This is a genomic window from Erwinia sp. MMLR14_017 (genome assembly GCF_033657285.1).
Lineage (GTDB): Bacteria > Pseudomonadota > Gammaproteobacteria > Enterobacterales > Enterobacteriaceae > Erwinia.
In genome coordinates this window covers 1-57,671 of sequence record NZ_JAWVWP010000016.1, presented here as the reverse complement: position 1 = coordinate 57,671, position 57,671 = coordinate 1, and the positions used below count along the sequence as shown (strand labels likewise).

The 57,671-nt window shown below is 54.1% G+C and carries 52 protein-coding genes, 5 tRNA genes and 1 pseudogene (1 of these 58 running past the window's edge); 42 read left to right on the top strand and 16 right to left on the bottom strand.

The window, feature by feature from the left end; translation table 11 throughout:
- The 11 genes from rffC to SD961_RS20300 form a co-directional block, all read left to right on the top strand.
- Positions 1-305, top strand: the 3' end of a protein-coding gene (gene rffC / locus SD961_RS20350) for a dTDP-4-amino-4,6-dideoxy-D-galactose acyltransferase (protein WP_318792148.1). Its footprint begins 388 nt before the window's first position; 305 of the gene's 693 nt are visible here — the last part of the coding sequence; its start codon lies off the left edge, out of view; it ends in the stop codon at positions 303-305.
- A 3-nt stretch (positions 306-308) separates the two neighbouring features.
- The gene (gene rffA, locus SD961_RS20345; protein ID WP_318792147.1) at positions 309-1,439 is read left to right on the top strand and encodes a dTDP-4-amino-4,6-dideoxygalactose transaminase; all 1,131 of its coding nucleotides are present in this window, start codon (positions 309-311) and stop codon (positions 1,437-1,439) included.
- Between the two features lies 1 nt (position 1,440).
- On the top strand, positions 1,441-2,691 hold the full coding sequence (gene wzxE / locus SD961_RS20340) for a lipid III flippase WzxE (RefSeq protein ID WP_318792146.1): 1,251 nt from the start codon (positions 1,441-1,443) through the stop codon (positions 2,689-2,691).
- Positions 2,688-3,758, top strand: coding sequence for a TDP-N-acetylfucosamine:lipid II N-acetylfucosaminyltransferase (locus tag SD961_RS20335; RefSeq protein WP_318792145.1), 1,071 nt, complete (start codon positions 2,688-2,690; stop codon positions 3,756-3,758). Before wzxE ends, SD961_RS20335 begins: the two co-directional genes overlap by 4 nt.
- Positions 3,755-5,095: an ECA oligosaccharide polymerase gene (gene wzyE, locus SD961_RS20330; protein ID WP_318792144.1), complete on the top strand. Its 1,341-nt coding sequence runs from the start codon at positions 3,755-3,757 to the stop codon at positions 5,093-5,095. The genes SD961_RS20335 and wzyE overlap by 4 nt, the downstream gene beginning before the upstream one ends.
- 54 nt (positions 5,096-5,149) lie before the next feature.
- Entirely contained in the window at positions 5,150-5,890 is a 741-nt protein-coding gene (wecG, locus tag SD961_RS20325; RefSeq protein ID WP_318792143.1) for a lipopolysaccharide N-acetylmannosaminouronosyltransferase, read from the top strand.
- 180 nt (positions 5,891-6,070) lie between these two features.
- Positions 6,071-6,147: transfer RNA gene (locus tag SD961_RS20320), tRNA-Arg, on the top strand.
- 73 nt (positions 6,148-6,220) lie between these two features.
- A tRNA-His gene (locus tag SD961_RS20315) sits at positions 6,221-6,296 on the top strand.
- Positions 6,297-6,311: 15 nt separating this feature from the next.
- Positions 6,312-6,398: transfer RNA gene (locus tag SD961_RS20310), tRNA-Leu, on the top strand.
- Between the two features lie 32 nt (positions 6,399-6,430).
- A tRNA-Pro gene (locus SD961_RS20305) sits at positions 6,431-6,507 on the top strand.
- 82 nt (positions 6,508-6,589) lie between these two features.
- Positions 6,590-6,666 (top strand) — tRNA-Pro (locus SD961_RS20300).
- 701 nt (positions 6,667-7,367) lie between these two features.
- On the opposite strand, the gene hemY is transcribed toward SD961_RS20300, so the two are convergent.
- From hemY to hemC, 4 genes are read right to left on the bottom strand one after another with little or no spacing between them, the layout of a single operon-like run.
- Positions 7,368-8,558: a protoheme IX biogenesis protein HemY gene (hemY, locus tag SD961_RS20295; protein ID WP_318792142.1), complete on the bottom strand. Its 1,191-nt coding sequence runs from the start codon at positions 8,556-8,558 to the stop codon at positions 7,368-7,370.
- Positions 8,559-8,560: 2 nt separating this feature from the next.
- A complete protein-coding gene (gene hemX / locus SD961_RS20290; protein WP_318792141.1) occupies positions 8,561-9,682 on the bottom strand; it encodes a uroporphyrinogen-III C-methyltransferase in 1,122 nt (373 codons plus the stop codon).
- A gap of 23 nt (positions 9,683-9,705) precedes the next feature.
- A complete protein-coding gene (gene hemD / locus SD961_RS20285; RefSeq protein ID WP_318792140.1) occupies positions 9,706-10,446 on the bottom strand; it encodes a uroporphyrinogen-III synthase in 741 nt (246 codons plus the stop codon).
- On the bottom strand, positions 10,443-11,384 hold the full coding sequence (gene hemC / locus SD961_RS20280; protein ID WP_318792139.1) for a hydroxymethylbilane synthase: 942 nt from the start codon (positions 11,382-11,384) through the stop codon (positions 10,443-10,445). The genes hemD and hemC overlap by 4 nt, the downstream gene beginning before the upstream one ends.
- Positions 11,385-11,672: 288 nt before the next feature.
- Between hemC and SD961_RS20275 the strand changes: the two genes are divergently transcribed.
- The 9 genes and pseudogenes from SD961_RS20275 (at position 11,673) to corA (ending at position 21,436) form a co-directional block, all read left to right on the top strand.
- Positions 11,673-14,228 carry a class I adenylate cyclase gene (locus SD961_RS20275; protein WP_318792138.1) on the top strand — a complete coding sequence of 852 codons (2,556 nt, stop codon included), beginning with the start codon at positions 11,673-11,675 and terminating at the stop codon, positions 14,226-14,228.
- Positions 14,229-14,424: 196 nt separating this feature from the next.
- A pseudogene (gene lptM / locus SD961_RS20270) lies at positions 14,425-14,536 on the top strand (LPS translocon maturation chaperone LptM); the annotation flags it as partial.
- Positions 14,537-14,754: 218 nt separating this feature from the next.
- Entirely contained in the window at positions 14,755-15,579 is an 825-nt protein-coding gene (dapF, locus tag SD961_RS20265; RefSeq protein ID WP_318792137.1) for a diaminopimelate epimerase, read from the top strand.
- The gene (locus SD961_RS20260) at positions 15,576-16,280 is read left to right on the top strand and encodes a DUF484 domain-containing protein (protein WP_318792136.1); all 705 of its coding nucleotides are present in this window, start codon (positions 15,576-15,578) and stop codon (positions 16,278-16,280) included. The genes dapF and SD961_RS20260 overlap by 4 nt, the downstream gene beginning before the upstream one ends.
- Positions 16,277-17,185, top strand: a complete 909-nt coding sequence (xerC, locus tag SD961_RS20255) for a tyrosine recombinase XerC (RefSeq protein WP_318792135.1) — start codon at positions 16,277-16,279, stop codon at positions 17,183-17,185. The genes SD961_RS20260 and xerC overlap by 4 nt, the downstream gene beginning before the upstream one ends.
- Entirely contained in the window at positions 17,185-17,901 is a 717-nt protein-coding gene (gene yigB, locus SD961_RS20250) for a 5-amino-6-(5-phospho-D-ribitylamino)uracil phosphatase YigB (RefSeq protein WP_318792134.1), read from the top strand. Before xerC ends, yigB begins: the two co-directional genes overlap by 1 nt.
- 57 nt (positions 17,902-17,958) lie before the next feature.
- Positions 17,959-20,121, top strand: a complete 2,163-nt coding sequence (gene uvrD / locus SD961_RS20245; protein ID WP_318792133.1) for a DNA helicase II — start codon at positions 17,959-17,961, stop codon at positions 20,119-20,121.
- Positions 20,122-20,278: 157 nt separating this feature from the next.
- The gene (gene ysgD, locus SD961_RS21770) at positions 20,279-20,335 is read left to right on the top strand and encodes a YsgD/CorL family protein (protein ID WP_412916730.1); all 57 of its coding nucleotides are present in this window, start codon (positions 20,279-20,281) and stop codon (positions 20,333-20,335) included.
- Positions 20,336-20,482: 147 nt separating this feature from the next.
- Positions 20,483-21,436 (top strand): magnesium/cobalt transporter CorA, encoded by a 954-nt coding sequence (gene corA, locus SD961_RS20240; RefSeq protein WP_318792132.1) that lies wholly within the window; start codon positions 20,483-20,485, stop codon positions 21,434-21,436.
- 47 nt (positions 21,437-21,483) lie between these two features.
- Here the strand turns inward: corA and rarD are convergent, their stop codons facing one another.
- Complete coding sequence (gene rarD, locus SD961_RS20235) at positions 21,484-22,389, bottom strand: EamA family transporter RarD (RefSeq protein WP_318792131.1); 906 nt, start codon at positions 22,387-22,389, stop codon at positions 21,484-21,486.
- A gap of 59 nt (positions 22,390-22,448) precedes the next feature.
- Positions 22,449-22,922: a thioesterase family protein gene (locus tag SD961_RS20230; RefSeq protein ID WP_318792130.1), complete on the bottom strand. Its 474-nt coding sequence runs from the start codon at positions 22,920-22,922 to the stop codon at positions 22,449-22,451.
- A gap of 161 nt (positions 22,923-23,083) precedes the next feature.
- Here SD961_RS20230 and pldA point away from each other — a divergent pair, with 161 nt between their 5' ends.
- The 3 genes from pldA to rhtC are packed head-to-tail and all read left to right on the top strand — an operon-like array spanning position 23,084 to position 26,503.
- Positions 23,084-23,962, top strand: a complete 879-nt coding sequence (gene pldA, locus SD961_RS20225; protein ID WP_318792129.1) for a phospholipase A — start codon at positions 23,084-23,086, stop codon at positions 23,960-23,962.
- Positions 23,963-24,018: 56 nt separating this feature from the next.
- Positions 24,019-25,845 (top strand): ATP-dependent DNA helicase RecQ, encoded by a 1,827-nt coding sequence (gene recQ / locus SD961_RS20220; protein WP_318792128.1) that lies wholly within the window; start codon positions 24,019-24,021, stop codon positions 25,843-25,845.
- A gap of 34 nt (positions 25,846-25,879) precedes the next feature.
- A complete protein-coding gene (gene rhtC, locus SD961_RS20215) occupies positions 25,880-26,503 on the top strand; it encodes a threonine export protein RhtC (protein ID WP_318792127.1) in 624 nt (207 codons plus the stop codon).
- A 36-nt stretch (positions 26,504-26,539) separates the two neighbouring features.
- On the opposite strand, the gene rhtB is transcribed toward rhtC, so the two are convergent.
- Positions 26,540-27,163 carry a homoserine/homoserine lactone efflux protein gene (gene rhtB, locus SD961_RS20210; protein WP_318792126.1) on the bottom strand — a complete coding sequence of 208 codons (624 nt, stop codon included), beginning with the start codon at positions 27,161-27,163 and terminating at the stop codon, positions 26,540-26,542.
- Positions 27,164-27,277: 114 nt separating this feature from the next.
- Here rhtB and pldB point away from each other — a divergent pair, with 114 nt between their 5' ends.
- A complete protein-coding gene (pldB, locus tag SD961_RS20205) occupies positions 27,278-28,267 on the top strand; it encodes a lysophospholipase L2 (protein WP_318792125.1) in 990 nt (329 codons plus the stop codon).
- Positions 28,268-28,339: 72 nt separating this feature from the next.
- Complete coding sequence (gene yigL / locus SD961_RS20200; protein ID WP_318792124.1) at positions 28,340-29,140, top strand: sugar/pyridoxal phosphate phosphatase YigL; 801 nt, start codon at positions 28,340-28,342, stop codon at positions 29,138-29,140.
- Positions 29,141-29,180: 40 nt separating this feature from the next.
- Here yigL and glpQ read toward each other — a convergent pair whose 3' ends face one another.
- The gene (glpQ, locus tag SD961_RS20195; RefSeq protein ID WP_318792123.1) at positions 29,181-30,233 is read right to left on the bottom strand and encodes a glycerophosphodiester phosphodiesterase; all 1,053 of its coding nucleotides are present in this window, start codon (positions 30,231-30,233) and stop codon (positions 29,181-29,183) included.
- A gap of 11 nt (positions 30,234-30,244) precedes the next feature.
- Positions 30,245-31,594, bottom strand: a complete 1,350-nt coding sequence (gene glpT / locus SD961_RS20190; RefSeq protein WP_318792122.1) for a glycerol-3-phosphate transporter — start codon at positions 31,592-31,594, stop codon at positions 30,245-30,247.
- Positions 31,595-31,987: 393 nt separating this feature from the next.
- On the opposite strand from glpT, the gene SD961_RS20185 reads away from it, so the two are divergent.
- The gene (locus SD961_RS20185) at positions 31,988-32,842 is read left to right on the top strand and encodes a carboxylate/amino acid/amine transporter (RefSeq protein ID WP_318792121.1); all 855 of its coding nucleotides are present in this window, start codon (positions 31,988-31,990) and stop codon (positions 32,840-32,842) included.
- A 237-nt stretch (positions 32,843-33,079) separates the two neighbouring features.
- On the opposite strand, the gene SD961_RS20180 is transcribed toward SD961_RS20185, so the two are convergent.
- The 3 genes from SD961_RS20180 to metR all read right to left on the bottom strand — a co-directional run bounded on the left by SD961_RS20180 (position 33,080) and on the right by metR (position 35,019).
- Positions 33,080-33,325, bottom strand: a complete 246-nt coding sequence (locus SD961_RS20180) for a hypothetical protein (RefSeq protein ID WP_318792120.1) — start codon at positions 33,323-33,325, stop codon at positions 33,080-33,082.
- Positions 33,326-33,502: 177 nt separating this feature from the next.
- Complete coding sequence (locus SD961_RS20175) at positions 33,503-33,979, bottom strand: DUF1456 family protein (RefSeq protein ID WP_318792119.1); 477 nt, start codon at positions 33,977-33,979, stop codon at positions 33,503-33,505.
- 98 nt (positions 33,980-34,077) lie between these two features.
- A complete protein-coding gene (gene metR / locus SD961_RS20170; protein ID WP_318792118.1) occupies positions 34,078-35,019 on the bottom strand; it encodes an HTH-type transcriptional regulator MetR in 942 nt (313 codons plus the stop codon).
- 135 nt (positions 35,020-35,154) lie between these two features.
- Here metR and metE point away from each other — a divergent pair, with 135 nt between their 5' ends.
- Complete coding sequence (gene metE / locus SD961_RS20165; protein ID WP_318792117.1) at positions 35,155-37,425, top strand: 5-methyltetrahydropteroyltriglutamate--homocysteine S-methyltransferase; 2,271 nt, start codon at positions 35,155-35,157, stop codon at positions 37,423-37,425.
- Positions 37,426-37,472: 47 nt separating this feature from the next.
- On the opposite strand, the gene SD961_RS20160 is transcribed toward metE, so the two are convergent.
- On the bottom strand, positions 37,473-38,300 hold the full coding sequence (locus tag SD961_RS20160) for a dienelactone hydrolase family protein (protein WP_318792116.1): 828 nt from the start codon (positions 38,298-38,300) through the stop codon (positions 37,473-37,475).
- A 288-nt stretch (positions 38,301-38,588) separates the two neighbouring features.
- Between SD961_RS20160 and udp the strand changes: the two genes are divergently transcribed.
- The 9 genes from udp to tatD all read left to right on the top strand — a co-directional run bounded on the left by udp (position 38,589) and on the right by tatD (position 46,780).
- The gene (udp, locus tag SD961_RS20155) at positions 38,589-39,350 is read left to right on the top strand and encodes a uridine phosphorylase (protein ID WP_318792115.1); all 762 of its coding nucleotides are present in this window, start codon (positions 38,589-38,591) and stop codon (positions 39,348-39,350) included.
- 193 nt (positions 39,351-39,543) lie between these two features.
- Positions 39,544-41,079 carry a DNA recombination protein RmuC gene (rmuC, locus tag SD961_RS20150; RefSeq protein ID WP_318792114.1) on the top strand — a complete coding sequence of 512 codons (1,536 nt, stop codon included), beginning with the start codon at positions 39,544-39,546 and terminating at the stop codon, positions 41,077-41,079.
- Positions 41,080-41,155: 76 nt separating this feature from the next.
- The gene (gene ubiE / locus SD961_RS20145) at positions 41,156-41,911 is read left to right on the top strand and encodes a bifunctional demethylmenaquinone methyltransferase/2-methoxy-6-polyprenyl-1,4-benzoquinol methylase UbiE (protein WP_318792113.1); all 756 of its coding nucleotides are present in this window, start codon (positions 41,156-41,158) and stop codon (positions 41,909-41,911) included.
- 12 nt (positions 41,912-41,923) lie between these two features.
- Positions 41,924-42,529 carry a ubiquinone biosynthesis protein UbiJ gene (ubiJ, locus tag SD961_RS20140; RefSeq protein WP_318792112.1) on the top strand — a complete coding sequence of 202 codons (606 nt, stop codon included), beginning with the start codon at positions 41,924-41,926 and terminating at the stop codon, positions 42,527-42,529.
- Positions 42,526-44,163 (top strand): ubiquinone biosynthesis regulatory protein kinase UbiB, encoded by a 1,638-nt coding sequence (gene ubiB / locus SD961_RS20135; protein ID WP_318792111.1) that lies wholly within the window; start codon positions 42,526-42,528, stop codon positions 44,161-44,163. Before ubiJ ends, ubiB begins: the two co-directional genes overlap by 4 nt.
- Positions 44,164-44,284: 121 nt before the next feature.
- Complete coding sequence (gene tatA / locus SD961_RS20130; protein WP_318792110.1) at positions 44,285-44,536, top strand: twin-arginine translocase TatA/TatE family subunit; 252 nt, start codon at positions 44,285-44,287, stop codon at positions 44,534-44,536.
- Between the two features lie 3 nt (positions 44,537-44,539).
- Complete coding sequence (tatB, locus tag SD961_RS20125) at positions 44,540-45,157, top strand: Sec-independent protein translocase protein TatB (protein WP_412916729.1); 618 nt, start codon at positions 44,540-44,542, stop codon at positions 45,155-45,157.
- A gap of 2 nt (positions 45,158-45,159) precedes the next feature.
- A complete protein-coding gene (gene tatC, locus SD961_RS20120) occupies positions 45,160-45,918 on the top strand; it encodes a Sec-independent protein translocase subunit TatC (RefSeq protein ID WP_318792108.1) in 759 nt (252 codons plus the stop codon).
- A gap of 76 nt (positions 45,919-45,994) precedes the next feature.
- Positions 45,995-46,780 (top strand): 3'-5' ssDNA/RNA exonuclease TatD, encoded by a 786-nt coding sequence (gene tatD, locus SD961_RS20115; protein ID WP_318792107.1) that lies wholly within the window; start codon positions 45,995-45,997, stop codon positions 46,778-46,780.
- Between the two features lie 27 nt (positions 46,781-46,807).
- Here the strand turns inward: tatD and rfaH are convergent, their stop codons facing one another.
- Complete coding sequence (gene rfaH / locus SD961_RS20110) at positions 46,808-47,296, bottom strand: transcription/translation regulatory transformer protein RfaH (RefSeq protein ID WP_306208834.1); 489 nt, start codon at positions 47,294-47,296, stop codon at positions 46,808-46,810.
- A 187-nt stretch (positions 47,297-47,483) separates the two neighbouring features.
- Here rfaH and ubiD point away from each other — a divergent pair, with 187 nt between their 5' ends.
- Both ubiD and fre read left to right on the top strand, forming a co-directional pair.
- Positions 47,484-48,986 carry a 4-hydroxy-3-polyprenylbenzoate decarboxylase gene (gene ubiD, locus SD961_RS20105; RefSeq protein ID WP_318792106.1) on the top strand — a complete coding sequence of 501 codons (1,503 nt, stop codon included), beginning with the start codon at positions 47,484-47,486 and terminating at the stop codon, positions 48,984-48,986.
- 24 nt (positions 48,987-49,010) lie between these two features.
- Complete coding sequence (gene fre, locus SD961_RS20100; RefSeq protein WP_318792104.1) at positions 49,011-49,712, top strand: NAD(P)H-flavin reductase; 702 nt, start codon at positions 49,011-49,013, stop codon at positions 49,710-49,712.
- A 92-nt stretch (positions 49,713-49,804) separates the two neighbouring features.
- On the opposite strand, the gene fadA is transcribed toward fre, so the two are convergent.
- Positions 49,805-50,968 (bottom strand): acetyl-CoA C-acyltransferase FadA, encoded by a 1,164-nt coding sequence (gene fadA, locus SD961_RS20095; protein WP_318792102.1) that lies wholly within the window; start codon positions 50,966-50,968, stop codon positions 49,805-49,807.
- Positions 50,969-50,978: 10 nt separating this feature from the next.
- On the bottom strand, positions 50,979-53,159 hold the full coding sequence (gene fadB / locus SD961_RS20090; protein ID WP_318792101.1) for a fatty acid oxidation complex subunit alpha FadB: 2,181 nt from the start codon (positions 53,157-53,159) through the stop codon (positions 50,979-50,981).
- Positions 53,160-53,346: 187 nt separating this feature from the next.
- Between fadB and pepQ the strand changes: the two genes are divergently transcribed.
- From pepQ to hemG, 4 genes are read left to right on the top strand one after another with little or no spacing between them, the layout of a single operon-like run.
- The gene (gene pepQ, locus SD961_RS20085; protein WP_318792100.1) at positions 53,347-54,678 is read left to right on the top strand and encodes a Xaa-Pro dipeptidase; all 1,332 of its coding nucleotides are present in this window, start codon (positions 53,347-53,349) and stop codon (positions 54,676-54,678) included.
- A complete protein-coding gene (locus SD961_RS20080) occupies positions 54,678-55,289 on the top strand; it encodes an IMPACT family protein (protein ID WP_318792099.1) in 612 nt (203 codons plus the stop codon). The genes pepQ and SD961_RS20080 overlap by 1 nt, the downstream gene beginning before the upstream one ends.
- Before the next feature lie 28 nt (positions 55,290-55,317).
- Entirely contained in the window at positions 55,318-56,769 is a 1,452-nt protein-coding gene (trkH, locus tag SD961_RS20075) for a Trk system potassium transporter TrkH (protein ID WP_318792098.1), read from the top strand.
- Positions 56,770-56,787: 18 nt separating this feature from the next.
- Positions 56,788-57,339, top strand: coding sequence for a menaquinone-dependent protoporphyrinogen IX dehydrogenase (gene hemG, locus SD961_RS20070; RefSeq protein ID WP_318792097.1), 552 nt, complete (start codon positions 56,788-56,790; stop codon positions 57,337-57,339).
- Positions 57,340-57,671 lie beyond the last annotated feature (332 nt).

The following is a 57,671-nucleotide window of genomic DNA, read 5'->3' as shown; positions in this document are numbered from 1 at the left end:
CGGTGCTGGGCACCTTTGATCATCAGTGTCTGCTGGCGGTGAATACTCAGGGAAGCCTGCAGGGATTTGTTTCGCTGCGGGAACTCGCTGATGGCAGCGCCAGAATCGGGCTGCTTGCCACCCTGCCAGAAGCACAGGGACTGGGCGTGGGACAGCGATTAGTTGCAGCAGCAGCCGACTGGAGCCGCGCCCGACGTCTGACCCGGCTCCATGTTGCCACGCAACTGGCTAATCTGCCTGCTCTCCGGCTTTATCAACGCTGCGGGGGTGTTATCGAACGCACCGCCTACTGGCTTTACAGGTAACTTATGATCCCGTTTAACGCCCCACCGGTAGTGGGAACCGAACTCGACTATATGCAGTCGGCGATGGGTAGCGGCAAACTCTGCGGCGACGGCGGTTTTACCCGGCGTTGCCAGCAGTGGATGGAGAACAAATTTGGCAGCAAAAAAGTGCTGTTGACTCCCTCCTGCACCGCCTCACTGGAAATGGCCGCTATCCTGATTAATATCCAGCCTGGTGATGAAGTGATCATGCCAAGCTATACCTTTGTCTCTACCGCCAATGCCTTTGTGCTGCGCGGGGCGACCATCGTCTTTGTGGATATCCGTCCGGATACCATGAACATCGATGAAACCCTGATTGAAGCGGCGATCACCGCGAAAACCAGGGCGATTGTTCCGGTACATTATGCCGGGGTGGCCTGTGAGATGGACGTGATTATGGCGCTGGCAGATAAGCATCAACTGTTTGTCATCGAAGATGCCGCGCAGGGCGTGATGTCCAGCTGGAAAGGCAGGGCGCTGGGGACGATAGGGCATATTGGTTGCTTCAGCTTCCATGAAACGAAAAATTACACCGCGGGCGGCGAGGGCGGGGCAACCTTGATCAACGATCCCTCGCTGGTGGAGCGTGCCGAAATCGTTCGCGAAAAAGGCACCAATCGCAGCCAGTTTTTCCGCGGGCAGGTGGATAAATATACCTGGCGGGATATCGGCTCAAGCTACCTGATGGCAGATCTGCAGGCCGCCTATCTCTGGGCGCAGCTGGAAGCCGCCAGCCGCATCAACGATCAACGTCTGCGGCTATGGCAAAATTATTACACTGCGCTACAGCCCATTGCCGCGAGCGGGCGCATTTCCCTGCCGGTTATTCCAGCAAACTGCCAGCATAACGCGCACATGTTTTACCTTAAGCTCCGTGACAATGACGATCGTACCGCGCTCATCGAATGGTTGAAAGAAGCTGAAATACTGGCGGTCTTCCACTATATCCCGCTGCACTCATCGCCTGCAGGAAAGCGCTTTGGTCGCTTCGAAGGGGAAGATCGCTTTACCCAGTCTGAAAGCGAGCGTCTGCTGCGTCTGCCTCTGTTCTATAACCTCTCCGATAATAATCAGCAGACGGTGATTAGCTCGCTGCTGAGCTATTTTTCCTGATATGTCACTGGCTAAAGCTTCTGTGTGGACGGCAGCGTCCACCCTGGTCAAAATTGCGGCCGGGCTGCTGGTGGTTAAAATGCTGGCGCTCTCTTTTGGTCCGGCTGGCGTGGGGCAGGCTGGCAATTTTCGTCAGCTGATCACCGTGCTCGGCGTGCTGGCGGGGGCCGGTATCTTCAACGGCGTAACCAAATATGTTGCGGAGTATCAACACGACCCGCAGCAGTTACGGGCCGTGACCGGCACGGCTTCCGCCATGGTGCTGGGGTTCTCGACCTTGCTGGCCTTGGTGTTCCTGCTGTTTGCCGCGCCGATAAGCCTGAAGCTGTTTGGACACAGCGAATACCAGAACGTGGTGCGGATTGTGGCTTTCCTGCAGGCTGGCATTGCCTGGGCTAATCTGGCACTGGCGGTAGTGAAAGGCTATCGGGATGCTAAAGGTAATGCGCTGGCTTTGATCCTCGGTAGCCTGATCGGCGTGATGGCCTGGTTCGTTTGTTACTGGCTTGGTGGCTACAGCGGGGCGCTGGTGGGGATGGCGATGGTGCCAGCGCTGGTTGTGATACCTGCGGCGATCCTGCTGGCGAAGCGGGATCATCTGCCGCTGCGCTTTCTCAGGCCGTGCTGGCATAGCGAGATTGCCCGTAACCTCAGCAAATTTACCTTAATGGCCTTGATGACCTCCGTTACGCTGCCCGTAGCGTGGATAATGATGCGAAACCTGCTGGCAGAGCATAACGGCTGGGAGCAGGTTGGACTGTGGCAGGGCGTAACCACTATTTCAGATGCCTACCTCCAGTTTATCACTGCCTCCTTCAGCGTTTATCTGCTGCCCACGCTGTCGCGTCTGACCAGCAAGCAGGAGATCTCGCGTGAAATCTTTCGTTCTCTGAGCTTTGTTTTACCGGCCGTAATGGGCGTCAGCCTGCTGGTCTGGCTGTTACGTGATGTGGCTATCTGGCTGCTTTTCTCCAGCCAGTTTACCGGGATGCGCGACCTCTTTATCTGGCAGCTCACCGGCGATGTTTTTAAGGTTGGCTCTTACGTATTCGGCTATCTGGTGATTGCCAAAGCTTCACTGCGTTTTTATGCTCTGACGGAAATCAGCCAGTTTCTGCTGCTGACGCTGTTTGCACGCTGGCTGATCCCGTTACACGGCGCCACCGGAGCGGCTCAGGCCTATATGGCAACTTATCTGATTTATTTTGTCCTCTGCGCGGGCACCTTTTTTCTTTATCGTAGAAAAGTATGACAACATTGATTCACGTTCTTGGCTCACCTGTCCCGCATCACAATCAGACCGTGTTGCGCTTCTTTAACGATGTTGTGGCAGAAGCTGTGCCATACCGGGAGCCTCGCCAGTTTTGGGTAGCAGGGAAAGCGGGGGATATGTCTGCTGCTGAGAACCTTGCCATCCGTTGGTTTGCCAGTAAACGCGCACTGGCTGAAGCCGTAGTAACAAAGGCCAGAGCCGACAGAAATACACGCTTCTTTTTTCATGGCCAGTTCAACCCCTGGCTCTGGCTGGCGATCCTCTCTGGCAAGCTCAAACCCGCCCAGGTGTACTGGCATATCTGGGGCGCGGATCTTTACGAGGAGGCTGGTGGGTTGAAGTTCCGCCTCTTCTATTTTATGCGGCGTCTGGCGCAAAAGCGTGTGGGGCAGGTATTTGCCACGCGCGGGGATATCAGCCATTTTCAGCAGCGCCACCCCGCTGTTCCGGCTTCTCTGCTCTATTTCCCTACGCGGTTGTCGCAGGCCCCTTTGTCCACTGAAAAGCAGACAACAATGACCATCCTGGTGGGAAACTCAGGGGATGCCAGTAACCGTCATTTGCAGGCGCTGCGGGAGATCCATCAGCAGTTTGGCGATAAGGTCAACGTGGTCGTGCCGCTGGGCTATCCGGAGAATAATGAGGCATACATTCAGCAGGTGCGTGAAGCAGGGCTGGCGTTGTTTGCCGCAGAACGGTTACAGATCCTCACGGAAAAGCTGGCGTTTGAAGCCTATTTACGGCTGATCTCGCAGTGCGATCTGGGGTATTTTATTTTTGAACGCCAACAGGGGATTGGCACGCTGTGCCTGCTGATTCAGGCCAACGTACCCTTTGTCGTCAATCGCAAAAATCCTTTCTGGCAGGATCTCACCGAGCAACAGATCCCGGTGCTCTTTGCCGGCGATGCGCTTGATGCCGGGGTAGTGAGTGAAGCTCGTCGGCAGATGACGCTACTGGATAAAACTTCAATTGCCTTTTTTGAGCCCGCTTATCTGGAGGGCTGGAAAAAGGCGCTGGCTCTGGCGGAAGGAGAAACGGCATGACGCTGATGCAATTTGCAGGACTGCTGGTAGTCTATCTGCTGTCGCTTGGCCTGATCCTGACGCTCACCTGGCGTGAGTTCCGGCGGGTAAAATTTAATTTTAATGTTTTCTTTTCCCTGCTTTTTCTTCTGACATTCTTTTTTGGCTTCCCGCTTACCTGCACGCTGGTGTTTGGCTTTAATGTGGCGGTGGTGCCTGCGGAATACCTGCTTCAGGCGCTGCTTTCAGCAACCGGCTTTTACGCTATCTATTATGTCAGTTACAAAACGCGCCTCAGGGCGGCCGCTGAGAAGCCGGGGCGACAGGTTTTCAGCATCAACAGGGTCGAAGCGCACCTGATATGGGGAATTCTTGCTCTTATTGCGCTGGGCACCGTGCTGGTTTTTTTCCTGCACAACGGTTTTTTACTCTTTAAGCTACAGAGCTACAGCCAGATCTTCTCTGCTGAGGTTTCTGGCGTGGCCCTGAAGCGCTTTTTCTATTTCTTTATCCCGGCAATGCTGGTGGTCTATTTCCTCAAGCCCGGTTTTCGCAGCTGGCTCTTTTTCCTGGTGACCACGGTGGCTTTCGGGCTGCTCACCTATGCGATCGTTGGCGGCACCAGAGCGAACATCATTATTGCCTTCGCCCTGTTTCTGTTTATCGGCATTATTCGCGGTTGGATCACGCTCTGGATGCTGGCAGTGGCGGGTATAGCGGGGGTTGTCGGCATGTTCTGGCTGGCGCTCCGTCGTTATAACCTGGACGTCAGCGGCGCGGAGGCATTTTATACTTTCCTCTATCTGACCAGGGATACCTTTTCACCCTGGGAGAACTTGGGGCTGCTGCTGCAAAATTACGACAAAATCGATTTTCAGGGACTGGCGCCCATCGTGCGGGATTTTTATGTCTTTATCCCCAGCTGGCTGTGGCCGGACCGCCCCTCCATGGTGTTAAACAGCGCTAACTATTTTACCTGGGAGGTGCTGGAGAATCATTCTGGTCTGGCGATATCCCCGACGCTGATAGGTTCTCTGGTGGTGATGGGGGGCGCCTGGTTTATTCCGCTGGGAGCGGTTGCCGTGGGGCTGATCATTAAATGGTTCGACTGGCTCTACCAGAAAGGTCAGCAGGAAACCAATCGCTATAAAGCGGCCATTTTGCAAAGTTTCTGTTTTGGCGCGGTATTCAATATGATTGTACTCGCCCGCGAGGGGCTTGATGCGTTCGCCTCCAGGATCGTATTTTTCTGCCTGATTTTTGCCGCCGCTGTTGTGGTGGCAAAACTGCTGTTCTGGCTGCTGGACAGCGCTGGCCTGATTCGACCCCGTGCCCCGGTGGTGCCGGTTCATTACTGATTTTTATCGGGCCTTCGGGCCCGATTTGCTGCATTTGACCTCAAGGAACGCATCATGGATCTCCCTTCTTCCGTACCGCTTTACCAAATCCGGGGCTTCACGCTACTGGGTTTCCGCGATATGCCCGCTTTTCTGGATTACCTCTATCAGGGGCAGACGCTGAGAACCGGTACGCTGGTTGCCATCAATGCTGAAAAGGTACTGACGGCGGAAAGCCAGCCGGAGATCCATCAGCTGATTAGTGAGGCGGAATACAAATACCCGGACGGCATCAGCATCGTGCGTTCAATCCGTAAAAAATATCCCAAGGCTGCCGTTTCACGGATAGCGGGAGCCGACCTTTGGGAAGCGCTAATGGAACGGGCCGGAAGGGAAGGAACGCCCGTCTTCCTTATTGGAGGAAAGCCGGAGGTGCTGGCGCAAACCGAAGATAAGCTGCGTCGCCAGTGGAACGTGAACATTGTGGGTTCACAGGATGGCTACTTTGCCCCTGCCGATCGTGAAGCCTTGTTTGCCCGCATTCAGGCCAGCGGCGCGCAGATTGTGACGGTGGCGATGGGATCGCCACGGCAGGAGCTTCTGATGCGGGATTGCAAGCTGCTCTGGCCACAGGCTCTCTATATGGGCGTAGGTGGCACCTATGACGTTTTCACCGGACAGGTTAAACGTGCGCCTGAGATCTGGCAGAAAATGGGGCTGGAGTGGCTTTACCGGCTTATTTCACAGCCATCACGCCTGCGCAGGCAGCTCAGATTGCTGAAATATCTTAACTATCACTGGCGCGGCGATCTTTAAGTACGCTTTTTTCTGCAGGCTCAAAGAGGCAAAAGCGGCTATATTCGCCGCGAAAGGGCTGGAAAACGTTCGTCATTTAGACAGAACGCACAAAGCGTAATCAAACGCGATATTTAGTGATAAAAAGCCCTGGACAGGATCGGCTCAAGTCCGTAGTATGCACATCCGCAACGGCGCTACGCGCCCGTAGCTCAGCTGGATAGAGCGCTGCCCTCCGGAGGCAGAGGTCTCAGGTTCGAATCCTGTCGGGCGCGCCATTAATTTTGTGCGCAAGAGCTGCGGTGGTAGTTTTACCGCGTTAAGTAGTAAAGAAGTGCAGAAGTAGATGTGGTGGCTATAGCTCAGTTGGTAGAGCCCTGGATTGTGATTCCAGTTGTCGTGGGTTCGAGTCCCATTAGCCACCCCAGATTTTGTCAGGTATGCGAAGGTGGCGGAATTGGTAGACGCGCTAGCTTCAGGTGTTAGTGTCTTAACGGACGTGAGGGTTCAAGTCCCTCTCTTCGCACCACAAAATCAGCAGTAATGTGATGAAGCAGTATTCGGCGAGTAGCGCAGCTTGGTAGCGCAACTGGTTTGGGACCAGTGGGTCGGAGGTTCGAATCCTCTCTCGCCGACCACTTTCAAAAACTTGCCGAGGCAGGTTTTTTTGCTTAAGGTCCACGGATCTGAGCCGCAGTAAATCAGTAACGACGCAGTATTCGGCGAGTAGCGCAGCTTGGTAGCGCAACTGGTTTGGGACCAGTGGGTCGGAGGTTCGAATCCTCTCTCGCCGACCAATATTGAAAAACCCCGCTCTGGCGGGGTTTTTTGCTTTCTGCGCACGCCTCTTTGCCCGGTGGTTTATAGCTCTTAAAGCAAAAGGTTATAGTACCCCTACTGCTCTCTTACTCCTGATCGCTCCCTTCACGTCCCGAGCGCTTTCTGACTGTCATATTTTCTCTGAGCACCGCTGATAAAGCTGATAAGCAAAAACCTTCCCGCTCCGTCGCCACATTGAGACATTTAACCTCTTGAAAAATTTGAATATATATTTTTCCTGCTAATTTTGTCTCTGTTCAGAGACTCCTGCGATGCTTTTATGCTGAAAAAGTAAAAAATCATCCCTGTCAGGAATTTTGCAGAAAAGAAAAACCTGTTAAAAATCAAAGTATAATAAATATTTAACTTTAACTGGTGGACTGTGGCACGCTTTGTGCAATAATCCTGCTGTAGATGCTCATTCCACTTCTTATGATTGCTAACGCTTCATAAATCCCGGAATGATGCAGAGCCCTTTACGGTATCCGTTGTCCAACCGCCAATATCGCTCAGGCCTTACTGGAGTCCGGGACATTACGTTGAGTCGGATACCAGCCAAATTGTCTTACCGACCTGATTCTTACACCTGCCTTAGTGCAGGTGTTTTTTTTTGCCGGTAAGGTGGATAAAAGGCATAAAAAAACCGGGCGCCAGGCCCGGTTGATTGCACGATAAAGCGTTAAGGCGCGTTTTTCAGGGTCAGCAGCAACCCATCACGGCGCATCTCCGCAGCTTCTTCAGGCTTATGCTGGCGGTCCAGCGCATCTGCCAGCCAGGCATAATCAAAGGCATCCGGACGTTGCTTAAGCGCTTCCCTGAACGCTTCCGCTGCCTGTTCCCACTCGCCATGCTTCATCAACAGCTGACCCAGCGTGCTGTGCAGCAACGGCGTTGCGCCATGCTGTTTGATTTGCTGACGAAGCGCTTTTTCCAGCTGCTCAGGATTACCGGTCTTGAGGCGCGGCATCAGCAGGATCAGACGTTCATCATAAGCGCGCTTAAGACCATCCAGCACAATTTCCTGCGCCGTCTCATGGTCATTACAGACGATCAGATGATCCGCCATAGCGACCTGCAGGGCCGTTTCATGACGCGTTTTACGGCTCTGAGCCTGCCACCAGCGCTTCAGACCCTCACTGCCCTGGTCGGCCATAGCCTGATTCATCAGGCCAAGCCACGCTTCCTGTTGCAGCGCCAGACGATGTGTCGGGTCAGAAACCTGAGACTTCTCCATCGCCGGGAGAATGTCGAGCAGGGCGCTCCAGGCCTGGGTACGGACATAGGCCTGTTCGGCCAGACGCAGCACTTCCGGATGGCGCGGAGCCACTTCCAGCAGGCGGTCAACACCATGACGTGCCGCATGATCTTCATTACGTGCCAGCTGCACACGTACGCGGGTGATCTCAACCGGAAGCTGATCGCTCCCGGCCAGCTCGGCTGCCCGCTCAAGATGTTGGTTAGCGCGAGTTTCATCGCCACGCTGTTGAGCCGCTTCGGCTGCCAGCAGATAGTTGACGACAGGTTGTTCAGCATGATCGGCATTGCGCGACAGCAACTTCTCAACCTGACGATAATCACCTTCGGCAAGTTTGACCAGCGCGGCATTGGTTTGCTTACGGGCGCGGCTGCGTTTGCGGCCCCTGAACCAGCCACGTGTTTTCACGCCAGTGCGTAATAAGCGTCGCAGGACCCACTCAACGAGCAGGATAACGATCAATGACAGGATCAGGATGATTGCCAGCCCGGTGACGCTGGTTTCAATATTCCAACTGTCCGTCTGGATCAGAACATAACCCTGATGACCCGCCAGCAGAGGACCGAGCACCACGCCTGCAATCAGTAAAATAAACAGTATCAGCACTTTAAGCATGCTTATTCTCCCTGCTGCTGTTGCCCGGCACTGGGCTGCGCCAGCAGGTTACGTACGCGCGTTTGCATCAGTTTATCCAGCATCGGCTGGCTTTGCAGCGCATCAGGCACATCCATAGAAACGCTCTGCTGGCTCAGGTCGTCGAGCTGAGTGAGGAAGGCTTTGGTGGCCGGATCCTTGGTATCGAACCATGCACGAACCCAGGCGGATACCGTATCGATAGACTGCTTGTAGATTTGGTCCTGATGACGTGGAACGGCCTGGGCGGCGATCAGCAGACGCGAGCGAATATTTTCACGCAGGTAGACATCCTGATTCGGGGCCAGCAGAGGTTCGGCAGTCGTATCACGACGGCGAATGGTAATAAAGTCATCCATAAAGTTATGCCAGCTCTTGACCAGATTCTGACGCCACTCGCGCAGGGAAGAAGAGAGCTCGTCGCTGTCCTGATCCATAGGACTGTCGTCGCTGTCATTATCCGCAAGGCGCAGATTATCGACGCCGTTGGAGAGCTGATTCAGCTTGAGGATGATGCCATCATAGTCGACCTGGCTGACCGCAGAGAGACCGCTGATATCCTCAGTTAACGCCCGGCGCACATCGATCAGGCTGGGGTCATTCATATCGGCCAGGCTGGCATCGGCGCTTTTTAACAAGGCCGCGGCGGTAGTGACGTCCTGATCGCTCCACAATTTACGGCCCGCCAGTTTTACCAGGTAGTCAGCCTGTGCCAGCAGCCAGGTGTGGGCATCGTTGCCGGAGATGGTGGCAACTTTCTCTTTCAGCTCATCCAACTGCTGGCTGGTGGCCGTCTGCTGCTGATGGGCAGTCTCTAACGCACTGGTTTGCTTAGCCATCTGCTGCGTCAGCGTTTGTTTATCGCTGGCGGCCTGCTGCTGCAAATCAGCAAGTTGATTAGCCAGCGTCTGGTTAGCCGCAGCCTGCTGTTGAGCCTGGTGTTTACCATTTATATAAAGTCCCACGCCAATAGCCAGCGCGATCGCTATCGCCAGAATGCCCAACGCCGTGCCGGTACTCTTCGACTTGCGTGGTTCTGGTGTAGAGGTCTCAACCGCTGGGGTGGTTTCATCAACCATGGCGGAGGAATCTTTTTGTTCCGTCATTGTGGCACATCCCATATTTAAGTTTAATGTAACGCGCGCAGCAACGCGTCGTTATCGGCACCATCGGCCACCCTGATGTCGCGCCAGCCCAGTTCCCTGGCACAGGTAGCCAAACGTTCACTGACGACAACCAGTCGGCAGTGCAGAAGCCATTCCTCGCGATCGATCTCGGGGAACAGCGAATAGAGCTGTTGCAGCATTTCTCCACTGGTGACCACCAGCGTATCAACCTCTCTGTCGCGCCAGCGACGGCCTTCAACCGCGCCGTGGTAAATTTTTGCACAGCGTTGATAGCATTCAATAAACTCTACAGAAGCGCCACGAGCTTGCAAGGTCTCAGCAAGCAATTCCCGCCCACCATTACCGCGTAAAATAATCGCCCGCTTGTTAGTAACCTGCTGCAGGGCGGGAAGCTGAATCAGCACTTCGCTGGTCTCCCGCTCATGCGGCCAGACAACATCCAGCCCGCTGGCGGCATGAAGTGCCAGAGCCGTGGTGCGACCAATAGCATAATAGTTCAAGCTGTCAGGCCAGGTAGCCTTTGCGCGTAACATTGCTGGCTGAGCGTAATGGATAGCGTGCTGGGAGAGAATAAAAACCAGATCACCGGGCTGCAGGGAGGCAAGGCTGGCTGCCAGCCTGTCGAGATCCACGCCAGGCGTGAACTCTATTAAAGGCATAGCCCAGGCCGCCCGCCCCTGCTGGCATAATCGGCTGACCAGCTCATCGGCAGCCGGGGCGGGACGGGTGACCAGGATACTCATTGCGGCGGATTTCCCTGATAGACTTCTTTCAGGATTTCACGGGCACCGTTGTCCAGCAGCTCTTCAGCCAGAGAGACGCCCATTTTCTCAGCATCTTCTCGCGGGCCACGTCGTTCACCGCGAACCATCACTTTGCCATCTGGCGACCCTACAAGGCCGCGCAGCCAGAGTTCATCGCCCTGCAGCAGCGCAAAGCTGCCGATAGGCACCTGACAGCCACCTTCCAGACGCGTGTTCATCGCCCGCTCCGCTTTAACGCGCACGGCGGTTTCTTCGTGATTCAGTGCTGAGAGCAGGGCGATAGCCTGAGCATCGTCCAGTCGGCATTCAATTCCCACAGCGCCCTGGCCCACGGCAGGCAACGACTCTTCGGCTGGCATAGCGTGGCGGATACGGTCGCCAAGGCCAAGACGTTTCAGCCCTGCAACGGCGAGGATAATAGCGTCGTACTCACCGGCATCCAGCTTGCCCAGACGTGTACCCACATTGCCACGCAGCGAACGGATAACCAGATCCGGACGGCGCGCGCTTAGCTGACACTGACGACGCAGGCTTGAAGTCCCCACTACGGCACCCTGAGGCAGAGCGTCTACCGAATCGTATTGATTAGAAACAAAGGCATCAAGCGGGTCTTCCCGCTCGCAGATGGTGACCAGCCCCAGCCCTTCAGGGAACTCAATCGGCACGTCTTTCATTGAATGAACGGCGATATCCGCGCGATCGGAGAGCATCGCCTGTTCAAGCTCTTTGACGAATAACCCCTTGCCGCCGACCTTCGCCAGCGGCGTGTCCAGGATCACATCACCCTTGGTGACCATCGGGACCAGTTCGACGCGAAGCCCCGGATGGCAAGCCATCAGACGCTGCTGAACATAATGTGCCTGCCAGAGCGCAAGCGGACTTTGCCTGGTGGCAATTCTTAAAATTTTGTCTAACATGCTTCTTACCGTTTTTATCGTTCATTGATTATCCTATCATTGATACGGGAATGCTGTCAGTTTCCACGGTTTTTAACGGCAGGAAGAAGGCGAGCTGAGGGATCATAAAGTCGGGCGATCGTAAAACGTGCTAAACTGTTGTGTAGCGCAACTTTCTTTACGGTCAATCTGCCAGGTGTTAGATTGATCACGTTTCCAGCAATAATTCGCACGATTATATTCAAATCAAGCGGCGGATTTGGGAAACAGGGTTTTTTTATAAGCACTGGGACAATCAGGCGAGACGTCTTGTACCTCTACATAGAGACACTGAAACAGAGACTGGATGCCATCAACCAGCTGCGCGTAGATCGCGCTCTGGCTGCCATGGGACCTTCGTTCCAACAGGTTTACAGTCTGCTGCCAACCTTATTACATTATCATCATCCGCTGATGCCGGGTTACCTTGAAGGTAACGTTCCACATGGCATCAGCTTTTACACGCCTGATGAAAGCCAGTCTGCTTATCTCAATGATTTAGAACAAAAATCTGGATCTTTTGCTGCCACGCCTCCACAAGGCGAACTGCCGATCACCGGCGTCTACTCCATGGGCAGCACCTCTTCTGTAGGGCAAAACCTTACCTCTGACCTGGATATCTGGGTTTGTCACCAGTCCTGGCTGGATAATGAAGAGCGGCTGTCGCTGCAGAAAAAATGTAACCTGCTGCAAAAATGGTGTGCGGCGATGGGCGTGGAAGCCAGCTTTTTCCTGATTGATGAAAATCGCTTCCGCCATAACGAAAGCGGCAGTCTCGGCGGAGAAGACTGCGGTTCGACTCAGCATATCCTGTTGCTGGATGAATTTTACCGTACGGCCGTCCGACTCGCCGGTAAACGTATTCTGTGGAATATGGTACCGGGCGAGGAGGAGGAGCACTACGATGACTACGTCATGTCACTCTATCAAAAGGGTGTACTGACCCCGAACGAGTGGCTTGACCTTGGCGGCCTGGATACGCTCTCTGCGGAAGAATACTTTGGTGCCAGCCTGTGGCAGCTCTATAAAAGTATCGATTCGCCTTACAAGGCCGTGCTGAAAACGCTGCTGCTTGAGGCGTACTCCTGGGAATACCCCAGCACTAAATTGCTGGCGATGGATATTAAACAGCGCCTGCATGATGGTGAAATCGTCTCTTACGGGCTGGATCCTTACTGCATGATGCTGGAAAGGGTGACGCACTATCTCACCAGCATTGATGACCATGCGCGGCTTGATCTGGTTCGTCGCTGCTTCTATCTGAAAGTGTGTGAAAAACTGTCGGTAGAGACCAAAAACTCAGGCTGGCGGCGTGAAATTCTTAACCAACTGGTGACGGAATGGGGTTGGGATGCCGAGCGTCTTGCGATCCTGGACAGCCGCGCGGACTGGAAGATTGGTCGCGTACGGGAAGCACACAATGAATTGCTGGATGCGATGATGCAGAGTTATCGTAACCTGATCCGCTTCGCCCGCCGCAATAATCTGAGCGTCAGCGCCAGCCCGCAGGATATTGGCGTATTGACCCGCAAGCTCTATGCGGCGTTTGAAGCGCTGCCGGGTAAAGTGACCCTGGTGAACCCACAGATTTCACCCGATCTCTCTGAGTCGCATCTGACCTTTATTCATGTCCCGCATGGGCGCGCCAACCGCGCCGGCTGGTATCTTTATAACCAGTCGCCCGATATGCAGTCGATTATCAGTCATCAGCCGCTGGAATATAATCGTTATCTCAACAAGCTGGTGGCCTGGGCGTGGTTCAACGGTCTGTTGACCAGCAAAACGCGCTTGCATATTAAAGGCAATGAGACCTGCGATTTGGCCCGTTTGCAGGAACTGGTAGCGGACGTCTCCCACCATTTCCCGCTGCGAGTGCCCTCTCCAACGCCGAAAGCGCTCTACAGCCCGTGCGAAATTCGTCATCTGGCGATTATCGTCAACCTGGAATATGACCCGACGGCCGCCTTCCGCAATCAGGTGGTGCATTTTGATTTCCGCAAGCTGGACGTGTTCAGCTTTGGTCAGCAACAGCAATGCCTGATTGGCAGTATCGATCTGCTTTATCGCAACTCGTGGAATGAGGTGCGAACACTGCATTTCAACGGCGAGCAGGCGATGATTGAAGGGCTGAAAACTATCCTCGGCAAAATGCATCAGGATGCGGCTCCGCCCGATTCCGTTGAGGTGTTCTGCTACAGCCAGCATCTGCGTGGGTTAATTCGTACTCGCGTTCAGCAGCTGGTTTCAGAATGTATTGAGCTGCGCCTCTCCAGTACGCGTCAGGAGCCGGGGCGTTTCAAAGCCGTTCGCGTTGCCGGGCAAACCTGGGGGCTGTTCTTTGAGCGCCTTAGCGTCTCTGTACAGAAGCTGGAGAATGCCGTGGAATTTTATGGGGCGATCTCTAATAACAAACTGCACGGTTTATCGATCAAGGTGGAAACCGATCAGTCTCGCTTGCCTGCGGTGGTGAACGGCTATGCCAGTGAAGGGCTGATTCAGTTCTTCTTTGAAGACACCAAGGACGATCGCGGCTTCAATATCTATATTCTGGATGAAACTAACCGGGTAGAGATCTATCACCATTGTGAAGGCAGTAAAGAGGAGCTTGTGCGCGACGTCAGCCGCTTCTACTCCTCTTCCCATGACCGTTTTACCTATGGTTCCAGCTTTATCAATTTCAATTTGCCGCAGTTCTATCAGATTGTGAGTGTTGATAACCGTTTCCAGGTTATTCCTTTCCGTAGTCAGACGCTGGCCCAGCTTTGCGCCACCGTTCCGGATTACGATGCCAACGGCGACTACGCTCAGCGCTATCAAATGCATTGATGCTCTGCCGCGGGTAGAGTGTTTTGGCAGAATGCCTTTCGCTGCATAAGCACACGTTAGTGGAATGCCTTCCGCCGCATTAAGGATGCTTTGGCGGAATGCCTTCCGCCGCATTGAGTATGCTTTTCCTGTTGCTTTTGGCACTTCACCTGCGATGATAGGCAATCAACAGGCACCGATAACGAGCAGAATAAGCATGAACAAAATGATTTGCCGGATGGCGCTGGTACTGGCTGTAGCCAGCCTGGCAGGTTGCGGACTGAAAGGACCTTTGTACTTCCCGCCGCAGGAACAGCCAAAGCAGCAAACCACTGACAGCAGTGGCCAGACTTCCGTGACGTCCACCGATCGCTCCTCTGTCGAAACAACCTCACCGGACCAGAACAGCGGTACGGCGTCCGGCACCTCAACAAATCAGAGCTCAACTACGATCTCTTCTCAGGATGGAACAGAGAGCGGAACGTCGACCACTGAAACGGAAATGCCATCGGCTCAGTAAATTATGACGCACTCGTTGGAGCCAAAAATGCAGTTCTCCAAAATGCACGGTCTGGGCAATGATTTTATGGTTGTCGACGCCGTGACGCAAAACGTCTACTTCTCGCCAGAACTGATCCGGCGTCTGGCAGATCGTCATCTGGGGATCGGCTTCGATCAGTTGCTGATCGTGGAGCCGCCCTACGATCCCGATCTCGACTTCCATTACCGTATCTTCAACGCCGATGGCAGCGAAGTTGCCCAGTGCGGTAACGGCGCGCGCTGTTTTGCCCGCTTCGTGCGGCTGAAAGGGCTGACCAACAAAAATGATATCCGCGTCAGTACGCAAACGGGCCGCATGGTGCTCAGCGTGACGCAGGATGAAATGGTCTGCGTCAATATGGGCGAACCCAATTTCGAACCGCAACAGGTTCCTTTCCGCGCCAACAAAGCGGAAAACCTCTATCTGATGCGCGCTGCGGAACAGACGATCATGTGCGGCGTGGTTTCAATGGGCAACCCGCATTGCGTGCTGACCGTAGAGAGCGTGAAAACCGCCGCCGTAGAAAGCCTGGGGCCAGTGCTGGAAAGCCACGAGCGCTTCCCGGAGCGGGTCAACGTCGGCTTTATGGAGGTCGTCAGCCGCGAACATATTCGCCTGCGCGTTTATGAACGTGGCGCGGGTGAAACTCAGGCCTGCGGCAGCGGGGCGTGTGCCGCCGTTGCGGTAGGCATTCAGCAGGCGTTGCTGGCGGAAAAAGTCCGTGTCGACCTGCCTGGCGGCAGCTTAAACATTGCCTGGAAAGGCCCCGGTCACCCGCTGTACATGACCGGACCTGCCACCCACGTTTATGACGGATTTATCCATTTATGAAAAATGTCGGCGAACAACAGGCGCCAGGCGAGCTGATGGACGATCGGGCCGTCAGCGACTTCCTGCTGCAAAATCCGGACTTCTTTATCCGCAATGCCCGCCAGGTAGAGCAGATGCTGGTGCCGCACCCCGTTCGCGGCACGGTTTCTCTGGTTGAGTGGCAGCTGGCTCGGCAGCGCAACCACATCACTCAGCTGGAAGAAGAGATCACCCTGTTGATGGAGCAGGCCAGCGCCAACCAGCAGCTGTTCGGTCGCCTGTTATCTTTGCAGGCGCGTCTCTCTTCTGCCGACAGCCTGCACGATATGCTCAACCGGCTGCACCGCTGGGCGAGAGAGCTTGGTCTGGCGGGAGCGAATGTGCGTCTGTTCAGTGAAAAATGGCGCATTGGCGCACCTTCGGACTTTACTCAGCTGGCGCTTTCCCGTCCTGCTTTTGAGGCGGTGCGTATTCAGCGCCTGGGCAAACAGCAGCATTATCTGGGTAACCTTAACGGCCCCGAACTGCTGTTACTGCTGCCTCAGGCTAAAGCGATTGGCTCGGTCGCCATGTCACTGATGGGCGAGCAGGGCGAGCTGGGCGTGCTGATTTTCAGTAGCCGCGACAGCCAGCACTATCAGTCAGGAATGGGCACCGTGCTGTTGCAGCATTTGTCTCTGATGTTACCTGAACTCCTGACGCGCTGGATTGAACGCGCATGAGTAGCGACTCGCCGCTTCTGCCTGCCGTAGAGGGCTTCCTGCGCTACCTGAAGGTAGAGCGGCAGCTCAGCCCACTTACGCAAACCAATTATCAGCGGCAGCTCTCTGCCTGCATTGCGTTGCTGACTGAAATGAATCTCTCCGCCTGGGATAAGCTGGATGCGGCACAGGTCCGGTCACTGGCAGCAAAAAGTCGTCGCGGTGGTCTGAAACCCGCCAGTCTGGCCTTGCGCCTCTCTGCGTTACGCAGTTTCCTCGACTGGCAAATCAGCCAGGGGGTTCTCAAGGCCAATCCCGCCAAAGGTGTCGCTACGCCGCGTGCGCCGCGCCATCTGCCCAAAAATATTGATGTGGATGAAGTCAGCCGCCTGCTGGATATCGACCTAAACGATCCGCTGGCGGTGCGCGACCGCGCCATGCTGGAGATCATGTACGGTGCAGGCCTGCGTCTCTCTGAGCTGGTGGGAATTGATACCGGTCATCTGGATTTAGCCTCTGGCGAAGTCTGGGTAGTGGGTAAAGGCAGTAAAGAGCGGCGTCTGCCCATAGGCCGCACGGCCGTGCAGTGGATGGAGCACTGGCTGGAGATGCGCGAGCTTTTTGCGCCAGAAGACCAGGCGGTGTTTCTCTCAAAGCAGGGCAAACGCATGTCGGCCCGCAACGTACAGAAACGGTTTGCTGAATGGGGTGTAAAGCAGGGCGTCTCCAGCCATATCCATCCGCATAAGCTTCGTCATTCCTTTGCCACGCATATGCTGGAGTCCAGCGGCGACCTGCGTGCGGTTCAGGAACTGCTTGGACATGCGAATCTCAGCACTACGCAAATTTATACCCATCTTGACTTCCAGCACCTGGCGTCGGTTTACGATGCTGCCCATCCCCGTGCCAAACGAGGAAAATCCTGATGCACTTTTACCGACCGCTGCGCCCTGTCGCAGCGATGACTTTTGACCTGGACGACACGCTGTACGATAACCATCCGGTGATCCTGCGTACCACTAAAGAGTCCCATGCGTTTCTTCAGTCTTACCATCCCGCCCTGAATGAATTCAGCGTTGAACATTACCAGCAGCTGCGCGACAGCCTGCGCGAACAGGAGCCGGAGATCTACCATGACGTCAGCGAATGGCGTCGTCGTGCGGTGGAGTTGGCGATGCTGAAAGTGGGTCTCAACGCCCGTGAGGCTGATGAAGGTTCCCGGGCAGTGATGGCCAACTTCGCCCAGTGGCGCAGCAAAATTGAGGTGCCGCAAGAGACGCACGTTACGCTGGCGGCGCTGGCAGAACGTATCCCGCTGGTGGCTGTCACCAACGGTAATGCGGAGCCTCACCTGTTTGGCCTGGATAAATACTTTAAATTTATCCTGCGCGCCGGGCCGGACGGCCGCGCCAAGCCTTATGAAGATATGTATCACGCGGCCGCTGAAAAGCTCAATCTGCCGCTGGCAAGCATTCTTCATGTGGGCGATGACCTGACGACCGACGTGGCGGGTTCAGTGCGCTGTGGCATGCAAGCCTGCTGGATCAATTTGCGTAACGGTAACCTGCGGCATATCGCGGATTCCCGCCTGCTGCCCACGCTGGAAATTTCGCAGTTGGCATCGCTGACTGCACTGATATAATAAACTGGTTAAATATCCAGTGGAGCGCCTGTCGCTCCCCCTTTTCTGACGGTGCCTATGGACGTTTCAGACCTGCTAGACAGCTTGAATGACAAACAACGCGAGGCCGTAGCCGCGCCGCGCAGCAATTTGCTGGTGCTGGCAGGGGCTGGCAGCGGCAAAACCCGCGTGCTGGTTCACCGGATTGCCTGGCTGCTGGCGGTAGAGAACTGCTCTCCTTATTCGATCATGGCGGTGACCTTTACCAACAAGGCTGCCGCGGAGATGCGCCACCGCATTGAGCAGCTGATCGGCACCAGTCAGGGCGGGATGTGGATCGGTACCTTCCATGGGCTGGCGCACCGCCTGCTGCGTGCGCACCATCTGGATGCTAACCTGCCCCAGGATTTCCAAATTCTTGACAGCGAAGACCAACTGCGACTGCTGAAGCGCCTGATTAAGGCGATGAACCTGGATGATAAACAGTGGCCCGCACGGCAGGGCATGTGGTACATCAACGGCAAAAAAGATGAAGGCTTAAGACCGAAGCATATCGAAAGCTACGGCAACCCCATTGAGCAAACCTGGCTGCGGATCTATCAGGCCTATCAGGAAGCGTGCGATCGTGCCGGACTGGTCGACTTTGCCGAGCTGCTGCTGCGTGCCCATGAGCTGTGGCTTAATAAGCCGCATATCCTTAACCACTACCGCGAGCGTTTCACCAACGTGCTGGTGGACGAATTCCAGGATACCAACAACATTCAGTACGCCTGGATCCGCATGCTGGCGGGCGACAGCGGGAAAGTGATTATTGTTGGCGATGACGATCAGTCGATTTATGGCTGGCGTGGGGCGCAGGTAGAGAACATTCAACGCTTCCTCAATGACTTCAGGGGCGCGGAAACCATCCGTCTGGAACAGAACTACCGCTCCACCAACAACATCCTGAAAGCGGCGAACGCCCTGATTGCCAATAACAGCGGTCGTCTGGGTAAAGAGCTGTGGACGGACGGCAGTGACGGCGAGCCCATCGCTATTTACTGCGCCTTCAACGAGCTGGATGAAGCCCGCTTTGTGGTGAACCGTATTAAGGTCTGGATGGAGAAGGGCGGTGCGCTGAACGACTGCGCTATTCTGTATCGCAGCAACGCCCAGTCGCGTGTGCTGGAAGAGGCGCTGCTGCAAACCAGCATGCCTTACCGGATCTACGGCGGTATGCGCTTCTTCGAGCGTCAGGAAATTAAAGACTCTCTGGCTTATCTGCGGCTGATTGCTAACCGCAACGATGATGCGGCGTTCGAGCGCGTGGTGAATACGCCCACGCGTGGCATCGGTGACCGGACGCTGGATGTCGTCAGGCAGACCGCTCGTGAACGCCAGCTTACGCTGTGGCAAAGTTCGCGCGCGCTGCTGCAGGAAAAGGCGCTGGCGGGCCGGGCGGCCTCTGCGCTGCAACGCTTTACTGAGCTGGTGGATTCACTGGCACAGGAAACCAGTGAGATGCCGCTGCATGTGCAGACCGACCGGGTGATCAAAGATTCCGGCCTCTGGCTGATGTATGACCAGGAGAAGGGCGAGAAGGGCCAGGCGCGAATTGAAAACCTTGAGGAACTGGTGAACGCCACGCGGCAGTACAGCTATCAGGATGAAGATGAAGATCTGATGCCGTTGCAGGCTTTCCTCTCCCACGCTGCGCTGGAAGCGGGCGAAGGCCAGGCCGATAAGTGGCAGGATGCGGTGCAGCTGATGACCCTGCACTCAGCCAAAGGGCTGGAATTCTCGCAGGTCTTTATCGTCGGCATGGAAGAGGGAATGTTCCCCAGCCAGATGTCGCTGGATGAGGGCGGCAGGCTGGAAGAGGAGCGCCGTCTCGCCTATGTTGGCGTCACGCGCGCTATGCAGAAGCTTACGCTCACCTATGCGGAAACCCGTCGCCTGTACGGCAAAGAGGTCTATCATCGCCCCTCACGCTTTATCGGCGAGCTTCCGGTTGAGTGTGTGGAAGAGGTGCGCCTGCGGGCCAGCGTTACCCGCCCGGTAAATCATCAGCGGATGGGAACGCCGGTGGCGCAGAATGACAGCGGCTTTAAATTAGGCCAGCGGGTGCGACACGCCAAGTTTGGCGAAGGCACTATTGTCAATCTGGAAGGCAGCGGCGAACACAGCCGTTTGCAGGTGGCTTTCCAGGGTCAGGGCATTAAGTGGCTGGTGGCCGCTTATGCCAAACTTGAAACTGTCTAAGCCCCTGTCAGCGGGACGAATTTCTTCGTCCCGCCCGACTGTTAACCTTTGTTAACGCTTGTCAATGTTTGGTGCACATTTATCCCGGCTCTGATATTGACGCCATTTTCAGCACAGCGTAACATGCGCGCACTATTACCCTGAGAGGACATTCGCCTTGGACACACCCAGTAGATACTGGCTCATTGACCTGCTCAGCAGGTACAACTCCTAAGGCTATCCTCTTCTGCCGATAGCCTTCGTGGTTGTTGGCGATCCCGCATCTCCGTCGCTCTGAGTCAGAATAGTCACTGACTGAAACCTCTGTTTCCCGTGTACAAGCGCTTTGTCCCATTTGTGACCGTGAATTGGGAGTACAGCTATGCTGAGCGCATTTAAACTCGACCAAAGCCGCTTAACCCGCCTTGAGCTGGAAGAACCTGAAGATATGCTGACCAGTTCGGTTTGGGTCGATCTGATCGAACCCGAGGAGAACGAGCGCGATCGCGTTCAGAACGAACTGGGCCAGAGCCTGGCGACCCGTCCTGAACTGGAAGACATTGAGGCTTCGGCGCGTTTCTTCGAAGATGAAGATGGCCTGCATATCCACTCCTTTTTCTTTTATGAAGATGCGAAAGACCATGCCGGTAACTCCACGGTGGCGTTTACCATTCGTGAAGGCCGCCTTTACACCCTTCGTGAACGGGAACTGCCTGCGTTTCGCCTCTACCGGATGCGCGCGCGTAATCAGATACTCATTGACGGTAACGCCTACGAACTTCTGCTGGATCTGTTTGAAACCAAAATCGAACAGCTGGCTGATGAAATCGAAAACATCTACAGCGACCTTGAAAAGCTAAGCCGGGTGATCATGGAAGGACATCAGGGCGATGAGTTTGATGCGGCGCTCTCAACGCTGGCAGAACTGGAAGATATCGGCTGGAAGGTGCGTTTGTGTCTGATGGATACGCAGCGTGCGCTGAACTTTTTAGTCCGCAAGGCGCGGCTGCCGGGCAATCAACTGGAGCAGGCGCGGGAGATACTGCGCGATATTGAATCCCTGCTACCGCACAATGAATCGCTGTTTCAGAAGGTTAACTTCCTGATGCAGGCGGCAATGGGCTTTATCAATATTGAACAGAACCGCATCATCAAGATCTTCTCGGTGGTCTCGGTGGTCTTTCTGCCGCCAACGCTGGTGGCTTCCAGCTACGGCATGAACTTTGAGTTCATGCCCGAGCTGAAATGGAGCTTCGGCTATCCGGGTGCTATAGCGCTGATGATCCTGGCGGGGCTGGCTCCCTATGCCTACTTCAAGCGTAAGAACTGGCTTTAACGCCGAGCCGCACAAACGAAACCCCGCACCGCGGGGTTTTTTATCTCTCAACTTTCAGTGACCGTGGATGGTCTGCGCTTCAGCGCCCAGACGGCGTCGAAAATGAACAGCGCCAGCGCTGCCCAGATAAAGGCAAATGTGACGGCTTTATCCTGCGTCAGCTGCTCGCCGTAAAAGATCACCGCCAGCAGGAACATCAGCGTGGGGCCCAGATACTGGAAAAAGCCCACGGTGGAGAGCCGCAAGCGGCTACAGGCTGCGGTGAACAGCATCAGCGGAATAGTGGTTATTACGCCCGCAGCTATCAGCAGCATGTTGAGCGACCAGGGATTCTGACCAAGATGACTGGTGGGGCTGTCCGCAAAGCCAAACAGATAGAGAGCCGCGACCGGCAGCAGCCAGCTGGTTTCAACCATCATTCCCGTCTGCGCATCCACCCCAATTTTTTTTCGGATCAGGCCATAGAGCGAGAAGGACACGGCCAGGCCAAGCGCAACGATCGGCACCGAGCCAAACTTCCATAGCTGCACCAGTACGCCACAGGCGGCGAGCGCTACCGCCAGCCACTGCAACCAGCGGAAGCGCTCTTTCAGAAACAGCATCCCCACCAGCACGTTCAACAGTGGATTAATAAAGTAGCCCAGGCTCGCTTCCAGCATATGGTGATTATTTACTGCCCAGATAAAAATCAGCCAGTTTGCGCAGATGACCGTAGCGGAGACCGCCAGCAGCAGCACTTTTTTCGGCTGTTGCAGGATCAGCTTCACCTTGCCCCAGTTACGGCTAAGGCTGACCAGCAGCAGCATAAAAAAGAACGACCAGATCACCCGGTGAGTGATGATCTCGCCTGGGGCGACCTGCTGGAGCAGTTTGAAATAAGCTGGCGCAATGCCCCAGATAAAATAAGCGCCGAGAGCAAAGAAGATCCCCTGCCGGGTTTGTTGCGCATCCATGTAACGTGGCTCCGTAAAGAACAATGAGTGAGATAAGGATAATTGGGTTAGCTCAACAGCTAACCCGTAAGATAGGTGGCGGTTGCGCTGGCAATATATACACCCGCATCGTTATGCAGTTCTACGCGGGCGACGGAAACTTTATTCCCACCGCGCAGCAGACTGCTGGTGGCGATAAACCGTTCGCCGCGTCCTGGTCGAAGATAATCAACACGCAGATCAATCGTGCCCATCCTGGCAAGGCGCTGCCGCAGCTCCTCTTCAGTAATGCTCTCCTGGCGGGTTAACGCACTGGTTACGCAGACTAAACCCGCGGCTACATCCAGCACCGAGGCAATAACGCCGCCGTGCAAAATTTTCTGGGCGACATTTCCTACCAGTTTGGTCTGGTTAGCAAAACTCAGCTCAGCATAGTCTGATTCAAGCCTCTCCAGTTTCAGGCCCAACGCCTGATTAAAAGGCATGTCACAGACAAAAATATCACCGATCAGGCGGCGTGCAGCCTCCTGAGCCAGGGGAACAGCAGAGATCATGAAAAGTCCTCGCAAAAAAATGGTCGATACAAAATAACTAGTGCCCGTGCCAGGCTCGGGCGCGCTGTTATTTACAAAAACAGCGCTAATCTCCGTACCGGTTTCTGTGTAGAATGGCGTGCTTTTTACCCACTTATCCCGTTTCTGTTCTGGAGAACATTATGCCTATGCTGAGAGGATTGCTGGCAGCAGCCTTCCTGTTTCCCACGTTAGTTCTGGCACAAGAAGCCACGGTTACCGAGGTCCATGACCAGCCAGCCGTGCGTGGCAGTATTATCGCTAACCTGCTGGAAAAGCATGACAACCCTTTCGTTCTGTTCCCGTACGAAAGCAACTATGTTCTGTATACCGATACCAGCAACATTAATAAAGAAGCTATTCAGAGCTATAACTGGACAGACAACGCCAAGCACGATGAAGTGAAATTCCAGCTCAGCCTGGCCTTTCCGCTGTGGCGTGGCATTTTGGGTGACAACTCGGTGCTGGCAGCCTCGTATACTCAGGGATCGTGGTGGCAGCTCTCTAACCGTGCCGGCTCTTCGCCGTTCCGCGAAACCGACTATCAGCCGCAGATTTTTCTGGGCTGGGCGACAGATTATAGCTTCGCTGGCTGGACACTGCGAGATGTGGAAACGGGCCTGAACCATCAGTCAAACGGGCGCTCTGAACCCACTTCACGCAGCTGGAACCGGGTCTATGCCCGCCTGATGGCGCAGAACGGTAACTGGATGGTGGAAGCCAAACCCTGGTTCCGCATTCCAGAAAGTGAAAATGATGATGATAACCCTGATATCACCAAGTACATGGGGTATTATCGTCTGACCGTTGGCTATCAATGGGGCGAAAGCATTTTCAGCGTCAAAAGCAACTATAACTGGAATAGCGGTTACGGCGGCGCGGAAATGGGCTGGAGCTACCCGATCACTAACCACGTTCGTTTCTATACCCAGGTGTTCAGCGGCTACGGCGAATCGCTGATTGACTATAACCACCGCCAGACGCGCGTGGGTGTGGGTGTGATGCTGAACGACCTGTTTTAATGCCTTTCCGGTGAGCGGCTCACGTTCGCTCACCCATCATCAGATTTGGGGAATACGTGTCTACGGCTGCAGTAATCAATCAGGAAGCGCTGGCGGAACAGGTACTGCAAGAGACCTTCGGCTACCAGCACTTTCGCCCAGGACAACAATCCATTATTCAGGCTTCGCTGAAAGGGCGTGACTGTCTGGTCGTGATGCCGACCGGCGGCGGTAAGTCGCTCTGCTATCAGATTCCGGCGCTGGTCAGAGAAGGCCTGACTTTGGTGGTTTCTCCGCTGATCTCACTGATGAAAGATCAGGTGGATCAGCTGCTGGCCAACGGCGTGTCCGCCGCCTGTCTCAACTCCTCACAGACCCGTGAAGAGCAGCAGGAGGTGATGGCTGGATGCCGTACAGGACGGATCAGGCTGCTCTATATCGCGCCTGAGCGTCTGATGATGGACAATTTTCTCGATAATCTGCTGCACTGGAATCCGGCGATGCTGGCCGTGGATGAAGCGCACTGTATTTCTCAGTGGGGGCACGATTTCCGCCCGGAATATGGTGCGCTGGGCCAGCTTCGCCAGCGTTTGCCTGATGTGCCGGTCATGGCGCTGACGGCAACAGCCGATGAAACTACGCGAAACGATATCGCCCGGTTGCTGCAGTTAAACGATCCGCTGATCCAGATCAGTAGCTTTGACCGTCCCAATATCCGCTACACGCTGGTGGAAAAATTCAAGCCTACCGAACAGCTGCTGCGCTATGTGCAGGATCAGCGCGGTAAGTGCGGCATCATCTATTGTAACAGCCGGGCAAAGGTGGAGGACACCGCCGCCAGGCTGCAAAGCCGGGGTCTGAGCGTCGGCGCTTACCATGCCGGGATGGATAACGCCCATCGCGCGCAGGTTCAGGAAGCGTTTCAGCGTGACGATCTGCAAATTGTCGTGGCGACGGTCGCCTTTGGCATGGGCATCAATAAACCCAACGTGCGTTTTGTGGTGCACTTCGATATCCCGCGTAATATCGAGTCCTACTATCAGGAGACGGGCCGTGCCGGTCGTGATGGCCTGCCAGCAGAAGCGCTGATGCTGTACGACCCGGCGGATATGGCCTGGCTGCGTCGCTGTCTGGATGAAAAAGCGCCGGGTCCGTTACAGGATATTGAACGGCATAAGCTCAATGCGATGGGCGCGTTCGCTGAAGCGCAAACCTGCCGTCGTCTGGTCTTGTTGAACTACTTTGGTGAAGGGCGTCAGCAGCCTTGTGACAACTGCGATATCTGTCTGGATCCGCCGCGTCGTTATGACGGGCTGGTGGAAGCGCAGAAAGCGCTATCCGGTATTTACCGCGTAGGCCAGCGCTTTGGCATGGGCTATATCGTTGAGGTGCTGCGTGGAGCGAATAATCAGCGCATCCGCGATATGCAGCACGATAAATTGCCCGTCTATGGTATCGGTAAAGATCAGAGCAACGAACACTGGGTGAGCGTGCTGCGCCAGCTGATCCACCTTGGGCTGGTGACACAGAACATTGCCATGCACTCTGCGTTACAGCTGACGGAAGCGGCCCGTCCGATCTTACGCGGCGAAGCGCCGTTGATGCTGGCGGTGCCCAGGCTGGTCAGCGTTAAACCCCGTAATAACAGCCAAAAATCTTTTGGCGGCAACTATGACCGCAAGCTGTTCGCCAAGCTGCGAAAACTGCGTAAAGCGATTGCCGATGAGGAAAATATTCCTCCTTATGTCGTCTTTAACGATGCCACGCTGATAGAGATGGCTGAACAGCTGCCGATCACCGCCTCAGAGATGCTGAGTATTAACGGCGTAGGCCAGAGGAAACTGGAGCGATTTGGTAAGTCCTTCCTGGTGATGATTAAAGAGCATATTGATGATGAAGAGTAGTTTCCCTGGATAAAGAGTCAAAGGAGAAGAGAAAATGATGTTATTTCTGACGGTGGCGCTGGTTCATTTTGTGGCTTTGATGAGTCCGGGGCCGGACTTCTTTTTTGTATCGCAAACTGCGGTCAGCCGCTCCAGAAAGGAAGCGATGCTGGGCGTCACCGGTATTACCCTGGGTATTGTTATCTGGGCGGGCGTGGCGCTGATGGGGCTGAACCTGATCCTGCAGCAGATGGCCTGGCTGCATCAGTTGATCATGGTCGGCGGCGGGCTTTACCTGCTGTGGATGGGCTGGCAGATGCTGCGCTCTGCGCGCCAGCAGCACATACAGGCCACACAACCAGATGCCGCAGCGGTAGTGCTGCCGAAAAAGGGCAAAACTTTCCTGAAAGGCTTTCTGACTAACCTCTCTAATCCCAAAGCGGTAATCTACTTTGGCAGCGTGTTCTCGCTGTTTGTCGGGGATAATGTAGGTGCAGGGGAACGCTGGGGACTCTTTTTACTGATCGTCGGGGAAACTTTTGTCTGGTTCAGCCTGGTGGCCAGCCTCTTTGCCCTGCCAGCGATGCGACAGGGCTATCAGCGTCTGGCAAAATGGATTGATGGTTTTGCGGGAGTTCTGTTTGCCGGTTTTGGCATCCACCTGATCCTTTCACGCTAATGTTTCAGGCCGGATGACCGATCCGGCCTGAAACTGTCAGGCAATGCGCCTTGCCGAGGCCAGCAACGCACCTACCGCCATAAACATTCCGCCAAACGTTCTGTTCAGCAATTTCATCTGACGCGGCCCCTTGATCCACCCGGCAATGCGGGTAGCCAACATGGCATAGCCAATCATCACAATGATATCGACTACCACCGTCGTCACTCCCAATACCAGATACTGCACAGCCTGAGGCTGATGGGGAAGGATGAACTGCGGGAACAGCGCCGCCAGGAAAACAATGCTTTTCGGGTTAGTCAGGTTCACCAGAACCGCGCGCTTAAACAGCTTTCTGCGCGGCATGGCTTTTGCCACCGCCTGTAGATCGATGCCACCGGCAGAGCGCCACTGCTGAATACCCAGCCAGACCAGATAAGCCGCGCCTGCCCATTTCAGGATCTCAAAAGCCAGCAGAGATTGTGAGAACAGGGCGCCCAGGCCAATGCCCACCAGCATGATGTGCAGCGACAGGCCAACCTGCAGGCCGGAAATGGAAGCCACTGCACCACGATAGCCGTGGCTGATACCGGTACTCATGGTATTGATCGCCCCGGAACCGGGAGAAAGACTTAAGATGCTGGTGGTTAAAAGATAAGCCAGCCACCATTCGATGGTCATGGGTAACGCTCCCTGATAGCGCAGAAGTATGACACAATACGTCATTGTTTGCGGTTGCGCTACGGAATGACATATCCCTTCCGGGCGGTGAAAAGGGAGTAAGGGCTGAAGCCGATGACAAGTCAAAAAAATGGCTGGCCAACGCGTGAAAAAGCGTTTGCTGCTTTTGCTACGGGGCCGCTGCTGGACTTCTGGCAGCAGCGCGAAGAGCGTGAATTCACCGGCGTGGAAAACGTCAAAATACGCTATGTCCGCTTCACTTCTACGCTTCACGACAAAGTTATCCTGCTCTGCCCGGGAAGGATCGAAAGCTATGTGAAATATCCTGAGCTGGCCTATGATCTGTTTCAGTGCGGCTATGACATCATCATTATTGACCATCGTGGTCAGGGCCGCTCTGGCCGCCTGTTACAGGATTCTCATCGCGGCCACGTCGAAGCGTTTGACCATTATGTTGAAGATTTGGAAACGCTTTATCTGAAGGAAGTTGCTGGCCGCCACTACCAGCACCGTTATGCGCTGGCTCACTCAATGGGCGGGGCGATTTTAACCTTGATGCTGGCAAGAAAGCCTGCGGCTTTTGACGCGGTGGTGCTGGCTTCGCCAATGTTCGGTATTTTTCTCCCCATGCCGGTCTGGATGGCGAACCGCATCCTGGAGTGGGCTGAAAAACGCCCGGCGCTGCGGGACGGTTATGCCATGGGCACCGGGAAATGGCGTGCCAGGCCCTTTGGCATCAACGAACTGACCCACAGCCGTGAACGCTACCGGCGTAACCTGCGTTTCTATGCTGATGACCCCGGCCTGCGCGTGGGCGGCCCGACCTATCATTGGGTGCGTGAAGGGATGCAGGCCGGGCAGAGTATTATCAGCCGGGCGAAGGAGATCTCCACACCGCTACTGCTGTTGCAGGCTGGTGCGGACAAGGTGGTGGATAATCGGGCCCAGAATCTCTTCTGTCAGGCCATGATCGCTGCGGGACAGCCCTGTGAAGGGGGGAAACCGCAGGTTATTGCAGGCGCGCGTCATGAGATCTTGTTTGAAAAAGACAGCATGCGTGCCGAAGCGCTGGAAGCCATTGTGGCGTTTTTCTCCAGGCATTGATTTTGCACTACTCAGATGTAACTCAGTAGCGGGCCAGCCAGACTGCCCGATAACAGACTAACCAGAGGTTTTATGTACCCTATTGTTGCTTCCGATCTTGACGGCACGCTGTTGTCACCGGATCACCGTTTATCTCCTTTTGCCCGTGAAACGCTGCAGCTAATGACCCGCAAGGGGGTGAATTTTATCTTCGCCACCGGCCGTCACTACATTGATGTGGCTCAAATGCGGGACAGTCTGGGAATTGACGCTTTTATGATCACCTCTAACGGCGCGCGCGTGCACAACACGGCTGGCGAACTGGTCTTCAGCCACAATCTGGACGAAGACATTGCCCGTGAGCTGTTTGCGCTGCACCACAGCCATGAGGATATTTTTACCAACGTCTACCGCGATGAAGAGTGGTTCCTGAACCGTAATCGTCCTGAAGAGATGGATTTCTTCCGCGAGTCTGACTTCAATTACCAGATCTATGAGCCGGGTTCACTGGCAACCGATGGCATCAGCAAAGTGTTCTTTACCTGTGGTAAACCTGAGCTGCTGATCCCGCTCGAAGAGGCGCTGGTGGCTCGCTGGGGCGACCGCGTTAACGTCAGTTTCTCGCTGCCGACCTGTCTGGAAGTGATGGCTGGCGGGGTATCGAAAGGCCATGCGCTGGACGCCGTTGCTCAGTCTCTGGGCTTTGGCCTGAAAGACTGCATCTCCTTTGGCGACGGTATGAATGATAAAGAGATGCTGACCATGGCTGGCAAGGGGTGCATCATGAGCAATTCGCACCATCGTCTGAAAGATCTGCTGCCAGAGCTGGAAGTGATTGGGTCCAATGCGGATAACGCTGTGCCCCATTATCTGCGTAAGCTTTATAACGTGTAGCCGGTAATCTTCCGCCCCGGCGCACCGGGGCGGAAGAGGTTTACTGATGCAGGAAGTGAACCGCTTTATCCGGGAAATCCGTGAATAAGCCTTCTACGTTAGCCTGGTTGTACAACACATCGTAGAGCTGATCGACATTATCTACCCAGTCGGGAAGCTGGTCTGCCCGGACAGTATAGGGGTGCACCACCATTCTGGCCTGGTGCGCTTCTTTCACCAGCGCTGTCAGACGAATATGACCCTTAGTCGATGTCGCCTCCACCAGCATATGGTAGTCCGGCCCGATGCCATCGGCGTACTCAGCCACTTGCTTCATAGCGCCAGGTTTGAACATCCAGTCGTAGCTGTAGTTCACCCATTTGCCGTTCTGCTGCTCCTGCGTCTCTTTTGAGTCAGTTTCAGTGATTAACTGAACCAGTTTGAGGTTCATCCCTCGCTGTGGCTCCAGTTCCGTTTTGATCCGCTTCACTTCGTTGTAATCAAAACACTGCAGGTAAACAGGATCTTTTTTATCGCTGTAACCATACTTTTTCAGGACATCAAGCACCTTAGCCGAGATATCTTTGCCCTCCTGGCGATGAAACCAGGGCGCTTTAATCTCAGTGTAAATCCCGATGTTCTTACCTGTAGAGTAATTCAGCCCCTGAATGAATTCGATCTCCTCCTCAAAGGTATGAATGCGGAAATCAGATTTCCCCAGAGGGAAGCGTTTTGGAAAGGTCTGCTTTTTCCTGCCGTTTTCCACGGTAAAGCCTTCCGTGAATTTCAGTCCTTTGATCTCCGCCAGCGTGAAGTCGATAGCGTAGTAACGTCCATCCTTTCTGGCACGAGCGGGATAACGGTCGGCAACGTCAGTCACACGATCAAGGTAATGATCGTGCAGCACAACTAACCGGTCATCTTTGGTCATGACCAAATCCTGCTCCAGAAAGTCAGCTCCCTGAGCATAGGCCATCGCCTTTGCCGGAAGCGTATGCTCCGGCAAATAGCCGCTGGCTCCCCGGTGGGCAATGACAATTTTGTCCGATTGCTCAGCCATGGCGCAGAGTGAAGAGGCCATTAATATTGTGGCCATGAGTGTTTTAACTGACATGGACTCTCCTGTTATTCCGCCTGCTTCAGCTGCTGTTTATGCTTGTTTTCACTGAGCATGGTCAGCACCAGCAACAGCACGGCCAGTACACACCCGCCAATCATGATGATAAAGCCTCCGTCCCAACCGAAAAAGTCTACGGTGTAGCCGACGATAGCGCTGGCTGCCACTGAACCGCCCAGGTAACCAAACAAGCCGGTAAATCCTGCCGCTGTTCCGGCCGCTTTTTTTGGTGCCAGCTCTAACGCATGCAGGCCGATCAGCATCACAGGCCCATAAATCAGGAAGCCAATGACGATCATACAAGCCATATCAATGCCGGGATTACCTGCCGGGTTCATCCAGTAGATCACGGTGGCAATGGTGACCAACACCATAAAGAATACGCCGGTGGCACCACGGTTGCCTTTGAAGACTTTGTCAGACATCCAGCCACAAAGCAGCGTGCCGGGGATCCCTGCATATTCGTAGAAAAAGTAAGCCCAGGAAGATTTATCCAGCGCGAAATGCTTCACTTCTTTCAGGTAGGTCGGTGACCAGTCAAGGATGCCGTAACGCAGCAGATAGACAAATACGTTGGCCAGCGCGATATACCACAGCAATTTATTCGGCAAAATATATTGCATAAAGATTTGCTTAGCGGTCAGCTCTTCTTCATGTTTTTCATCATAGTCCGGCGGATAATCATTTTTATACTCTTCAATCGGCGGCAGGCCACAGGATTGCGGTGTATCGCGCATCATGGCAAAGGCGAAGAGGGCAATCACGATGGCTCCAAAGGCTGGCATATAGAGCGCCGCTTTCCAGTCGTTAAACCACGCCATGCCCAGCAGGAACAGTAAAGGAGGAATACCACCCCCTACGTTGTGCGCACAGTTCCAGACGGAAACCACACCCCCACGCTCTTTTTGCGACCACCAGTGCACCATGGTTCGGCCACAGGGAGGCCATCCCATTCCCTGAAACCAGCCGCATAAAAACAGCAGCACGAACATCACCATAATGCTGGAGGTTGCCCAGGGGACGAATCCCATAAAGAGCATGACCGCAGCGGCCAGAATCAATCCGGCAGGCAGAAAGAGTCTTGGATTAGAGCGGTCAGAGACCGATCCCATAATAAATTTAGAAAAGCCGTAGGCGATTGAGATACCTGAGAGCGCAAATCCGAGATCGCCACGGGAAAACCCCTGCTCAATCAGATAGGGCATGGCGAGAGCAAAGTTTTTGCGAACCAGATAATAGGCAGCATAACCGAAGAAAATTCCCAGGAAAATTTGCCAGCGCAGCTTACGGTAGAGCGGATCTACCTTGCCGGCCTCCACACGAGGCTGGTGAGGGGCTGGCTTAAAGATACTTAACATGTGAGCCTCCGATGGGCGGTTTATCCTCTTTTTAGCGCCGCGTGGCGCGTCGTACCAAAAGGATTACCCGGAAATGCGGGTAAAATGTTCCTTTTCGCGCACAGAATAGGCGTAAAACGCTCAGCAGACTGTGAAGAGATACTCAAATGTTACATTTTTATGACAAAAAAACCGTATTTGTGAATTAGCGCGACAAAACATGTCTGGCTGTTGAAGGGAAAAATAATAAAAACCTGAATTCGGGCAGCGTTGTGCAAAACGCTTTCGTTAGCGAACATCTTTTAAAATAAAAGAGTGGGTGTATTTTAAATACTCAGATGTAAACCAAATAATTCCCTGTGACCTGGCGCATTTCGCTACACTACCGCCACTTTTCACTGCAGAGTTTTTATTGTGACGTTACTGATTGTCACCACAATCTTGTGGGCATTTTCTTTCAGCCTGATAGGTGAATACCTGGCCGGGCAGGTAGACAGCGTGTTTTCCGTACTGGTTCGCCTGCTGCTGGCAGCCGTCGTGTTCCTCCCCTTTTTGCGCTGGAAGGGCTATCGGCCTTCAACGCTGCTGCTCTATATGGGCGTCGGTGCTTTACAGCTCGGGGTGATGTACCTGGTGAGTTTCCAGGCCTATCTCTACCTCAGCGTGTCAGAATTTCTGCTGTTTACCGTGATGACGCCGCTGTATGTCACGCTGATTTACGATCTTCTGAAAGGGCGTGGCGTTCGCTGGGGATATGCACTGAGCGCGCTGCTGGCGGTGGGCGGTGCAGCCATAATCCGTTATGACAAGGTGAGCGAACATTTCTGGTTCGGCCTGCTGCTGGTACAGCTGGCAAACATCATCTTTGCTGTCGGCATGGTGGGCTATAAACGCCTGCAGGAGATTCGTCCGATGCCGCAGCATACGGCCTTTTCCTGGTTTTACCTTGGGGCGGCGTTAATCGCGGTGCTGGCTTGGTTCCTGTGGGGTAATCCGCAAAAGCTGCCTGAGACTTCTCTCCAGTGGGGCATTCTGATCTGGCTGGGCGTTGTCGCTTCAGGGTTAGGCTATTTCATGTGGAACTACGGCGCTACGCAGGTTGATGCCGGGACGTTGGGCATTATGAACAATATGCATGTGCCGGCAGGCCTGTTGGTCAACCTGGCAATCTGGCAGCAGCAACCGCACTGGCCAAGCTTTATCATTGGCGCGGCAGTTATTTTTGCTTCTCTGTTAGTCCACCGACACTGGATAATCAAAGGCAGTTAATCAGCTTTGGAAAACAGGCATCAAAGTCGATCTCCGTGGTCGGCTTTTTAAATTAAATCTCCACCGACAGACCAGCTTATTCAGTAATAAATTTTAAACAAAAAAAGCATGGCTATAAAATTCTAAAAAATATTCCAGTGAAAACAGTCAATGAATATTGGACAGTAGGTTATGATCATACAATGACCAGTATTCGGGGCTATCGGAGACACGCTCTCCGATAGCCTGATGCAAAAGTTATTTAATCCAGGAGGTAAGCAAATTGATTACATTATTAACATGATTTTCCACCGCTGCACCAAGACGGCTGCCAAAATCAGTGCCTGCTGCGGTGACGTCATCTTTAGTATAAACTGACTCCACTACCGGAGAAAGATGATCAAAGACATTGCTAAAATACGAGCCAAAGAAACTACTCAGCGTATCCTGGATTTTACCTGCACCGCTGATAACCTGTACTTCATGACTATTTAACTCTCTCATAATAAATTCCTCATTCCTTGATAAATTAATTAGTATGGAGGGTGACTCCATGCGGGAGAATAAAACCGCCCTTTTTAAGTGTCAATTAAAAATTGTGCGAAGGGATAAAAATAAAATAATAAATAGTAAAAAATTTATTTTAGTAAACAGAGGGCAAATTATATTTGCCCTCCAGGATTATTTCGCCTTTACCGCCGGGCGGATCTTCTGAGTTAACCCCTTAAGGAAATTACGCAGGATCTGGTCGCCGCATTCGCGGTAATTTTTATGGCCAGGTTTACGGAAAATAGCGCCAATCTCAGACTGACCCACGGCAAAGTCCGCCAGCTTGAGGATCTCAAGAATGTCAGTGGTTTTCAGATCAAACGCGACACGCAGTTTCTTCATGATGATGTTGTTAGTCATTTTGCGTTCGATAGAGGGAGCAGGGGCCTCTTCGCTCTTGCCACGACGCTGGAAAATCAGGCCGTTCAGGAAGTAGCCCATAATCACATCCGGGCAGTCGCGATAGCCTGGCTCATCCTCTTTTTTCAGGAAACTGTGCACTTCCGCTTCGCTGACTTCGGTTTCTGCCAGCGCCAGAATCGCCACGACCTGGGCATCGCTTAAATTCAGCATATAGCGCACGCTGCGCAGAACATCATTATTCGTCATAAAAATCTCATCAGGGATCAAAGTCTGTTGGGCGCATTATAGAGACAAATGGCTCCTGATGCAGGAAAACCCGCCAGAGATTAAGCGGGGGAGATAAATCAGGAGTGAGCCAGCGTACCAGGCAGGGGCGTCCCCGGCTGGGAAGCATCTTTCACGCGCGGTAAATGATCGCAGGCATGCTGGCGGGCAGAGCGGATAAAAGCCTCGGTGACCGGCTGGCGCTGCTCGCCATCACGTACTGCGGCATAAAGGCGGCTCCATAGCCCTTCACCTAATGTTTTGGTGGTCACCACTCCCTGATGTTCAAAGCTTTCTACCACCCAGTGAGGCAGCGCGGCAATGCCCATGCCTGCCGACACCATCTGGATTAACAGCAGCGTATTATCGACGCTTTTCAGCGCCGGGCTGACGCCCGCAGGCTGTAAAAAGTGTCGCCAGATATCCAGACGCTGGCGCTGAACCGGATAAATCATCAGCACTTCGTTAGCCAAATCCTCAGGGGAAACATGCTCAACCTTCGCCAGAGCGTGGTCCGGCGCCAGCACGAGCCTTACTTCAAAATCAAACATCGGTGAATAGAACAACCCGCTACGCGGCAGAATATCCGAAGTAAGAACCAGATCCAGCTCACCCTGTTGCAGGGCTGGTTGCGGATCAAACGTTACCCCCGATTTGAAATCCATCACGACCTGCGGCCAGCTCTGGCGAAAATTGTTCAGTGCCGGCGTCAGCCACTGAATGCAACTGTGGCACTCAATGGCGATTCGCAGCGTAGTCTGGTGCGGCTCGTGACAAGCCTGAAGTGCCTGCTGAATTTGCGGCAGCACCTGCTCGGCCAGCTGCAACAGGATTTCGCCCTGTGGCGTGAAGCGTAACGGCTGGCTCTTGCGCACGAACAGACGGAAGCCCAGACGCTGTTCCAGGTCGCTGAACTGATGAGATAACGCCGACTGCGTTTGATGTAGCTGGGCTGCTGCTGCTGCCAGCGAACCGGTTGTCCGCAGCGCCTGCAGCGTTCGCAGGTGTTTAAGTTCGATCATGAGAGTCCTTCACAACGACAGTGAACAATTTGCGCTTGTGGTTACTACAGTACCTGCGGATTATAGATGTGTAAACATCTGGACGTCTAAAAGCCTGCTTGCAACGTCAACGGGCAGCAACTGAGGAGAGAACTGATGACCATTCTGAATCATACACTCGGATTTCCCCGCGTCGGCTTGCGTCGCGAACTGAAAAAGGCCCAGGAAAGCTACTGGGCAGGCACCCTTTCTCAGGAAGAACTGCTGGCTGTGGGGCGTGAATTACGTGCCCGTCACTGGCAGCAGCAGAAGCAGGCAGGTGTGGATTTGGTGCCCGTGGGAGACTTCGCCTGGTACGATCACGTTCTGACCACCAGCCTGCTGCTGGGCAATGTCCCGGCCCGCCATCAAAATAAAGATGGCTCGGTCGACCTGGATACTCTGTTCCGCCTGGGCCGTGGTCGCGCACCAACCGGCGAACCCGCAGCCGCTGCCGAGATGACAAAATGGTTCAACACCAACTATCACTATATGGTGCCGGAATTCACCAAAGGGCAGCAGTTTAAGCTGAGCTGGAGAGAGATCCTGGAAGAGGTGGACGAAGCGCTGGCGCTGGGACATAAGGTGAAACCTGTGCTGCTTGGTCCGGTAACCTATCTGTGGCTGGGTAAAGTAAAAGGTGAACAGTTTGATCGCCTGAGCCTGCTGAACGATATTCTGCCGGTATATCAGCAGGTGCTGGCTGAACTGGCGAAGCGCGGTATCGACTGGGTGCAGATTGATGAGCCTGCGCTGGTTCTGGAACTGCCTCAGGAGTGGCTGAATGCCTTTAAGCCAGCTTATGAGGCGCTTCAGGGAACCACAAAACTGCTGCTGACCACCTATTTTGAAAGCGTCGGTACCAACGTTGACACCATCCGCACGCTGCCGGTTCAGGGTCTGCACGTTGACCTGGTACATGGCAAAGATGATATCGCTGAGCTGAACAGAAAAATCCCGGCAGAGTGGTTGCTCTCCGTAGGCGTTATTAATGGCCGTAATGTCTGGCGCGCCGATCTCAGCAGCTGGTTTGAACGCCTTCAGCCGCTGGTGGCGCAACGTCAGCAGCTCTGGATCGGTACATCCTGTTCATTGCTGCACAGCCCTATCGATCTCAGCACCGAAACGCGTCTGGATAATGAGGTTAAAAGCTGGTTTGCCTTCGCGTTACAGAAGTGTGCCGAGCTTTCGCTGCTGAGCAATGCATTAAACAACAACGATCCGCAGTCGCTGGAAGCCTGGAGCGCGCCAATTCGCGCCCGTCGCCAGTCAACCCGCGTGCATAATGCGGCGGTTGGCGAACGTCTGGCTGGCATCACCACTAAAGACAGCCTGCGCAATAATAGCTACGTTGTGCGTGCAGAAGCCCAGCGTAAGCGCTTCCAACTGCCTGTCTGGCCGACCACCACCATTGGCTCTTTCCCGCAGACCACTGAAATCCGTGGTTTGCGTCTGGACTTCAGGCAGGGTCGCCTGGATGCCAGCCGCTACCGCACCGGCATTGCTGAACATATTAAGCAGGCCATTGCCGAACAGGAGCGGCTGGGGCTGGACGTGCTGGTGCACGGTGAAGCTGAACGTAACGATATGGTTGAATATTTTGGTGAGAATCTGGATGGTTTCGCCTTCACGCAAAACGGCTGGGTGCAGAGTTACGGTTCGCGCTGCGTGAAGCCGCCGGTAATCATTGGTGACGTCAGCCGCCCGGAAGCGATCACCGTTGAGTGGGCGAAGTACGCGCAGTCTCTGACCGATAAACCGGTTAAAGGCATGCTGACCGGCCCGGTGACTATCCTTTGCTGGTCATTCCCCCGCGAAGACGTTACCCGTGAAACCATCGCAAAACAGATTGCACTGGCACTGCGGGATGAAGTGGAAGATCTGGAGAAAGCCGGGATTGGCATCATTCAGATTGATGAGCCTGCTTTACGTGAAGGGTTGCCGCTTCGTCAGTCTGACTGGGCTGCCTATCTGGAGTGGGCCGTAGAAGCGTTCCGTCTTACCGCTGCCGTGGCGCAGGATGACACGCAAATTCATACCCATATGTGCTATTGCGAGTTTAACGACATCATGGATTCCATCGCCGCGCTGGATGCGGACGTGATCACTATTGAAACGTCACGTTCTGATATGGAACTGCTGGAGTCGTTTGAGGAATTTGATTATCCGAATGATATTGGACCTGGCGTTTACGATATTCACTCGCCAAACGTGCCAGAGGTGGAGTGGATGGAGGCGCTGCTGCTGAAAGCGGCAAAACGTATACCAACGGAGCGTTTGTGGGTAAACCCGGATTGCGGTTTGAAGACGCGTGGCTGGCCGGAAACCCGTCAGGCGCTGGCTAATATGGTTAAAGCGGCGCAAAACCTGCGAAAACTCGAAGCCTGATTTCTCTGTTGTGTTGTTGTGTTGGGGCGCGATGCGCCCCTTTTTTATTACTTCACGTCATATTGCCTGAACCAGGCAAGCATTCTCTGCCAACCATCCTGTGCGGATTCCTGATGATAGCTGGGGCGATAGTCGGCGTTAAATGCATGTCCCGCCTCGGGATAAACTACGATTTCCGATTTCGCATTGGCGGCATGCAGCGCCTGACGCATCTTCTCCACGCTCTCCTGCGGAATACTTTCATCCAGACCGCCATAAAGCCCTAATACCGGTGCAGTGAGGTCAACGGCGATATCCACCGGATGTTTCGGCTGCTTGAGGGTTTTTTCGCCAACAAGTTTGCCATACCAAGCAACGGCGGCTTTTAGCTGAGGATTGTGCGCCGCGTAGAGCCAGGTAATACGGCCGCCCCAGCAAAAACCGGTAATCGCCATATTGCGCATATCACCACCATGGCGTGATGCCCAGTTGGCGACATGATCCAGGTCGGCAAGCACCTGACTGTCGGGAACTTTGCTGACTAATTCGCTGAAAAGCGTGGGAATATCACTATATTCAGCAGGATCGCCCTGGCGGAAATAGAGCTCCGGCGCCACGGCCAGATAGCCTTCCAGCGCCAGGCGGCGGCAGATGTCACGAATATGCTCATGTACCCCGAAAATCTCCTGAACCACCAGGATCACCGGCAACGGGCCGCTGGCATTACGCGGCTTGGCATGGAACGCAGGCATATTTTCGCCCTGCGTGGGAATGGATGTTTCGCCTGACAAAATCGCTTCGCTGTCAGTGATAATCGTGGTCGATGCGGTAGGCGATACCGCAGGAGCGAACCCATTATTGCTCATTTTTTGAGTCATATTTTCTTCGGTTTTCATTGTCCTCTCCGTGCATGCATTAGCGCAATCAGCTAACTATAGCCAGGATTACGTTTGGGTCAGGGGATGCTTCTCTCTTCACCATTAACACTGCCATTAGCTGACCAACAGAACAAGTTGTGGCAATCGCTGCTGACATAATGATTAAATGGGATCTTCATCACATTTAAGTTTTTATTCACTGCAAGTTTCATTAACTTAAGTGAGTAATCTCACATAAATTTTCCAGGCTTTGCACTATTGTTACCGCCTGATCCTTATCCCCCTTTCCCGTTACAGGAGTTTGAAATGGCACACTCAGACGTTTTTCATTTGGGTTTAACTAAAGCGGATTTGCAGGGTGCAACGCTGGCTATTGTGCCGGGCGATCCTGAGCGGGTAAAAAAAATCGCGGCATTGATGGATAACCCGGTCCATCTGGCGTCACACCGTGAATTCACTACCTGGCGTGCAGAGCTGGATGGCAAAGCGGTTATCGTTTGTTCCACCGGCATCGGCGGTCCTTCCACCTCTATCGCGGTAGAGGAGCTGGCTCAACTGGGCGTGCGTACCTTCCTGCGTGTCGGTACCACGGGAGCTATTCAGCCTGATATTAATGTCGGTGACGTACTGGTCACCACGGGTTCAGTTCGTCTTGATGGGGCCAGCCTGCATTTTGCCCCCCTCGAATTCCCTGCCGTGGCCGATTTCACCTGTACTACGGCGTTAGTCGAGGCGGCTAAAGCGGCAGGAGCGACCACGCATATTGGCATTACGGCTTCTTCTGATACGTTTTACCCCGGCCAGGAACGCTACGATACCTATTCAGGGCGCGTGGTGAGCCGCTTTCAGAACTCAATGAAAGAGTGGCAGCAGATGGGGGTACTGAACTATGAGATGGAGTCCGCCACGTTGTTAACAATGTGTGCGAGTCAGGGGCTACGCGCAGGCATGGTAGCTGGCGTGATTGTTAACCGGACTCAGCAGGAGATTCCGGATGCAGAAACGATGAAAAGAACCGAAAGCGATGCGGTACGCATCGTGGTTGATGCCGCACGCCGTTTAATCTGATGATTTGAAACAGAGGAGGATCTCTCAGTTATCCTCCTCTCTATTTTTTCTCCCTCTGCCGCTGTTTCCCGATCTGCCTCCAGATTCCCACTTAAATTGACTCTGCATGGCTTCCTGCCATCGTTTTGTCTGGACATTCATACAGTGCGGCTCTACCTTTTCCGTAGCAAAGTCAGGGCAGGAGAGAATAAGGGTGGATGCAACAATCAGCTACGGTGTTTGTCTTGGGCTGGCAGGCCTGTTAGCGGGGTGGACGATCGCCTGGTTCCGCGGGCAGCAACTTTCCGCGAAACAGGAGACGGAGCGACAGCTGCTTGTGCAGTCCGCCAGTCAGCTTCGCGATGAACGCGACAGGCTTCAGCAACAGCTGGAAAGCCAACAGCAGGCACAAAGGCATAATGAGCTGGAACTGCGTCAGCTCCATGGCGCGTTGTCTGCGGCGCAGGAAAAACTCCACCATCTGGACCACTGGCGTAATGAAGCGGAACAGCTGACGCGCGAATTACGTACTCAGTTAGAAATCAACAGTTCGCAGGAAGCGGAGCTGCGGGAAGTCACCATCCGTCTTGAAGAGACGCGAATGGCCGCCGAAGAGAAGCAGCGTTTGCTGGTGAACAGCGAGCAGCGGCTGAATGCACAATTTGAAAATCTGGCGAATCGCATCTTTGAAAACAGCGGCCGCCGGGTTGACGAGCAAAATAAGCAGAGCCTGAACAGCCTGATCTCCCCGCTAAGGGAACAGTTAGAAGGATTTCGTCGCCAGGTACAGGAAGGATTTGGTCAGGAAGCGCGTGAACGGCATACACTCTCCCACGAAATTCGTAATCTGCAGCAGCTCAACGCGCAAATGGCCCAGGAAGCGATCAATCTGACCAAAGCCCTCAAGGGGGATAATAAGACGCAGGGCAACTGGGGCGAAGTGGTACTAAGCAGAGTGCTGGAGGCTTCTGGCCTGCGTGAAGGGCATGAATATGAAACGCAGGTAACCATTCAGCTGGAGCAAAATGGCCGGATGCAGCCTGACGTTATTGTGCGCCTGCCGCAGGGCAAAGATGTCGTTATCGATGCCAAAATGACGTTGGTGGCTTACGAACGCTATTTCAATGGCGAGGATGAAGCAGAGCGTGAAGTCGCCATCAGCGAACATATTGCCTCCATACGTGGACACCTTCGCCTGCTAAGTCGTAAAGATTATCAACAATTGCCCGGTTTACGCTCTCTGGATTATGTGTTGATGTTTATCCCTGTTGAACCAGCCTTTTTATTAGCGATCGATCGCCAGCCGGAGCTGATCAACGAAGCGCTTAATCTGAATATTATGCTGGTCAGCCCCACCACCTTGCTGGTGGCGCTGCGTACCATTAACAACTTGTGGCGTTATGAACACCAAAGCCGCCATGCGCAACGCATTGCCGATCGCGCCGCGAAGCTGTATGACAAAATGCGGCTGTTTGTGGATGACATGTCCGCTGTGGGGCAGAACATGGAGAGGGCGCAGGAGAGCTATCGCCAGGCGATGAAAAAGCTCTCTGAAGGCCGGGGCAACCTGATAGCCCAGACCGAAAGCTTCCGGCATCTTGGGGTAGAGGTAAAAAGGCCAATCAATCCCCGACTTGTTGAACAGGCGATGCCGGATTCACCTGAAAATCTCTTTGATGAAGATTGGGATGAAACCGCTCCTGAACTCGATTTCGCCATGGATAAGGGCGCTGCACGGGTTAATGAATAAGCCGCTAGGCTGCGTGCCTGGCCTGCGTGACTCTGGTACACTTGGCGGATAATTGATTGCAGAGAAGGCAAAACAAATGGCAGATGAATCAAAGGACACCACCCATTTCGGCTTTCGTACCGTAGCGAAAAGCGACAAAGCTGAAATGGTGGCTGATGTTTTCCATTCCGTTGCGGCCAAATATGACCTGATGAACGATTTAATGTCGTTTGGTATTCATCGCGTCTGGAAGCGTTTTACCATTGATTGCAGCGGTGTTCGTCGCGGACAGCGCGTGCTGGATCTGGCGGGTGGAACGGGTGACCTTACCGCTAAGTTTTCCCGCATTGTGGGCGAGACCGGCGAAGTGGTTCTGGCCGATATTAACAGTTCCATGCTGAAAGTAGGCCGGGAAAAATTACGCAATATCGGTATCGTCGGCAACGTGAACTATGTCCAGGCTAACGCTGAAGCCTTGCCGTTCCCTGATAACCACTTTGACTGTATTACCATCGCTTTTGGTCTGCGCAACGTAACGGAAAAAGAGAAGGCGCTGGCCTCTATGTTCCGCGTGCTGAAACCAGGCGGCCGCCTGCTGGTGCTGGAGTTTTCCAAACCGGTACTGGAGCCGCTGAGCAAAGCTTATGACGCCTACTCTTTCCATATCCTGCCGCGGATTGGCGAACTGGTAGCAAAAGATGCTGAAAGCTACCGCTACTTGGCCGAGTCTATTCGTATGCATCCCGATCAGGAGACGCTGAAGCAGATGATGGAAGAAGTTGGCTTTGAGAACACTACGTACCACAATCTCACTGGTGGCATCGTTGCACTGCACCGTGGATTCAAGTTCTAAACAGGAAAGCGAATGACTTTAACGCCGCTGTTAACTGCGGGGCTGGAAACGGCGCTTAATCAGGTCCTTTATCGCGATCGTGGCCTGAAGGCTGCCCGCCAGCGCCTCAACGGCAAAAGCCTGGCCATTGTGCTGGCAGAACTTAAACAACCGCTCACGTTTATCTTCAGCGAAAGGCAGGTGGACGTTCTGGGAGAATGGAGCGATAAGCCTGACTGCACGGTAAAAACTCAGCTTGCCACGCTGCGTAAACTGCGCGATCGCCAGCAACTGACCAGCCTGATCCGCAGCGGTGAGCTGGAGGTTGAGGGCGATCTGCAGGTAGTACAGCACTTCTCTGCTCTGATCGATCTTGCTGAACTTGATCCTGCGGAATACCTTGCCCCCTGGACTGGCGACGTGATGGCACAAAGCATCAGCCAGTTTGCCCGCCGTGGTTTTCAGTTTCTTCGCGGCGATGTGCAGCGCAAGCAGGATTATTTAGGGCAGGCACTGACCGAAGAGTGGCGTCTTGCGCCTGGCGCGTTAGAGGCAGCGTGGTTTACTGAAGAAGTCGACGCATTGAACCGCGACTTTTCTGCCCTGGAAGCCCGTCTGACCAATCTGGAGGCCAAATGAGCTTTGGTGAAATACGCCGCCTGTACTTTATCATCAAGGTATTCCTGAGCTACGGCCTTGATGAGCTGATCCCAAAAACCCGCCTTGCCCTTCCGTTACTCCTGTGGCGTAAGTCGCTGTTCTGGATCCCGAATAAGCATAAAGAGCGGCTGCTGGGTGAACGGTTACGGTTGGCGCTGGAACAACTTGGGCCGGTCTGGATTAAATTCGGTCAGATGATGTCTACCCGACGCGATCTTTTCCCACCGCAGATTGCCGATCAGCTGGCAATGTTACAGGATCGAGTGGCACCCTTTGAGGGCGTGCTGGCTAAGCAGCAAATTGAATTGTCGCTGGGTTGTCCTGTGGAAACCCTGTTTGATAATTTCGAGATCAAACCGCTGGCTTCCGCCTCTATCGCTCAGGTGCATACCGCTACCCTGAAAGAGAATGGCCGGGAAGTAGTGATTAAAGTTATTCGTCCCGATATCCTGCCGGTGATTAGAGCGGATATGAAGCTGATTAACCGCATGGCTCGCTGGGTTCCACGCTTGTTGCCGGATGGGCGTCGTCTGCGTCCGCAGGAAGTGGTGGCGGACTATGAAAAAACGCTGATTGATGAGCTGAATCTGCTGCGTGAAGCGGCCAATGCCATTCAGCTTCGCCGCAACTTCGATAACAGCAAGATGCTTTACGTGCCGGAAATCTTCTCGGATTACGGTAGCGAAACCATGCTGGTAATGGAGCGAATCTACGGTATTCCTATTTCCGATGTGGTAGCGCTTGAGCAGCATGGCGTAAACATGAAACTGCTGGCCGAGCGCGGCGTGCAGGTGTTCTTTACCCAAGTGTTCCGCGACAGCTTCTTCCATGCTGACATGCATCCCGGCAACATTTTTGTCAGCTATGACCACCCGGAAGATCCGCAATATATCGGTATCGACTGCGGCATTGTCGGCTCGCTGAATAAAGAAGATAAGCGCTATCTGGCTGAGAACTTTATCGCCTTCTTTAACCGTGACTACCGCAAGGTTGCCGAGCTGCACGTTGACTCTGGCTGGGTACCGCCAGACACCAATGTGGAAGATTTTGAATTCGCTATTCGCACCGTTTGCGAACCTATCTTTGAAAAGCCGCTGGCTGAGATCTCCTTTGGTCACGTGCTGTTGAACTTGTTCAACACCGCCAGGCGTTTCAATATGGAGGTTCAGCCGCAGTTGGTTCTCCTGCAGAAAACATTGCTGTATGTTGAAGGCGTAGGGCGGCAGCTTTATCCCCAGCTCGATCTGTGGAAAACCGCAAAACCGTTCCTGGAAGAGTGGATCAAGGATCAAATTGGTATTCCTGCTATCGTGCGCGCCTTGAAAGAGAAAGCGCCATTCTGGGCCGAGAAGCTACCGGAGCTGCCGGAGCTGTTTTACGACAGCCTCCGTCAGCACAAGCACTTGCAGCACAGCGTGGACAAACTGGCTAACGATCTGAAGAATGAGCGGGTCAGACAGCATAAGTCCCGTTACCTGTTCGGCGTCGGTGCTACGCTGCTTCTGAGCGGCACGGCTATTCTGCTGACCAAGCCCGAGTGGGAGTGGATTTCGGCAGGAATGATCGCGGCAGGGTTGGTTAGCTGGCTGGTTGGCTGGCGGAAAACTGACTGAATGTCATGAAAAGTAAACAGGGCCTTTTCCTGTATGGTTAGGGCTTTGTTCATCGTCAGGGCAACCTGAGCTGTTATATACTGCAAACTGGCTTTACCATTTATCATCAGAGGCAAAAATCATGGGCGGTATCAGTATCTGGCAATTAGTTATTATTGCCGTAATTGTTGTTCTTCTGTTCGGCACTAACAAACTGCGTAATCTGGGATCCGATCTGGGGTCATCAATCAAAGGCTTTAAAAAAGCCATGGGTGATGAAAACGAGAAAGATAAAGAGAAAGATCATGCCAATGATGCCGACTTTAACGCCAAACTGGCTGACAAAGCGCATACAGAAGCGAAGAAAGAAGACGTTAAGAACGACAAGGTATAAACCGTGTTCGACATAGGCTTTAGTGAACTGATATTGGTGTTCGTTATCGGGCTGGTCGTACTGGGTCCTCAGCGTTTACCGGTGGCGGTGAGAACCGTTGTCGGCTGGATCCGTGCTCTGCGCTCGCTGGCTGCTAACGTGCAGAACGAACTGGCTCAGGAACTCAAGCTGCAGGAGTTGCAGGAGAACCTGAAAAAGGTTGAAGAGGCCAGCAAGAACAGCCTTTCTCCTGAACTTAAAGCCTCCATGGATGAGCTGAAACAGTCAGCCGAGTCCATGAAGCGTACCTTTCTGGGCGACCATGAACAAGCCGATGATGAAGCTAACACCATCCATAATCCGTTGGTGAAAAGGTCTGAAGATTCTCACGAAGGCGTGACGCCAGCGGAAGCCGATCATCAGGCCAGCGCGCCGGCAAAAGCACCTGACGCGGCTACTGCGGCCGTTCAGGACTCTCATCAGACCATCGCGCCTGCAAAAGCACCTGATGCGGCTACTGCGCCCGTTCAGGCTCCTGCGGTAAGCGCTGAACCTAAGCCAGCGGCAACAACGAACGGCGACGTGCCACACTTGTCCAGCCGTGCTCCCGTTTCCACTACATTACCGAGCGATGAACGATAATCATGGCTGTTGAAGATACCCAACCGCTTATCAGTCATTTGATTGAACTCCGTAAGCGCTTGTTGAACTGTATTATTGCCGTTGTGGGCATCTTTGTTTGCCTGGCTTATTTCTCTAATGACATCTATCAGCTTGTTTCCGCACCGCTGATCAGGCAGATGCCAGCGGGGGCTAGTATGATCGCCACCGACGTGGCTTCTCCCTTTTTCACCCCCATCAAGCTGACGGTAATCGTCTCGGTTTTCCTTGCGGTACCGGTGATCCTCTATCAGATTTGGGCCTTTATTGCGCCCGCGCTCTACAGGCATGAGCGCAAGCTGGTGATGCCTCTGCTCTTTTCCAGTTCATTCCTATTCTATATAGGGATGGCTTTCGCCTACTTTATTGTCTTTCCGCTGGCCTTTGGCTTCTTCGCCAAGACGGCGCCGCAGGGCGTATTGATTGCCACTGACATTAACAACTATCTCGATTTTGTGATGGCGCTGTTTATGGCTTTTGGCGTCTCTTTTGAAGTGCCGATTGCCATCGTACTGATTTGCTGGACTGGCCTGACCACGCCGGAAGATCTGAAGAAGAAGCGTCCCTATGTTCTGGTAGGTGCTTTCGTGGTGGGAATGCTGTTAACACCGCCTGACGTCTTCTCGCAGACGCTTTTAGCTATCCCAATGTACTGCCTGTTTGAAGTCGGCGTGTTCTTCGCCCGCTTCTATGTTGGCAAGCGTCGACAGGATATGGACCCGGAAGAGAACGGTTCTGAATAGCGTAGAGCAGGTCCAGCGTTCACCTTATATGAAGTAAACTAACCGCCCGAAAGGGCGGTTACCGTTTGGAAATCCTATGTTCGATATTGGCGTTAACCTGACCAGCACGCAGTTTGCAAAAGATCGCGACCAGGTCGTTAAACGTGCAAAAGAGGCTGGCGTGCGCGGATTGCTGCTCACGGGCACCAACGCGCTGGAAAGCCAGCAGGCACAGAGCCTGGCTATGCGCCGTCCGGGATATTGCTGGTCCACAGCGGGCGTGCATCCTCACCATGCCAGCGAATGGTCGGGTGAGACGGCGGCCACGCTGAGACGTCTGGCTGAAAGCCCTGAAGTTGTGGCTATTGGCGAATGTGGTCTGGACTTCAACCGCAATATTTCAGCACCCGAGCAGCAGGTTTATGCTTTTAACGCACAGCTGGAGCTGGCGGCAGAGCTGAACATGCCGGTGTTCCTTCACTGCCGTGATGCTCATGAGCGTTTTCTCTCCGTACTGAAGCCCTGGTTATCCCGGTTGCCTGGTGCCGTTATCCACTGCTTCACCGGGACGCGGGAAGAGCTGGAAGCTTGCCTTGCCGCCGGATTGTCTGTTGGTATTACGGGTTGGGTTTGCGATGAGCGTCGGGGCATGGAGCTGCGTGAACTGATGCCATTAATCCCGGCAGATCGGCTGTTGCTGGAAACGGATGCGCCCTATCTGCTGCCCCGCGATATGCGTCCAAGACCTCCCTCAAGGCGCAATGAACCCTGCTTCCTGCCGCATATCGTGCAGGTAGTCGCGGGTTTGCGGGGAGAAGTAGCTGAAGCGCTGGCTGTTCAGTGCGATCAAAATGCGCGTAAGCTGTTCCGTTTGCCGGAGTAAGCCGACAGCAGCCTGGCAGGGTTAGGGTCAGAGCTTATGGAACTGTTTGTTATCCAGGCTGCGCGTAATCTGTTTGTTGAGTAAATTCAGCAGCAACATTGAGCGCGCCTCACCGTCGGGTTCGGTAAAGATGGCCTGCAATCCTTCAAAAGCGCCGCAGGTGATTAGCACGCGATCGCCCGGCTGCGGTAGCTCCGGATCTACCATTTTGATTGGCGTATCGGTTTGCAAGGCGGCAATAACGTCATGCGGAACGTTTGCCGGCAGGCTGCCAAAACGGATGAAATGACTGACGCCGCGCGTGGCGCTGATCGTGGTGGTATGAATCTCTTCAGGATCGAATTCAATAAACAGGTAATTCGGGAAGAGCGGTTCATCCACCTGCGTGCGTTTTCCCCGAACCAGTTTCTCTAATGCAATCATTGGGCTGAGACAATGCACCGCCTGACGCTCAAGATGTTCTTTCGCGCGAAGCAGCTGGCCACGTTTGCAATAAAGTAGATACCAGGATTCCATAACGTCACTTTTTGATTACAGGGCCGCTAAGAATACCAAACTCATCGCCAGAGTTATAGCGGGATCCCACCACGATGCGCCCCACGCTGGAATTTGCGAGCCAAAACCCATGCGCTACGAAAACCTAAGCATAGCGTGCCAATCCTCCCTATAATGTCCGATTCGCTGACCGTATTGATGAGAAGTCATGAAATACCACGACTTACGTGATTTCCTTGCGCTGCTTGAGCAACGCGGGGAACTCAAGCGCATTAAACAAGAGATTGATCCCGATCTTGAGATGACCGAAATTGCTGACCGCACTCTGCGGGCTGGTGGGCCGGCCCTGCTGTTTGAAAACCCCAAAGGGTACAACATGCCGGTCTTGTGCAATCTGTTTGGCACCCCAGACCGGGTGGCAATGGGCATGGGGCAGAAAGATGTTTCGGCACTCCGTGACGTGGGTCGTCTGCTGGCGTTTCTGAAAGAACCTGAACCTCCACGCGGTTTCCGTGATTTCTTCGATAAAATGCCGCAGTGGAAGCAGGTGCTGAACATGCCAACTAAGCGACTGCGTGATGCCCCTTGTCAGCAGCAGATTTGGCAGGGCGATGACGTTGATCTGCATAAAATCCCGGTGATGAAATGCTGGCCGGAAGATGCCGCACCCTTAATCACCTGGGGGCTGACCGTTACGCGGGGTCCTCATAAAGAGCGGCAGAACCTTGGCATTTATCGCCAGCAGGTGATCGGCAAGAACAAGCTGATTATGCGCTGGCTCTCTCATCGCGGCGGCGCGCTCGATTTCCAGGAGTGGGGCCAGCATCACCCGGGCGAAAGATTCCCGGTTTCGGTGGCGCTGGGTGCCGATCCGGCAACCATCCTCGGTGCGGTAACGCCCGTGCCGGACTCCCTCTCCGAATATGCCTTCGCCGGCCTGCTACGTGGAACTAAAACCGAAGTTGTGAAGTGCGTTTCTAACGATCTTGAAGTGCCTGCCAGCGCCGAAATTGTTCTGGAAGGTTATATAGAGGCGGGTGAAATGGCGCCGGAAGGTCCCTACGGCGATCACACCGGTTACTATAATGAAGTAGACAACTTCCCGGTCTTTACCGTGACGCACATTACGCAGCGTCGTGATGCTATCTATCACTCCACCTATACTGGCCGCCCACCGGATGAACCTGCGGTGTTGGGCGTGGCGCTGAATGAAGTCTTCGTGCCTATTTTGCAGAAGCAGTTCCCGGAAATTGTCGATTTCTATCTGCCGCCTGAAGGCTGCTCCTACCGTCTGGCCGTCGTGACCATGAAAAAACAGTACGCGGGCCATGCCAAGCGCGTCATGATGGGGGTCTGGTCTTTCCTGCGGCAATTTATGTACACGAAATTTGTTATTGTCTGCGATGATGACGTTAATGCTCGTGACTGGAACGATGTTATCTGGGCGATCACTACGCGCATGGACCCGGCCAGGGATACCGTTTTGGTGGAAAATACGCCGATAGATTACCTTGACTTCGCCTCGCCTGTTTCGGGCCTGGGATCGAAAATGGGTCTGGACGCAACCAACAAATGGCCTGGCGAAACGACGCGGGAGTGGGGACGTCCTATTCGCAAAGATCCTGCGGTCACCGCCCGTATCGATGAGATATGGAATGAGTTAGGCATCTTCAGTGAGACGCCTGCGCGCAACAGTGCGCCCGGCAAATAAATTTCGACCCGACAGAGGGAACGCATGACAACGTTAAGCTGCAAAGTGACCTCAGTAGAGGCGATTACCGATACTGTGTACCGAGTGCGTATGGTGCCGGAGGCTGATTTCAGCTTCCGTGCTGGCCAGTATCTGATGGTGGTGATGGATGAGCGTGACAAACGTCCGTTCTCTCTGGCTTCCACTCCCATGGAGAAAGACATTATTGAGCTTCATATCGGCGCGTCCGATATGAACCTGTATGCGATGGCCGTGATGGAGCGGATCCAGCAGCAGCGGAAGATAACCGTAGATATTCCGCACGGTGATGCCTGGTTACGTGAAGAGAGCAAGCGTCCTTTGGTGCTCATCGCCGGGGGAACCGGTTTCTCCTATGTCCGCTCTATCCTGTTGACGGCGCTTTCACAGCAGCCCGATCGCGACATCGCCTTGTACTGGGGTGGGCGTGAGTTGAAGCACTTGTATGACCTGGAAGAGCTGGAAGCGCTGGCGGTTAAGCATCCAAATCTGAAGATCATTCCGGTGGTTGAGCAGCCGGAAGCCGGTTGGCAAGGGCGCAACGGCACGGTTCTCACCGCAGTGATGAATGATTACGGCAGCCTTGATGGTCATGATATCTACATTGCCGGCCGTTTTGAGATGGCGAAAATAGCCCGCGAGCGTTTTTGTGCCGAGCGTGGGGCAAAAGAAGAACAGATGTTTGGCGATGCCTTTGCCTTTATCTGAGGATGCCGGGAGCAGAGCTTGCTCCCCCCGCTCCGAAAAAGCCCGCCCCTGACGGGCGGGAAGAATTGCAGCAGAACTTCCAGAACAACGTATCAGACTCTTTCAAAGACGGTGGCAATCCCCTGTCCTAAACCAATGCACATCGTTGCCAGGCCAAACTGGACATCCCGTCTTTCCATCAGATTTAACAGCGTGGTGCTGATCCTTGCACCTGAACAGCCCAGAGGATGCCCCAGCGCAATAGCGCCGCCATTGAGGTTAACCTTTTCATCCATGACTTCAAGCAGCCCCAAATCCTTGATGCAAGGCAGCGTCTGGGCAGCAAAGGCTTCATTCAGTTCAAACAGACCGATATCCGTTACCGACAATCCCGCTCGTTTTAACGCCAGCTGTGAAGCCGGAACCGGCCCATAGCCCATGATGGAAGGATCGCAGCCCACGACGGCCATGGCGCGAACGTAAGCACGAGGTTTCAGACCCAGTTCTCTGGCGCGGGTTTCGCTCATGATAAGCATCGCTGCTGCGCCATCGGACAGCGCCGAAGAACTGCCTGCCGTGACCGTTCCATTGACCGGGTCGAATGCAGGGCGCAGAGCTTTCAGGCCTTCCGCAGTGGTATCCGGGCGGATAACTTCATCAAAATCATAGCGACGAAGCACGCCATCAGCATCATGTCCGCTGGTGGGAACGATCTCACTGGCAAAATGCCCGGCCTGTGTGGCGGCCCAGGCGCGCTGGTGAGAGCGCGCGGCAAAGGCATCCTGTTGCTCACGGCTGATGCCATGGATGCGTGCCAGCATCTCTGCGGTAAGCCCCATCATACCAGCCGCTTTAGCGACGGTTTTGCTCAGCCCTGGATGGAAATCAACGCCATGGCTCATCGGCACATGGCCCATATGCTCAACACCGCCGATCAGACAGGCCGTGGCATCTCCAACCATAATAGCGCGTGCGGCATCATGCAGGGCCTGCATTGAGGAACCGCAAAGCCGGTTTACGGTAGTTGCCGGAACGCTATGAGGAATTTCAGCCAGCAGAGCGGCGTTGCGGCCGATATTAAATCCCTGTTCCAGCGTCTGCTGCACGCAACCCCAGTAGATATCATCCAGCTGATTTGCTTCCAGCGCAGGGTTACGGCTTAGCAGGCTGCGCATCAAATGGGCCGAAAGATCTTCCGCACGAACGTGGCGATAAGCCCCCCCTTTAGAGCGACCCATTGGCGTGCGGACTGCATCAACAATGACGACCTTTTCCATTTTTATCTCCTCACGCCATTTTCAGTGTGGCTTCGCCAATCGGCGCGGCCTGTGGATACCAGCTGTCGTTGCCGTTCGCTTTTTCAACTAATCCGTCAGGGCAGTGGTAGAGCGCACCAAGCTGGCTGAACGCTTGCGCCTGACTAACGAAACGGGCATTTCCCAGCGTATCCAGATAGCGGAACGCGCCGCCGTGGAAAGGAGGGAAGCCCAGGCCGTAGACCAGCGCCATATCCGCTTCGGCAGGAGAGGCGATAATGCCTTCTTCCAGGCAGCGCACCACTTCATTGATCATCGGGATCATCATGCGGGAAACAATTTCCTCGTCACTGAAAACGTGCCTCGGCTGACAGACGCTTTGCAGCATCTCATCAACTTCCGGGTCGGCTACCTTTTTGGGCTTGCCCTCTGTTTCCCAGCGATAAAACCCGAGCTTATTTTTCTGACCATAACGTTTCATGTCGAACAGCACATCGATGGCGTCACGATAATCTTTCTTCATTCGGGAGGGGAAGCCGTCGGCCATCACCGTCTGGGCATGATGAGCGGTATCGATACCGACGACATCCAGCAGCCACGCCGGCCCCATTGGCCAGCCAAACTGTTTTTCCATCACTTTATCAATCTGACGGAAATCAGCGCCGTCGCGCAGCAGCAGGCTGAAACCAGCAAAATAGGGGAATAGCACGCGGTTGACGAAAAAGCCGGGACAGTCGTTAACCACGATCGGCGTTTTGCCCATTTTACTGGCCCAGGCAACCACTTTTGCCAGCGTCGCTTCTGAGGTTTTCTCACCCCGGACCACCTCCACTAACGGCATGCGATGTACCGGATTGAAAAAATGCATACCGCAAAAATTTTCGGGACGCTTAAGCACACTGGCTAACTGGCTGACAGGAATAGTTGACGTATTGGTAGCCAGAACAGCCGTTGGAGTGAGATAACTCTCCGTCTCCGCCAGCACAGCTGCTTTGATCTTCGGATTTTCAACCACCGCCTCCACCACCATCTCCGCCCGCTCAAAACCGGCATAGTCCAGCGTTGGCTGAATAGTGGCGATGATACCGGCCAGCTTCATTCCGTCGATTTTGCCCCGTTCCAGCTGTTTGTTGAGTAATTTAGCGGCCTCTTTCATACCCAGTTCAAGTGAGGCTGGATTGATATCTTTCATGATCACCGGCACGCCTTTAGAGGCGGACTGACAGGCTATCCCGCCGCCCATGATCCCGGCGCCCAGTACAGCAGCCTGTTTCGGCGTGGCGATATCTTTGGTGAGTTTTTTCGCTTTGGCTTTGACCGCCTGATCGTTTAAGAAAATACCGACCAGCGCCCGGGCTTCATCAGAACGCGCCAGCGGCACAAAGGCGCTGGTTTCCAGCTTCAGCGCCTCGTCGCGGCCCATATTTGCAGCGGCTTCAATGGTTTTCACCGCAATCAGCGGTGCGGGATAGTGTTTTCCTGCCGTTTGCAGCACCATGCTTTTGGCAATGCTGAAACTCATTGTCGCTTCAATTTTGCTGAGTTTCAGCGGTTCCAGTTTCGGCTGACGGCGTGCTCGCCACTCCTGCTTGCCAGCTATCGCCTCCTGCAAGATGGCGATGGCCGCCTGCTGCAGCTTTCCTGCCGGGACAATAGCATCCGCAAGACCCAGCGCCAGCGCCCGCTCTGCATCCACATCCTTGCCTGCGGCAATAATCTCCAGCGCGCTGTCGGCACCCAGCAGTCTGGGCAGGCGCACCGATCCCCCGAAGCCCGGCATAATCCCCAGTCTGGTTTCCGGCAGGCCGATGCGGGCATCCGGCGTGACAATACGAAAATCGGTGGCGAGCACGCATTCACAGCCGCCGCCCAGCGCATAGCCCTGAACAGCCGATAAGGTCGGGACGGGCAGATCTTCCAGCCGGTTAAAAATGGCATTGGCAAACGTCAGCCATTGCGTAAGTTTTTCAGCCGGGGCGGCAAATAAAGAGAGAAACTCAGTGATATCCGCGCCGACGATAAACGCCGGTTTACGAGAGCTAAGCAGCAACGCCTTCAGCTCAGGTTGCTGCTCCAGCACCGTGAGAGCTTCCCCCAGACTGGCAACGGTTTGCGTGTCCAGCTTGTTGACCGAGCCCGGCGCATCAAAGACCAGCTCGGCGATGCCCGGTTCCAGCCAGTCCAGTGTTAGCGTGTCGCCTTTGTAGAGCATGTGAATCTCCTGAAGCCGCAATAAGGGGATCTGGTCATACCAGATGATCGTGAGTGTGGAAGGGATGTTAATTATTTGCAAACGAGTCTTTGCGGATTTGCAAACAAGATCACAGGCGAGGCATCGCGGCATCCCCGCAGGGGGTGTGATAAGATGCGCACAATTTCACGATAATGGAGGCAGAGTTATGGAATCGTTGGTCACCCTTTATCAGGACCATCTGAAAACACTACAGGCGCGGGCTCAGCAGGTGTTGGAGCGTAACAAGCTGGATGCCCTGCTGATCCATTCAGGAGAACTGCTCACCGTTTTCCTCGACGATCATACCTATCCCTTTAAAGTGAACCCCCAGTTTAAAGCCTGGCTGCCGGTCACCTCGGTGCCGAACTGCTGGCTGTGGGTGGATGGCGTTAGCAAACCCAAACTGTGGTTCTATTCGCCTGTGGATTACTGGCACAACGTGGAGCCTCTGCCGCAGAGCTTCTGGACGGATGAGATTGAGATCGTTGCGCTGAAAAATGCCGATGAGATCGCTCAGCTGCTGCCTGCCCAACGCGATAACGTCGCTTATATCGGCCCGGTGCCAGCACGCGCCGCTCAGTTGGGTATCAATAGTGACCGGACCAACCCAAAAGCTGTCATCGATTTCCTGCATTATCATCGATCTTACAAGACCGATTATGAGCTGTACTGCCTGCGTGAAGCGCAAAAAACTGCGGTGATCGGTCATCGTGCAGCGCAAGAGGCCTTCCTCTCCGGGATGAGCGAGTTTGATATCAATAACGCTTACCTCAGCGCAACTGGCCATCGTGATATTGATGTTCCTTACGGCAATATCATCGCGCTCAATGAGCATGCTGCGGTACTGCACTACACCCAACTGGATCACCTTCCGCCAGAGCAGGCTCGCAGTTTCCTGATTGATGCCGGAACGGAATATAACGGTTATGCGGCGGATTTAACCCGTACTTATGCAGCGCAGCCTGACAGTGACTATGCTCAGCTGGTTAAAGAGATGAATCAGGAAGAGCTGGCGTTAATTGGCACCCTGAAAGCGGGCGTGCGATACAGCGAATATCATCAGCAAATGCATCAGCGTATTGCGAAACTGTTGCTTAAGCATCAGTTAGTGAAAGGCCTGAGTGAAGAAGCGCTGGTGGCAGAAGATATTACCGGACCCTTTATGCCGCACGGTCTTGGTCATCCTCTGGGTTTGCAGGTGCACGATGTTGCCGGATTTATGCAGGACGACAAGGGCACGCATCTGGCCGCGCCGCAGCAATATCCTTATCTGCGCTGTACGCGTATTCTTGAGCCGCGCATGGTCCTGACCATTGAACCCGGTATTTACTTTATCGAGTCGCTGCTGGCCCCATGGCGCGAAGGTAAATTCAGCCAGCATTTCAACTGGGATCGTATCGATGCGCTCAAGCCGTATGGCGGCATCCGTATTGAGGATAATGTGATTATCCGCGAGCAGGGCGTGGAAAACATGACCCGGGATCTGAAGCTGGAGTGATGGAGGCCTATGACATCCCTGCTGAGCTGTTCAGCTTCAGTGAGGAAATCAAAAAAAGCCGCTTTATCACGCTGTTGGCCCATACTGACGGTGTGGACGCAGCCCGGGCTTTTGTTCAGCAGATAAAGAAAGAGCATCCCACCGCCCGTCATCATTGCTGGGCGTGGGTAGCCGGTGCGCCTTCGGATTCACAACAGCTGGGGTTCTCTGATGACGGAGAGCCTTCCGGTACGGCGGGTAAACCCATGCTGGCACAGCTAATGGGTAACCATATTGGAGAGATTACCGCCGTGGTGGTTCGCTATTATGGCGGTATTCAACTGGGAACCGGCGGGCTGGTAAAAGCGTATGGCGGAGGAGTGCAGCAGGCGCTGAAACTGTTGCCGCGTGTGCAGAAAGTCCCGATGCTCACCTTTGCGCTCTCCTGTGACTATGCTCAGCTTGCAGAGATTGAAAGGATGACTGGCCGGTTCAACGGCCAGCTTTTACACAGTGAATTTTCAGCGTGCGTTTCATTAACGCTGGCCTTACCGCATTCTCAGGTTGCGGGCTTTGTACAAAATCTCACAGACTTTAGCAGAGGGGCGCTGACGCTCACCCCGCTCGACTAACTTTCATTGTCAGGAAAGGAACGGTTACATGCATTATCGCGCCATTACCCGCATCGTGGGGTTGCTGGTCATTTTGTTCTCGGGGACGATGATCGTGCCGGGCCTGGTCGCTCTGATCTACCGTGACGGTGCGGGTCGTGCATTTACCCAGACCTTCTTTATGGCGCTGCTTATCGGTTCGCTGCTGTGGTGGCCTAACCGCAAACAGCGGAAAGAGTTAAAGCCGCGTGAGGGATTCCTGATTGTAGTGCTGTTCTGGACGGTGCTGGGCAGCGTGGGGGCCATGCCGTTTATCTTTGCTGAACATCCCAACCTCTCCGTAACGGACGCTTTCTTTGAATCCTTTTCCGGCCTGACCACCACCGGTGCTACCACACTGGTGGGACTGGATTCGCTGCCCAAAGCCATTCTCTTTTACCGGCAAATGCTGCAGTGGCTGGGCGGAATGGGGATCATTGTGCTCGCGGTAGCTATTCTGCCGATTTTGGGGGTAGGGGGAATGCAGCTCTATCGCGCTGAAATGCCTGGCCCGCTGAAAGATAACAAGATGCGCCCCCGTATTGCAGAAACGGCGAAAACGTTATGGCTAATCTACGTCTTACTGACGGTGATTTGCGCGCTGGCGCTCTGGCTGGCCGGAATGCCGCTGTTTGATGCCATCGGGCACAGCTTCTCGACAATCGCCATCGGCGGATTCTCTACTCATGATGCGAGTATTGGCTACTTCAACAGCCCAACGATCAATACCATCATCGCCATCTTCCTGCTGATCTCTGGCTGTAATTATGGCCTGCATTTCTCCATGTTCAGCGGGCGCAACCTTCGTGTTTACTGGCGTGACCCGGAATTCCGCATGTTTATCGGGGTTCAGCTCACGCTGGTGATTATCTGCACCGTAGTGCTGTGGTTCCATGATGTTTACCACAGCGGGATGCAGACGCTGAATCAGGCTTTCTTCCAGGTAGTTTCCATGGCGACCACCGCTGGCTTCACCACTGACAGCATTGCACGTTGGCCGCTGTTCCTTCCTGTTCTGCTGCTCTGCTCTGCTTTTATTGGTGGCTGCGCCGGGTCGACTGGTGGGGGGCTGAAGGTGATCCGTATCCTGCTGCTGTTCAAGCAGGGTTCGCGTGAGCTAAAGCGGCTGGTTCACCCAAATGCGGTATACACCATCAAGCTGGGCCAACGCGCGCTGCCTGAACGCATCCTTGAAGCCGTTTGGGGCTTCTTCTCTGCTTACGCGTTGGTGTTCCTGCTGAGTATGCTGGCAATTATTGCGACCGGAGTGGATGACTTTTCCGCATTTGCTGCCGTGGCCGCCACCCTGAATAACCTTGGACCGGGCCTGGGAGTCGTGGCGGATAACTTCACTACGATGAACGATGCGGCGAAATGGATTTTAATCCTGACGATGCTTTTTGGCCGTCTGGAAGTGTTCACGCTGTTAGTCCTGTTCACGCCAACCTTCTGGCGCGAGTAACTGAAACGAGTATTGAATATGAAAGCGTTAATCCTTTTTTCCAGCCGTGATGGCCAGACGCGTGAAATCGCGGCTTATATAGCTAATCAGTTAAAAGAGCAGCAGGAATGTGACGTGCTGAACATCCTGCACGCTTCCTCCGTGAACTGGGCTGAGTACGATCGAGTGCTGATAGGCGCCTCTATACGCTATGGGCACTTCCATCCCGCCGTGACCAAATTCGTTAAACAGCATTTGTTGCAGATAAAGGATAGGGCAAGCGGTTTCTTTTCAGTGAACCTTACCGCGCGTAAACCAGAAAAGCGTACGCCACAGACCAATGCTTACACACGCAAGTTCCTGCTGCAGTCGCCCTGGGAACCTGACTGCTGTGCCGTCTTCGCAGGGGCACTGCGTTATCCGCGTTACGGTTTCTTCGACCGCATCATGATTCAGCTTATTATGCGTATGACCGGCGGCGAGACGGATGCCAGTAAAGAAGTCGAGTATACAGATTGGGTTCAGGTAGAGCGTTTTGCCCATGAATTTGCTGCATTATCAGGCAAAGTGAAGGTAAAAGAGGCGCTTTGATGAAAAATGACGCTGTCAGTCATTTTTCTGCAATAAACACTTGTCAGCCGTCAGGAACTCCCTATAATGCGCCTCCATCGACACGGAACAACGGCTTACCGGCCGCCGGGTTGAGAGGTTCAGCTTGCTGAACCGCCGGAGAAAAACTTCTGAAAAGAGGTTGACTCTGAGGGAGGAAAGCGTAATATACGCCACCTCGCAGTAACGCCTCCGGGTGCTTACCGCAACGCTCTTTAACAATTTATCAGACAATCTGTGTGGGCACTCGCAGGATTGATATCAGCGCCGCAAGGCGCAAAAAATATCAAGTCTTAAGAGTGAACACATAATGA

Coding starts and splice junctions, on each gene's coding strand:
- metE (WP_318792117.1), top strand. CDS start 35,155: ATGACCATTCTGAATCATACACTCGGATTTCCCCGCGTCGGCTTGCGT.
- wzyE (WP_318792144.1), top strand. CDS start 3,755: ATGACGCTGATGCAATTTGCAGGACTGCTGGTAGTCTATCTGCTGTCG.
- fadA (WP_318792102.1), bottom strand. CDS start 50,968: ATGGAAAAGGTCGTCATTGTTGATGCAGTCCGCACGCCAATGGGTCGC.
- pldB (WP_318792125.1), top strand. CDS start 27,278: ATGACAAGTCAAAAAAATGGCTGGCCAACGCGTGAAAAAGCGTTTGCT.
- xerC (WP_318792135.1), top strand. CDS start 16,277: ATGAGTAGCGACTCGCCGCTTCTGCCTGCCGTAGAGGGCTTCCTGCGC.
- ubiD (WP_318792106.1), top strand. CDS start 47,484: ATGAAATACCACGACTTACGTGATTTCCTTGCGCTGCTTGAGCAACGC.
- yigB (WP_318792134.1), top strand. CDS start 17,185: ATGCACTTTTACCGACCGCTGCGCCCTGTCGCAGCGATGACTTTTGAC.
- SD961_RS20230 (WP_318792130.1), bottom strand. CDS start 22,922: ATGATCTCTGCTGTTCCCCTGGCTCAGGAGGCTGCACGCCGCCTGATC.
- glpQ (WP_318792123.1), bottom strand. CDS start 30,233: ATGTCAGTTAAAACACTCATGGCCACAATATTAATGGCCTCTTCACTC.
- hemY (WP_318792142.1), bottom strand. CDS start 8,558: ATGCTTAAAGTGCTGATACTGTTTATTTTACTGATTGCAGGCGTGGTG.
- rarD (WP_318792131.1), bottom strand. CDS start 22,389: ATGGATGCGCAACAAACCCGGCAGGGGATCTTCTTTGCTCTCGGCGCT.
- fre (WP_318792104.1), top strand. CDS start 49,011: ATGACAACGTTAAGCTGCAAAGTGACCTCAGTAGAGGCGATTACCGAT.
- rfaH (WP_306208834.1), bottom strand. CDS start 47,296: ATGGAATCCTGGTATCTACTTTATTGCAAACGTGGCCAGCTGCTTCGC.
- SD961_RS20175 (WP_318792119.1), bottom strand. CDS start 33,979: ATGACGAATAATGATGTTCTGCGCAGCGTGCGCTATATGCTGAATTTA.
- trkH (WP_318792098.1), top strand. CDS start 55,318: ATGCATTATCGCGCCATTACCCGCATCGTGGGGTTGCTGGTCATTTTG.
- yigL (WP_318792124.1), top strand. CDS start 28,340: ATGTACCCTATTGTTGCTTCCGATCTTGACGGCACGCTGTTGTCACCG.
- hemD (WP_318792140.1), bottom strand. CDS start 10,446: ATGAGTATCCTGGTCACCCGTCCCGCCCCGGCTGCCGATGAGCTGGTC.
- ubiB (WP_318792111.1), top strand. CDS start 42,526: ATGAGCTTTGGTGAAATACGCCGCCTGTACTTTATCATCAAGGTATTC.
- fadB (WP_318792101.1), bottom strand. CDS start 53,159: ATGCTCTACAAAGGCGACACGCTAACACTGGACTGGCTGGAACCGGGC.
- hemG (WP_318792097.1), top strand. CDS start 56,788: ATGAAAGCGTTAATCCTTTTTTCCAGCCGTGATGGCCAGACGCGTGAA.
- rhtC (WP_318792127.1), top strand. CDS start 25,880: ATGATGTTATTTCTGACGGTGGCGCTGGTTCATTTTGTGGCTTTGATG.
- SD961_RS20080 (WP_318792099.1), top strand. CDS start 54,678: ATGGAGGCCTATGACATCCCTGCTGAGCTGTTCAGCTTCAGTGAGGAA.
- corA (WP_318792132.1), top strand. CDS start 20,483: ATGCTGAGCGCATTTAAACTCGACCAAAGCCGCTTAACCCGCCTTGAG.
- rffA (WP_318792147.1), top strand. CDS start 309: ATGATCCCGTTTAACGCCCCACCGGTAGTGGGAACCGAACTCGACTAT.
- SD961_RS20335 (WP_318792145.1), top strand. CDS start 2,688: ATGACAACATTGATTCACGTTCTTGGCTCACCTGTCCCGCATCACAAT.
- ubiJ (WP_318792112.1), top strand. CDS start 41,924: ATGACTTTAACGCCGCTGTTAACTGCGGGGCTGGAAACGGCGCTTAAT.
- hemX (WP_318792141.1), bottom strand. CDS start 9,682: ATGACGGAACAAAAAGATTCCTCCGCCATGGTTGATGAAACCACCCCA.
- SD961_RS20160 (WP_318792116.1), bottom strand. CDS start 38,300: ATGAAAACCGAAGAAAATATGACTCAAAAAATGAGCAATAATGGGTTC.
- pldA (WP_318792129.1), top strand. CDS start 23,084: ATGCCTATGCTGAGAGGATTGCTGGCAGCAGCCTTCCTGTTTCCCACG.
- wzxE (WP_318792146.1), top strand. CDS start 1,441: ATGTCACTGGCTAAAGCTTCTGTGTGGACGGCAGCGTCCACCCTGGTC.
- SD961_RS20180 (WP_318792120.1), bottom strand. CDS start 33,325: ATGAGAGAGTTAAATAGTCATGAAGTACAGGTTATCAGCGGTGCAGGT.
- dapF (WP_318792137.1), top strand. CDS start 14,755: ATGCAGTTCTCCAAAATGCACGGTCTGGGCAATGATTTTATGGTTGTC.
- tatA (WP_318792110.1), top strand. CDS start 44,285: ATGGGCGGTATCAGTATCTGGCAATTAGTTATTATTGCCGTAATTGTT.
- tatC (WP_318792108.1), top strand. CDS start 45,160: ATGGCTGTTGAAGATACCCAACCGCTTATCAGTCATTTGATTGAACTC.
- pepQ (WP_318792100.1), top strand. CDS start 53,347: ATGGAATCGTTGGTCACCCTTTATCAGGACCATCTGAAAACACTACAG.
- rhtB (WP_318792126.1), bottom strand. CDS start 27,163: ATGACCATCGAATGGTGGCTGGCTTATCTTTTAACCACCAGCATCTTA.
- metR (WP_318792118.1), bottom strand. CDS start 35,019: ATGATCGAACTTAAACACCTGCGAACGCTGCAGGCGCTGCGGACAACC.
- udp (WP_318792115.1), top strand. CDS start 38,589: ATGGCACACTCAGACGTTTTTCATTTGGGTTTAACTAAAGCGGATTTG.
- SD961_RS20260 (WP_318792136.1), top strand. CDS start 15,576: ATGAAAAATGTCGGCGAACAACAGGCGCCAGGCGAGCTGATGGACGAT.
- uvrD (WP_318792133.1), top strand. CDS start 17,959: ATGGACGTTTCAGACCTGCTAGACAGCTTGAATGACAAACAACGCGAG.
- glpT (WP_318792122.1), bottom strand. CDS start 31,594: ATGTTAAGTATCTTTAAGCCAGCCCCTCACCAGCCTCGTGTGGAGGCC.
- tatD (WP_318792107.1), top strand. CDS start 45,995: ATGTTCGATATTGGCGTTAACCTGACCAGCACGCAGTTTGCAAAAGAT.
- hemC (WP_318792139.1), bottom strand. CDS start 11,384: ATGTTAGACAAAATTTTAAGAATTGCCACCAGGCAAAGTCCGCTTGCG.
- wecG (WP_318792143.1), top strand. CDS start 5,150: ATGGATCTCCCTTCTTCCGTACCGCTTTACCAAATCCGGGGCTTCACG.
- ubiE (WP_318792113.1), top strand. CDS start 41,156: ATGGCAGATGAATCAAAGGACACCACCCATTTCGGCTTTCGTACCGTA.